This is a genomic window from Kitasatospora sp. NPDC052896, from assembly GCF_044547075.1.
Taxonomy (GTDB): domain Bacteria; phylum Actinomycetota; class Actinomycetes; order Streptomycetales; family Streptomycetaceae; genus Kitasatospora.
In genome coordinates this window covers 1282263-1337269 of sequence record NZ_JBITZU010000001.1, presented here as the reverse complement: position 1 = coordinate 1337269, position 55007 = coordinate 1282263, and the positions used below count along the sequence as shown (strand labels likewise).

Sequence of the window (55007 nt, the reverse complement as noted above, 5' to 3'; positions counted from 1 at the left end):
AGGCCCCCGGCGCCGACGCCGTCCCCCGTCCCGACCCCGGCCGCGAGCCGCGCGGTCGTCGCGCCCGTCCCACCGCCACCACCGGTGCCGATCCCGCCGGCGGTGCCGACGCCCGTGCGCCCGGTGGTCCCGACGCCGGCGCCGGCGCCCGTGTCGACCCCGCCGACCGTGCCGACCAGCCCTCCGGCGCTGCCGCCGACCAGCTACTGGATGGACGAGCTGCCGTTCGGCCGGGGCGGCGACCGGGCGCCGCAGTCCGGCCCGGTGATCGACCGTCGGGGCAGCGACTGGCTCTGGCAACGCCAGGGCCTGCGGATGTCCGGTGAGTTCTATCCGCGCGGCATCACCGTGCACGCCCCCTCGACGGTGACCGTCGAACTCGACGAGTCCTGCACCGCCTTCGACGCGGTGGTCGGGCTGGACGACCTGTCGCTCGCGCCCGGGCGGGTGGTCTTCTCGGTCACCGGCGACGACGGGCAGCGGCTCTGGACGTCCCCCGCACTGCACGCCGGGGACGTACCGGTGCCGGTGCACGTGCCGCTGGCCGGCCAGCACTCGATCCGGCTGGTGGTCGATCCGACCGACGGCTGGTGGTCGGCCGGGAACCTGGCCGACTGGGCCAGCGCCCGGGTCACCTGCTGATCGCGCGTCAGGCGCCCGGCACCGCGCAGGCGCCGTCCGCGCAGGCCTCGGCGTCGGGCGCCGCCGGGACGGTGGCACCGGTCTCGGCCGCCACCTGCTCCAGCAGCCGCAGGAAGGTCTCGGTCTCCTGCCCGCCCTGGACCGCCCAGCGGCCCTCGAAGACGAAGGTCGGCACGGCGCTGACACCCAGCGCGCGGGCCTCGGCGAGCTGGGCGCGGACCTCCGCCGCGCCCTCCTCGCCGGCCAGGTAGTCGGTCACCCGCTGCCGGTCGAGGCCGGCCGCCACCGCGACCTCGGTGAGCGCGGCCCGGTCGCCGACGTCCACACCGTCGCTGAAGTGCGCCTTGAGCAGCGCCTCCTTGAGCACGCCCTGGACGGCCGGGCCGTACTCGCTCTCCGCCAGGTGCAGCAGCCGGTGGCCGAGGAAGGTGTTGGCGTGCAGCGCGGCGTCGAAGTCGTAGGCGATGCCCTCGGCGCGGCCCAGCTCGGCCACCCGGGCGTCCATCGCCACCGACTGCGGGCCGTACCGCTCGGCCAGCCAGGCGCGGTGCGGGCTGGCCGTCGCCGGCGCGTCCGGGACCAGCTGGTACGGCCGGTAGACCACCTCGACGTCGGCCCGGCCCGCGAAGCTTTCGAGCGCCTGGTCGAAGCGGCGCTTGCCGATGTAGCACCAGGGGCAGGCGATGTCCGAGTAGATCTCGACCTTCATGGGGCGGGGCTCCTGTCAACAGGGGGGCGGCAACTGGACCGGACGGGTGAACCGAAATGTCCGGGTTGCTATTCCCCTGTCGGACGGCTCAGCGGCGGGCCGGGGCCGGGACCACCAGCACCGGGCAGGCCGCGTGGTGCACCGCGGCCGTGCTCACCGAACCGAGCAGCAGCCGGCTGAAGCCGCCGTTGCCGCGGGCCCCGACCACCAGGGTGTGCTGGCCGGCGCTGCGGGCGAGCAGCTCCTGGATCACCTGCCCGAGCACCACGTGCAGCGACAGCCGGCCCTCGAACGGCCGGTCGCGGGCCCGCTCGACGGTGGCCACCGCGCGGCGCAGCCCGTCCGCCGTGCTCGCGGTGAGCCGCTCGGCGCTCTCCCGCACGAGTTCGGTCATGCCGGGCGGGTAGCCGCCGGGGGACGGGTCGACCACGGCGAGCACGTGGAGCGGGAGGCCGAACAGCTCGGCCTCGGTCATCGCCCGGTCCAGCGCCCAGAGCGAGCCGTCCGAGCCGTCGCAGGCCGCCAGGATGCCGGGGGGCTGCGGCGGGCCGGGCGGGAGGGTGGAGAACGTCACGGGGGCGAGCCGGTCGGCGGCGGCCGGATCGCTGGACGGGTCGCTGTCGGTCACACCGTCATGATCCGGGTGCCCGTGGTCGTCGTCCGGCAACGCCACAGCGGCGGGGCTCAGTGGAACCGGGCCCCGGCGACCGCGCGCCGCCGCGGGAGCGGCAGCCCGGTCCAGCAGGAACCGTGCCGGCGGGCCTGCCAGCGGCGCAGCCACAGCTCGGTGGCGATCAGGTCGGTCAGGCCGTCCAGGGCTCCCGGCGGGAGGGTGGCGTGCTGGTCGGTGGCCCGCCCGAGGGCGCGCCGGACGGCCGGCAAGTCGATCAGCCCGGCCTCGGCGAGCAGCGGCTCGCGGAACAGCTCGGCCAGCGGATCGGCCACCTGGCGCAGCCCCTCGCGAGCGGCGTCGGCCCGGTTCGGACGCGGCGCACGCCCCCAGTCGGCGGGCAGGTCGGCCCGGCCCGCGCCGGCCAGCACCGCCCGCAGCAGCGCCGGCCGGGCACCCGGTTGCAGCCGGACGTCGAGCGGGAGCAGCCGGGCGGCCCGGACCACCCGGTTGTCCAGGAACGGCGCGTGCAGTCGCTGCCCGTGCTGCTCGGCGGCCTGCACCAGGACGCGGTAGCCGGCGGCGTGGTGGTGCAGCGCCATCCGGGCCCGCCGGGCGCCGGGCAGCTCGGCCGGTGCCGGCCCGCGGCCGGCCAGCCGCAGCCGCAGCGCGACCGCGGAGAGCGCGTCGTCGGAGAGCCAGCGGGCGGCCGGCCCGGGCACGCACCAGACCAGGTCGGCGGCCGAGTGCGCCCCTGCGGTGAATTGCGCGCCGGAGCGTGCGCTGATCCGCGCGCCGCCGAGCACGCCGGCGCGGGCGCGCACCCCGTCCGCACCGCGGCGCGCGGTGAGCTGGACCGCCGCGTCGTCCAGCGCCTCGGCGTACGGCCGGCGGGCCAGCCGGCGGGCCGCCCGCAGCACGGTGACCGGGGTGCGGACCGCCCCGGTGAGCGTCCCGGCCAGCGCCCGGTCGGCGCCCGCCAGCGCGGCGACCGGCGGCAGCAGCTCGCGCGGCCAGCCGTCCCGGACCAGGTCGGCCAGCCGGGCCGGGTGCCCGTCCAGGACCTGCCGGGCGCCGTAGCCGGTCAGGTGGTCGCTGCCACCCGCGCGCAGCCGGGCACCGATCGCGGCGGCGCTGGTCAGCGCCCGGCCGGGCTCGTCGGGGAGCGGGCCGGCCAGCGGGTCGTCGGCCAGGTCCGCGAACGGCAGGGTCTCCGGGGTGGCGGCCAGCACGGTGTGCCGCAGCCGCGCGGCGTCGGGCGCCACCGGGGCGGCCGGCGGCGACTCCCGCAGGGTGACGGCGGTGAGCAGCTCGGGCTCGGCGGGCCCGACCGGCTCGCGGTGCGCGGGCCGGGCCCAGGAGCCCCGGGTCGCGCCACTGCGCGGGACCGCGGCCACCGGCTCCGCACCGACCGGCTCCGCGCCGGCCGGGCCGCGCCCGATCGGCACCGCGGCGGCCAGCAGCGCCACCGTGGTCGAGGCCGTCCCGTACGAGAGGTCGGCACCGATCCGGGGCCGGCCGGGGCCCGGCCCCGGGCCGGTCGGCGAGCTGCGCACCCGGGACCGGACCGCCTCCAGCAGGCTGCGGGTCAGCTCCCGGACGGCCGGCGCCTCCCCGCCCGGGCCCGACCCGCTGCCCGCCGCGCTCTCGTCGTCGTACGAGGTCAGCTGCGCCCGGCCGGCGCGCACCGCCAGCGTCTGGCCGGGCGGGACCCGCTGCACGCCGACGTACGGGGTGCCGGTGCCGAGTGCCTCGGGCGACTCCGGGCAGGCCAGCCGGGCGGCCAGGTGGCCGGTGTCCACCGCGGCGCCGATCAGGTCGGCCAGCGGCAGGCCGGCCGTGGCGTAGGCGGTGCCGCCGCACCAGGGGGTGTGGAAGACCGGCTGCGCCCCGGCCAGGTCGGTGAGCAGCAGGGTGCTGCGGGTGCCGCTCCGCAGCACCACGGTGTAGCTGCCGGGCCAGCCGGACAGGTGGCGGACCGCGCCACCGCGGGCGGCGGCCAGGCCGGCCAGGAGTTCGTCGTCGGTGGCGCCGCAGTGGCCGAGCACGGCGAGCCGGACCACGCTCTCCGGGTCGGCGGAGAGGTCGCTGGTGACCGGGCCGGTGAGCACCTCGGGGGGTCGCCCGGGCCGCAGCACGGCCTGCCGGAGCTCCTCGGGCCGCCAGTCGCCGACCGCCCAGAGCGGGTCGGGGCCCTCCCAGAGCGTGGTGGCGGCCAACGGGCGGACGGCGGCCAGCGCCTCCAGCGCCTCGTGCAGGGCGGGGTGCGCGGACGGCGTGCGAGAGGTCGGCGGGGCGTGCGGGCCGGATGGGCGCGCCCCTGGCGAGGCCGGGACGGACCGCCGAGGGGGCGGGATCCGGGAGCCGGACACTCCGCCGCTCCAGCCCGTCAGCCACCGCATCGCGCCTCCACCGGGTGTGGACGTCTCAGGGGCGCGGCCGGCGACCGTTCGTCAGGTCGGGCCCGCGCCAGGAGACATCGTGCCATCGGTGGCGGGGAACGCGTCCTCGCCCGGGGTCGGGTGATTCCGGGGACAGGGACGACAAGTCAGGAAATAGCGTCGGGAAACGGTCAGGACACCAGGCGCCGCGCGGACCGGGCCTCCCCCTCCGTGGCCCGGGCCGCGCGGCCGGGAGGCCGACCGCACTCCGGTCGCTCCGCCGCTCCGGCCGGATCGGACCGTCCGATCCGGCCGCTCCGGTCGCCCCCGGTCGGGTGCGGTGCGTCGCGCGTCCGATTCGCGGCGCACCGCACCCGGGCCGAACCGGCCGCCCGACCCCTCGCCGGTGCCTGGACCAGCGCGAACGCCAGGACCGCGGCACCGTTCGGCAAAGGCGTCATGGCCATGCCCACATGGCCGAAAAGCGGCGCAAGCCCGGGAGGGCATCCGCATGCCCTCCCGGACCTCGGCCACCGCCCGCGGGGAACAGAGGCAGCGGCATCCCCCGGCCCGCCGGGTCCTCGACGGCGGGCCGACCCACAGCCCCTAGCGAACTGCTGCGCCGTCGGACGAGCCAGGGGGCACAGGTGGGCGCACGTGGACACGGGACCGGAGCACGGCGCTCCTCACCGGCGACGCGCTCCCCCGACCGAAGGACCGGCCGTACCGCGCCGACGCCACGACGTCCGGGGAGCCCGATCGCCACCCCCGTGCGCCACCCCTCCGGCCTCCCCAGCCGGACGGCCCGGAGTGCGCGATCCCGCCAACCGGAATGCCGCCCCTTAACCCTGGGAACCCGGCCGACTACGCTAGGTTCCACCGCATCGGGCGGGGCCTGCCCGCAGGATCGGCCCGCCCCGTGAGCCACCCACGCCGCACAGGCCTTCGGATACACCGCGAGAACACCGCCAGGGGGTGCCGCCGCCGCCATGAGCATCAGCCCACGAGGACCGAACGAACGGCTCGGCGCCCTGCTGACGCAGGCCCAGATCAGCAACGCCGGCCTGGCCCGCCGGGTCAACGACCTCGGCGCCCAGCGCGGCCTGACGCTGCGCTACGACAAGACCTCGGTGGCCCGCTGGGTCGGCAAGGGGATGGTCCCGCAGGGCCCGGTGCCGCACCTGATCGCCACCGCGATCGGCGGCAAGCTGGGCCGGCCGGTCCCGCTGGAGGAGATCGGGCTCGGCGACACCGACCCCACCCCGGAGCTGGGGCTGGCCTTCCCCCGCGAGGTCGCGGACGCCGTCCGCTCGGCGACCGACCTGTGGCGGGTCGACCTGGAGCTGCGCCGCGGACCGGGCGGCGGGCGGTGGAGCGACAGCCTGGCCGGGACGTTCTCGGTGGCGGCGTACGCGACGCCGGTGGCCCGCTGGCTGATCACCCCGGCGGACGGCTCGGTGGCCCGCGGCGAGCGGCCGGCGAACGAGGCCGGCGCCCGCCCGCCGGCGGCCCCGCCGAGCCCCCCGTCCGCCCCCGCCGGCCAGGCCGCCCCCGTCCTCCCCGCCGCCCGCTCCGGCACCGAGCGCCCCTCCTACCGGGTCGGGCAGTCGGACGCCGCGAAACTGCGCGAGGCCGCCCAGGAGGCCCGCCACTGGGACTCCAAGTACGGCGGCGGCGACTGGCGTTCGTCGATGGTCCCGGAGTGCCTGCGGGTGGAGGCGGCGCCACTGCTGCTCGCCTCCTACAGCGACGCGGTGGGCCGGGCGCTGTTCGGCGCGACCGCCGAACTGACCAGACTGGCCGGCTGGATGGCGTTCGACACCGGCCAGCACGAGGCGGCCCAGCGCTACTACATCCAGGCGCTGCGGCTGGCCCGGGCCGCCGCCGACCTGCCGCTCGGCGGCTACGTGCTGGCCTCGATGAGCCTGCAGGCCTGCTACCGCGGCTTCGCCGAGGAGGCGGTCGACCTGGCCCAGGCGGCCCTGGAGCGCAACCGCGGCCTGGCCACCGCCCGGACCATGAGCTTCTTCCACCTGGTGGAGGCCCGCGCGCAGGCCCGCGCGGGCAATGCGCCGGCGTGTTCGGCGGCGCTCGCCGCCGCTGAGGGCGCGCTGGAACGATCACGCGCCGGGGATCCCGATCCGGCCTGGATCGACTTCTACGCCTACGACCGGCTGGCCGCCGACGCCGCCGAGTGCTTCCGCGACCTCGGCGTGCCCGCCAAGGTGCGCCAGTTCACCCGGGAGGCGCTGGCCCGCCCGACCGAGGGCTTCGTCCGCTCGCACGGGCTGCGCCTGGTGGTCTCCGCGATGGCCGAGGCGGAGGCCGGCAACCTGGACGCCGCCGTGGAGGCCGGCGAGCGCGCCGTGGAGGTGGCCGGACGGATCTCCTCGCAGCGCAGCCGGGAGTACGTGCTGGAGATGATCCGCCGTCTGGAGCCCTACCAGGGGGAGCGCCGGGTCAGGGAGTTGACCGAGCGCGCCCGGCTGGTGCTGGCCGCCCCGGCCTGATCCGGACGGCGACCGGCCGAGGAGAGGACCACGGTGGCGTACGACTACGACGTCCTGGTGGTGGGCGGCGGCATCGTCGGCCTCGCCACCGCCTACGCACTGACCGGGGAGCGGCCCGGCCTGCGGATCGGCGTGCTGGAGAAGGAGACCGCCCCGGCCCGCCACCAGACCGGCCGCAACAGCGGGGTGATCCACAGCGGGGTCTACTACCGCCCCGGCTCGCTGAAGGCCCGCTACGCCACCGAGGGCGCCGCCGCGCTGGTGGAGTTCTGCCGCGCGCAGCAGTTGCCGCACCGGGTGACCGGCAAGCTGATCGTCGCCACCCGCCCCGACGAGCTGCCCCGGCTGGCCGCGCTGGCCGACCGCGGACGGGCCAACGGCATCCCGGTCGAGGAGTTGACGCCGGCCGGGATCCGTGTCCACGAGCCCGAGGTGGCCGGCCTGGCCGGGCTGCGGGTGGCCACCACCGGAATCTGCGACTTCGCCGAAGTCGCTCGCCGCTACGCCGAGTTGGCCGAGGCGCGGGGTGCCGAGCTGCGGACCGGGAGCGAGCTGCGGGCGATCGTCCGCCGCCCGGACGGCGTGACCGTGCGGACCGGCACCGGCGAGCTGCGCTGTGCGGTGCTGGTCAACTGCGCGGGCCTGCAGAGCGACCGGGTGGCCCGGCTGGCCGGCGACGACCCGGGCGCGCGGATCGTCCCGTTCCGCGGCGAGTACTACGAACTCGCGCCCGACCGGCGGGACTTGGTCAGGGGACTGGTCTACCCGGTACCGGACCCGGCGTTCCCGTTCCTCGGCGTGCATCTGACCCGCGGCGTCCACGGGGACGTCCACGTCGGCCCCAACGCGGTGCCCGCGCTGGCCCGCGAGGGCTATGACTGGCGGACCGTCCGGCTCGGCGACCTGGCCGACACCCTGCGCTTCCCCGGCAGTTGGCGGCTCGCCCGGCGGCACTGGCGCTACGGCTGCGGGGAGTTGCACCGCTCGCTCTCCAAGCGGGCCTTCACCGCGGCGGTCCGCCGGCTACTGCCGGCCGTCCGGCCCGAGGACCTGGTCCGCGCCGGGGCCGGTGTGCGGGCCCAGGCGGTGGCCCGGGACGGCTCGCTGCTGGACGACTTCGCCTTCGCCGGTTTCGACCCGGCCGACCCCACCTCGCCGCGCCGCCTGGTGCACGTGCTCAACGCCCCCTCCCCCGCCGCGACCGCCTCGCTGCCGATCGGCCGGGAGGTCGCCCGGCGGGCACTGGCCGCGCTGGCCGCCGGCGGCTGACACCCCTGGGATCCGCTCGACCGGCCCCGTAAACTCGACGGCATTGTGACTTCGACTGCCTCCACCCCCCAGCTCCCCGCCCAGGGCGGCCGCCCGACCTCCCGTCCCGCGAACTCCCCGTCCGCCCGGCTGTCCGCCGCCCCGGCGGGCTACCCGGCGCCGATGTACCCGCACCGGGCCACCGAGGAACAGCACAACGAGCGGCGGATCCGCAGCTTCCAGCCGCGCCGCGGCCGGATGACCCCGGCCCAGGCCGGCGCGCTGGACCGCGGCTGGGAGCGCTGGGGCCTGGCGATCGACGGCACCCCGCTCTCGCCGCCCGAGCTGTTCGGCGGCCTCCCGGTCACCCTGGAGATCGGCTTCGGGATGGGCGAGACCACCGCCGCGATGGCCGCCGCCGACCCGACCATGGGCATCCTGGCCGTGGACGTGCACACCCCCGGGCACGGCAACCTGCTCAGCCTGCTGGAGAAGAACGGCGCGCAGAACGTCCGGCTGGCCGCCGGCGACGCGGTGATCCTGCTGCGCGACATGCTGCCCGACTCCTGCCTGGCCGGTCTGCGGGTCTACTTCGCCGACCCGTGGCCCAAGCCGAAGCACCACAAGCGCCGGCTGGTCCAGCCGTCCTTCCTCGACCTGGTGCTGCCCCGGCTCGCCCCGGGCGCCCTGGTGCACTGCGCGACCGACTGGGAGCCGTACGCCGAGCAGATGCTCGACGTGCTCTCGGCCCGGCCCGAGCTGGTCAACCTGCACCCCGAGGGCGACGGCAGCGACTGGCCGGAGGAGCGCGCCGACGGCGGCGTCCCCGGCTACGCCCCGCGCCCGGACTGGCGCCCGGTGACCAAGTTCGAGCGGGCCGGCCTGGCCAAGGGCCACGTCGTCCACGACCTGCTGTTCCGCAGGCGCTGACCGGCCGCCCTCACGTCCGGTGAACGGAGTGGCACTGAATGTGTCACTCCGCTCCCGCCGGACGCCGCCGTCCCCTACGCTTCCCGGGTGAGCAGTCCGTCCCCCGACGGACCCGCCGCACCCGGACGGCCGGGGGCGGAGCGGGCCACCGACCGTCTGCGCCGGTTACCGGCCGGACCGGCCGCCACCACGCTGCTGCTGGCGGCCTGCGGGGTGGCGATCCTGCACCTGGTGCAGCGGCAGACCGGCACCACCGGCCTGCTGGTCGGCCTCGGCCTGGCGCTGCTCCCGCTGCCGTTCGTGCTCGGCGCGCTGGCCTGGCTCAACCAGAGCGCCCGGGTGCCCACCGCCCGGCTGGCCCTCTGCCTGGCCTGGGGCTCCTGCGCGGCTACCACGGTGGCGCTGCTCGCCAACGGCTGGGCCAGCAGCTACCTGACCTCGCTGCAGGGCAGCGCCCGGGGTGCGACGCTCGGCTCCGACCTCGCCACCCCGCTGATCGAGGAGAGCGCCAAGGGCGCCGTCCTGCTGCTCACCGTGCTGCCGCTGCGCCGTCACCGGACCCGCCGGGGCACCGGCCCGACCCCGCCGGCCCGCGCCCGGCTGCGCCGCCGCGCGGTCGCCGTCGGCCTGGTCCTCAGCGGCTGCACCGCCTGCGGCTTCGCCTTCACCGAGAACGTGCTCTACCTGGGCCGCGCCTTCACCGACGACCAGCAGCAGCGCCTCGACTCGATCGGCCTCGGCCTGAGCCCCAGCCTGCGCGACTACGACGACACCGTGCACACCTTCGTGCTGCGCGCCCTGCTCTCGCCGTTCGCGCACCCGCTCTTCTCCGCGCTCACCGGCCTCGGCCTGGCCGTCGCGCTGACCACCGCGCGCCGCCGGCTGGCCCGCCTCGCCGCCCCGGCCGGACTGCTGGCGGCGACCGCCCTGCACGGCGTCTGGAACGCCGCGGCCGGCCTGGGCACCCACGACTTCCTGCTGGTCTACCTGCTGCTCATGGTCCCCTGCTTCGCCGCCCTGACCGCCCTGGCCTGCTGGGCCGCGGCCTGCCCCGGCCGGCCCGGGCGGAGTGCGCCGGAAACCCGATTTCCCTTCGGCGCGACCATCCCGTAAGGTTGGGTTCACCGACGCGGGGTGGAGCAGCTCGGTAGCTCGCTGGGCTCATAACCCAGAGGTCGCAGGTTCAAATCCTGTCCCCGCTACTACGTGGCACCGAAGGGCCCGGCAGATTCGTCTGCCGGGCCCTTCGGCCGTTCCCGAATAAATCCGTTGCCTCCGGCCGGTGCCTCTGCCTATCGTGGCGACACACTGAAAGGAGGTGATCCTGAGTTGAGTACCACCAGGATGCGTGAGGTGGCTGCTCGCTAGAGCCGCCCCTGCCACTGACCCGGCAAGGGTCGGCGGGCGAAAATCCCAGCAGTCACCCGGCCCGTGGGCTCGCCGGTACATCCCCGGCGCCGCGGCGGTTCGCCGCCGCGGAGACAGCCCACGGGCCGTCTGCGTACCCGGGAGTCGGCACGCCGGCAGGCCAGCCACCGGCCGACCAGCTCAGCGGCCGGCTCACCGGCCCGGGCGGGCTCACCCTCGCGACGGCCGGTCCCGCGACCGTCCCACCGCTGGGCGGTGTCATCGCGCTGCTCAGCCTGCTCGACGTGCGCCGAGTCGCGCGATCACGAACGGTGTCGGGTGCTCATTCCAGCAACAGGGCACGCAGCGCGGACACTTCGCCGTCGGTCAGTCCGTGGTCGCCCAAGTACGCCTGAACGTTGCCGTGTTGAGACCGCACCCGGGCCAGCAGGTCGGTGATCAGCTCGACCCGGACCGGGTACGACAGCCGGATCACCCCGTGCGCGTCCTCGTACTCCACCGGCCCGTCCAGCAGACCCAGGCCCTCGTTGGAGAGCAGGTAGTCGGCGGTGATCTCCTCGTCCGACACCCCCAGCAGGGCCAGCAACAGTGCCGACAGGATGCCGGTGCGGTCGCGGCCCACCGCGCAGTGCACCAGCGCGGGCAGCGCCGCCGGCTCGAGCAGCCGGCGCAGCGCGGCGACCAGGACCGGCCCCGCGGTGTCGATGATCAGCGGATAGATCTCGGTGAGCGGGAGGTCGCCGCGGTCCACGCCGTCCTGCGGCAGCAGCGGGAAGTGCGCGAGGGTGACGGACAGGTCGTGGGTGCGGTCGGGGAAGCGCTCCAGCTCGATCGGGTCGCGCAGGTCGAGCACCGTCCGGACGCCCAGCTTGGCCAGCTCACGGGTGCCCTCCTCGGTCAACTCGGCCAGCCAGCCGGAACGGTAGAGCAGCCCGGACCGGAGGCGGCCCGGACCGCCGAGGTCGCGGGCGTTCCTCAGACCGGGTATCGCCAGCAGCCGGGGAGGGCGGGTGTCCGTCAGGAGCTGGTCCAGGGGTTCGTCCATGGGGCAGCACGGTAGCGGGCCGGCCGGGACAGGGCGAGCACGTATCGCCGGCAGCCGTCCGCCGCGACCGGCGCAACCGGCCGCCCTAGGCCCCGAGCAGCCCCCGGATCGCGGCACGGTTGACCGCGTTCAGAGCGCGCAGCACCGCCGGCGTCAGGAACACCAGCAGGAGCCCGGCCGTCGACAGCCCGGCGATCTGCCACGGCGCGGAGAGGTAGTAGACGTGCCGGACGCCGTGACTGTCGGTGCTGTCGAAGAGCTGCAGGCCGGGCCGGCCGACGAAGCGCGGGAAGACCCAGGCGTAGAGCGGGTAGAGCGCGCTGACCCAGCCGACCGCCCACAGGGTGACGCTCAGCACGAAGCCGAACACCTGCCAGGGGAACATCACCACCTGGTACAGCACCGCGCGCCAGCCCGCCGGGTCGGCCAGCCCCGCCGTGACGGCCCCCCAGGCGCCGGGACGGCGGCGGCGCACCGGAGCCGGTCTCGGCACGTCGTACCCGAGCAGCCGGCGGGCCCGGCCGCGCTCCATCGCGCCGAAGCCGCGGGCCCCCGCCAGCAGCAGCGCCAGCACCGGCAGGCCGAGCGCGGTGACCAGCGTGCCGACCCCGAACGCGAACATGGTGACCGCCCAGCTGAAGCCCGCGGTCGCGGTGACCAGCGAGCCCAGGACGAACCCGAACTCGCGGTAGGTCTGCCCGGCGAAGGGTGCGCGCCAGAAGTACGGCTGCTCGACGCGCTGGTAGCGGTCGGTGCCGTGGGGTCCGAGGTCCTGGTCGTCCCGGGTGCCCTGGGAGTCCTGGAGGTCCTGGAAGTCCTGGAGGTTCGTCATACCTTCAGCCTGCCCGCCGGGAGCGCCCGCCGGGATCCGGCCTCCCGGCGAACCGGAGGTGGGGTTAACCCCCCGGCCGGTCCAGCCACTCGTCCTCCAGCAGCGAGTACTGGAGCGCGTCGTACCAGCGGCCGCGCAGGAACAGGTCGTGCCGGATCCGGCCCTCCAGCTGGAAACCGACCTTGCGCAGCACCCGGGCCGAGGCGAGGTTCTCCGGGTCCAGCCGGGCGGCCAGCCGGTGCAGGCCGAGGGTGCCGAAGCCGAAGCCGCAGAGCAGCCGGGCGATCTCGGTGGCGTAGCCGAAGCCCCAGGTGTCCCGGCGCAGCGCGTAGCCGATGAACGCCGCCCGCTGGCTCTCCGCTCCCTCGATGCCGAGCACCGCGTTGCCGATCGGCACCGCGTCCTCGCCCTCGGCGGTGATGGTGACGGCGAGCCGGTAGACCGTGCGCGGGTCGCGCTCCGCCTCCTCCAGGTACAGCGCGACCTGGTCGGCGCAGTCCTCCCGGTCCCGCGGCTCGAACGGGAGGTAGCGGGCCGTCTCGGGGTCGCCGAAGATCGCGTGCAGCGCGTCGATGTCGCGCGGCACGTGGTGGAACTCGCGGATGGTGAGCCGTGGTCCGGTGAGCTGTACGGGGTCCATGGTGCGTACGCTAGCGCCGGGCGCACTCGGGAGACGGTTACCGTACGGGGATGAACGTCGAAGACCTGCAGCTCACACCCCGTCCGCACAGCGCCGAGCTGCTCAGCTGGGCCGCCGACGCGGGACGGGAGCCGGTGTCCGAGCGCGCGGTGGGCACGGTGCTGACGCTGCTGGAGCTGGCCGGCGCCCGGATGCACGACGGGTTCCCCGAGCTGAGCTCCGGCCTGGTGCAGGAGCTGCTGTACGAACGGATCCACCTCTACGTGCAGCCCGCGGACGACGAGTCGCCGCTCGCGTACGGCGCCGCGGTGCGGCTGCTGGTGGACCATCAGCGGGCCGCCCGGCGGCTGAACGCCAAGCGGCAGCAGCGGCTGCACGAGGAGGCCGAGTGGCAGGGCGAGCTGCTCGCCGGGCTGCTGCGGCGGCCGCACCTGGTGACCTGGCCGCGGCTCTACGCGCTGCTGCTGCGCGCGGACGGGGTGGACAGCACCGACCTCGCCGCGGTCCGGGGCCGGCTGGACGCCTTCCGCGAGCTGCCGGAGGAGCAGCGGATCGAGGTCTTCACCGCGCTGGACGGGCTGGACCAGCCGGAGGGCGTGGAGGGCTGGGAGCCGGGGGTGCTGCTCGGGATCGGGATGGCCACCGACGGGGCCCGGCTGCTGCTGGAACGGCAGTTGATGGAGCGCAGCTACCGGAACCTGGCCGGACTGACGGCGCTGGGCCACCCGATGCCGGAGGAGCTGGCCGGCGACTACCCGGCCTTCGAGGCGGCGGTCCAGGCGGAGGCGTTGCGGCTGTGCGGCGAGTGGACGGTCCCCGGGCTGCCCGAGCTGCTGCTGACCGACTACCAGGACCTCGCCCCCGAACCGGGCGCGGCCGAGGTCGACGGCTACCTGCTGCAACGCGGGCTGGTTGACCTCCCGCTGCCGGAGGGCGACTGGACCTTTCCGGGCGACGAGTGAGGGGCGGGGTGCGGAGTGAGCGCTGACAGTCGTGGTCAGTCGTCAGCCCACACCCGGGCTGACGACCTCCGTCGACTGTCACCCGTCACTCGCCACCAACCGGCTACGGGTTCAGCCCGTGCCCGCGCAGCCAGCCCAACGCGTCGACCGGGGCGCCGCCGCCGGGGCGGACCTCCAGCCGCAGCCGCGGACCGCTGACGCCACCGACGGCGGCGTTGGCGGTCATGCTGACGTTGCCGGTGGCGCCGACCTTGCCGAGCACGGTGCCCGCGGCGACCGGGCCGGCCGGGACGGTGATCGCGGAGAGGTGGCAGTACCAGAGTTGAGTGCCGTCGGACAGCGTCTGCACCACCCGGTAGCCGTCGGAGCCGGACCAGCCGGCCGAACTGACGGTCCCACCGGCGACCGCGGCCACCGCGCTGCCGGCGGGGGCGGCGAAGTCGGCACCGGTCTGCAGGTGCGCCCAGTGCCCGCCCGGCTGGCCGTAGCCGGGGCCGAGCGCGTACGACGAGGCGACCGGCAGCGCGAACGGGCCGACGACCGGCGACACCCCGGCCTGGTCCGACGCCCCGGCCTGGTCGGTGACACCCTCGCCGGACGCACCTCCGACGGCCACGGGTCCGACGACCGCGACCGCGGCAGTCCCGGCGACAGCCCGCCCCTGCTCCTCCGCGACCTGCGCCGTGGCGGCCCGTACCGCCGCCGCCCGCGCGGCCTCCTCGGCCTGAGCGGCCTCGGCGGCCTGCGCCGCCGCCTGCCGTGCGGCCTCCGCCTCCGCCTCGGCTCGGGCCTGTGCCTCGGCCTGGGCCTGCGCCTCGGCGCGCGCCTGCGCCTCCCGCTTGGCCGCGGCCTCCCGGGCGGCCTCGACCCGGGCCGCCTCCTCGGCCGCGGTGCGCCGGGTGTCGGCCTGCTGCTGGATCCGGGCGGCCAGCGCCAGTCCGGGGTCGGCGCCGTGGTCGGCCATCTGGTCGACGTCGACGGCGTGCGCGGGCTGTACGGGCTGCTCGGGCGCGGCAACTGTGGTCGGAGCAGGTGCCGCCGGCCCGGGAGTGGCGGCAGCGGCGGCGCTTGCGGAGAACCCGGTGGCCCCCAGGGCGGCGGCCATCGCCGTCACGCCGAGCACCGGCGCGCCGCTACGGCTCTGCCGGGGCAACCGGTGCCGCGCGGCCTCCTCACCCACGATCGACTGCTCGGGCCCGAAGGGCGCCGGCTCCGTTCCGTCCTGCGGCCCTGTCCCGTCCGGAAAGTCGAGCAGCTGAGTACCTCCGGCCTGGGTGCGACTCTCCGGGGTGTGCGTCGACGCCACGGGGGCGCGCTCCTTTCCTTCCTTCGCGCCTACCGGGTTAGCTGACGGGTTCGGAGCAGGAAGGTCTCCTACGGTCCGGCCGGGGCCGGTCCGATTCACCCCAAGGAACGGTGGTTCCCCGGCTCTGCGACCCCGCCCTCGGGCTGGGTCGCGGATTGGGCGACGGCGCACGGTGCCGTTCGGGTACGGCGTTGCCGACCGCGCTGCGTTATCAAACGTTAATCCCAGAAGCCCGTGATTCCAAGCCGCTCCCCTGAGGCCCGCGCGGCCTCCTGAGGCCCCGAGCACGCGTAGACACGAGCCTCGCGATCGGGCCGTGGAGCGTTGACAGCTAAGGCTATTAGCCTTAGCTTTGTGGCTGTCAGCAGGCACCTCGACAGCCAGGAAGGCCGCCATGTCCACCGGCTCCAGCACCGACGCCCTCACCCCGCGGACCCAGTACCTCGACGTCCCCGGCGGCACCGTGGCCTTCGACGACACCCGCGGCTCCGGCAGACCGGTGGTCCTCCTCCCCGGCATGCTCGACTCCCGCACCGTCTACCGTCACCTGCGCCCGCTGCTCACCGCGGCAGGCCACCGAGTGATCACCATGGACCTGCGCGGCTTCGGCGACTCCTCGATCGCCTGGGACGACTACTCCCCCGCCGCCCTCGCCACCGACCTGCTCGCGCTGCTCGACCACCTGGACCTCGACCGCGCCACCCTGGTCGGCAACTCCTACACCGGCGCCACCGTGGTCAGGGCGGCGGCCACCGCGCCGCACCGCGCCGCCGGGATCGTCCTGGTGGACGCCTTCATCGAGGTCCCGCCGCCGGGAGCCGTCCAGCGCGTCCTCACCAAGCTGCTCGGCTCGCTGGTCCTGAACCTCCCGAGCACCTGGGGCACGTACCTCAACCACGCCTACCCCACCCGCAAGCCCGCCGACTTCGCCGCCTACCGGGCCCGCATGGTCACCGCCCTGCGCACCCCCGGCCGGCGCCAGGCCACCCGCGGCTACGTCACCGGCGACTCCTCACCGCTCGGCTGGACCCAGGACGTGCGGTGCCCGGCCCTGGTACTGATGGGCACCAAGGACCCCGACTTCCCGAAGCCGGAGTTGGTCGCCGACCGGCAGGTCGCCGCGCTCACGGCCAGCGCGCCGCGGGCCCGTAGGGTGATGATCGACGGCGCCGGCCACTACCCGATGGCGGAGTTCCCGCAGGCCACCGCCGACGCCCTGCTCCCGTTCCTCGGTGAGGTGGCCTGATGCCCAGGGTCGGACTGACCCCCGACGCCGTGGTCGACCACGCCCTGGCGCTGATCGACGACGAGGGCCTGGAGGCGCTCACCCTGGCCGGAGTGGCGGCCCGCGCGGGCGTCGCCACACCGTCCCTCTACAAGCACGTGCCCGGCGGCCTGGGCGCACTGCGCCGACTGGTCGCCGTCCGGGTCACCTCCGACCTGGCCGACCTGCTCGCCCGGGAGACCGCCGGCCGGACCGAGGACGCCGCCGTCGAGGCCCTGCTGCGCGGCTACCACCGCTACGCCACCGACCACCCGCACCGCTACGCCGCGCTGCCCCAGGCCACGCCGGCCCAGCCCGACGACGAGCTGCTCGAGGCCGCCGCCCGGCTGGTCGGCACGATCCTGGAGGTGCTGCGCGACTACGGGATCGAGCGGTCCGAGGCGATCCACGCCGCTCGGACGGTCCGCGCGGTCGCCCACGGCTTCGCCTCGCTCACCATCGGCGGCGGGTACCAGCTCGCCGAGGACCTGGCGGTCACCCAGCGACGGCTGGTCGGCGTACTCACCGACGGCCTGCGTAACTGGCCCAGCGACGAGATCGGTTAGCAGGGGAACCAACCGGGCACCTCACGGTGTGTTCATCCGACGGGACTACCGTCTCCCACCGAGACCGCCACGCGCAGAGGACCAGGGCCCATGACGCAGCCGAGCACCGCCCGCCAGTCCGCCCGTCCGACCGACGCCGGCGCCGTCCCGGCCCCGCGTGCCGGCTCGACACCCACCACCAACGCCTGCTCCACCACCGGGTACGCCACCGCCCCCGAACAGCCCACCGGCTGGACCGCCGTCCGCCGCACCCTGGCGATCGTCCGCGGCCTGCGCACCCTCGGCGACGTCCCGGCCCGCCCCCAGCCCGGCTACGGCGAGGCCGACGGCCAGTAGCGACCGCCCCGCCCCTCCCGCGGACCTCGCCACCCGCCATTTACATCCGGACCAAATAGGATATTCACCGTCACTCACGGCAGCTGAACCACCCGCCGGCGCCCTCCGGCCCGGCGGTACGCCCCAGGAGCGGAAGGGCCGGGTACCCCGATGGACCTGACCTCCCCCTGGCTGCCGACCTCCGCCGACCAGCCGCCCGCCCACCGCGGCCGCGGCTCGGCCCGTTCCACCGTGGCCTGCGTCCGCAGCCTGCTGCGCTGCGCCAGCGCCTCCGAACTGCTCGGCGCGGTGCTCACCGAGGGCCCCGGTTGGGTCACCCGCGAGGGTGCCGCGATCTACCTGCTGGACGGCTCCGGTGCACTCCGGCTGACGGTCTCCAGCGGCCTGCCCGACTGGGCGCACCGCCGCTACGCCACCGTCGACCGGGCCGACGACCTGCCCGTCGCCGCCGCCCTGCGCCGCCGCGCGCCCGTGCTGCTCAGCCCCGAGCAGACCAGCCAGGCCTTCCCGCGCGGCCCGGCGGCCGGCGGCACCGGCCTGATCTCGGTGGTCGCCCTGCCGCTACTGGTGGACGACCAGGACCTCGGCGTCCTCGCGCTCACCCTGGCCCACCGCGGCACCGTCCCACGCCGCGATCTGGAGGCCCTCGAGGCGATCGCCGAGGCCTGCGCCCACCGCCTGGCCCACCTGCTGGCGCAGGCGCGGGCCGGTACCAGCAGCACGCAGGGCGTCCGGACCCACGCCGAGCCGCCCGACCCGGCCGCCGACCACCAGCCGATGCTGGCCGCCGCCGTCCGGGCCGCCGACGCGGGCGTCTTCGAACGCGACCTGGTCACCGGCGAGAGCGCCTGGGACGCCGCCGCCTACCGCCTGGTCGGCCGTACCCCGCCGGACGGCCCCGGCCCCTACCCGGCCCCGGAGTTGACCAGCCTGGTCCACCCCGAGGAGCTGCCGGACGTCCAGGCCGCCCTGGTGGACGTGCTGGCCCGCGGCGGCCGCTACCGGCTCACCTACCGCGCGCTGCGCCCGGACGGCACGGTCGCCGAAGTGGACGAGCGCGGTGAGGTGCTGCTCGACGTGCACGGCCGTCCGGTCCGGATCGCCGGCCTCCTCACCGAGCACCACCATCCGGGCGGCTCGGACGGCGGCCCGTCCACCACGACGATCGGCTCGGGCGCCGGCCTCCCGCACACCGGCCCTCCGCACACCGGGCTCTCGGACGCCGGGCTCTCGGACGCCGGGGCCGGCGCCCGTTCGGCCCTGCTGCTCGCGCTGACCAGTGCGCTCTCCCGCGCGGTCGGGGTGCGCGACGTCACCGCGGCGCTGACCGACGTGGCCCGGCCCGCGCTGGGCGCGGCCGAGCTGGTGCTCGACGTGGTCGACGAGGGCCGGCTGCTGCCCGTCTCACCCTCGGTCTACGGCGGGCCGCACCGCAGCGAGATGCACCGGCTGCACCAGAGCGAGGCCACCGCCGAGCAGGCGCCGGCCCGGTCCGTGCCGCTGTTCAGCGAGCCGGGCACAGCGACGACCGCAGGCGGACCGGCGGCCTGGGCGGTGCTGCCGCTGGTCGCCTCCGGGCGGCAGGTCGGCTCCTGCCTGATCACCTTCGCCACCGAACGCGCCTTCAGCCGCGAGGACCGCACCTTCTACACCGCGTTCGCCGGCGTGCTCGCCCAGTCCCTGGAACGGGCCCGGCTCTACGACACCCACTACCAGCGCGCCACCGAGCTGCAGCGCGCGATGCTGCCGCGCACCCTGCCACGGTTGCCCGGGCTCACCTCGGTGGCCCGCTATCTGCCCGGCACCGAGGGCATGCAGATCGGCGGCGACTGGTACGACCTGATCCCGCTGCCTTCGGGGCGGGTCGGCGTGGTGATCGGCGACGTCCAGGGGCACAACGCCGAGGCCACCGCGGTGATGGGCCAGCTGCGCAGCGGACTGCGGGCGTACGCGACGGACGGGCACGACCCGGCCGCCACCCTGGCCCGGACCAGCCGGCTGCTCGCCGAGCTCGACACCGACCTCTTCGCCACCTGCCTCTACCTGACGCTCAACCTGGGCAACGGCACGATCCACGGCGCCCGGGCCGGCCACCCGGCCCCGGTCCGGATCGCGGACGGCCGCGCGATCGAGCTGGACCTCCCGGGCGGCCCGCCCCTGGGCGTCGACCCCTCAATCAGCTACCCGCTCACGATCGAACAGCTCGGCCTCGGCGAGACCCTGCTGGCCTACACCGACGGCCTGGTCGAGGACCGCTCCGAGGACTACGACGAGTCGGTACAGCGGATGCTCGGCGGCCTGGAACTCTGGTACCGCCGAGCCGGCCCGACCCGGGTCGGCGCCTACCGTGCCCTGGAACAACTGGCCGACCTGCTCACCCTGAACGTCACCGAACGCCATTCCCGCCCGGACGACGTCGCCCTGCTCCTTCTGCACCGCTGACGCGACTTCACCAGGCCCCAGCAACACCTGAGCACCGCTCTCCCAGGTGAGCACCGCTCACTCCAGAGCCCACCGACCACCCCGGAAAGCACTGCTCACCCCAGAGAGCACCGCCCGCCGCTTGGAGCACCGCTCACATCGGAGAGCACCACCCGCCTCAGAGAGCACCGCTCACGAACGCAAGCCCCGCTCACCCCCGAGAGCGCCGCTCACGCCATCCCCTCCTGCTCCGACTCCTGCATCTCCTCCACCAGGTGCCAGTGCAGATCGCGCACCCCGGGCTCCAGCGACAGGCGGGTGATCAGCTGTTCCAGCGCGCGGGCCGGGTCGCCGGTGATCGCCACGGTGGCCCGCAGCAGGGTGCTGTCCTCGCCCTGCCGCTTGGCGCGCAGGCCGGTGGGGGTGAGTCCGGCGGTGCCGATGGCCTGCAGCAGCAGCGCCCGCACCTGGGTCTCGGCCTTGCGCTGGCACAGCAGGTGGACGCTGGCCCGGACGCCCTCGACGTCCGGGTCATCCTGCGGCACCCGGTCGATCAGCCGGCCCGCCGGGCGCAGCACCAGGTGCACCGCCAGCACCGCGAGCGTCCCCAGCACCGCGAACATCAGGTGCCCCGAGGCGGCCATCACCCCGACCGCCGCCGAACACCACAGCGTGGCGGCGGTGTTGAGCCCGCGCACGCTCGCCCCGTCGCGCAGGATCACCCCACCGCCCAGGAACCCGATCCCGGAGACCACGTAGGACGCCACCCGGGTGAGGCTGCCCGGGTCCACCACCGCCTCGCTGTACAGCACGAAGAGCGTGGCCCCGGCCGCGACCAGCGCGTTGGTGCGCAGGCCGGCCATCCGGGCCCGCCACTGCCGCTCGACGCCGATCAGTGCGCCGCAGCCCACCCCGACACCGAGCCGGGTCAGGAAATCGATGGTGCTCAGGGTGTGCACGTGGGCGCACCTCCTTCAGGACGTGGTCGGACGACGCCCCTCATCGTCGCCGATCACGGTGCCGGGCTGGTGGAGCCCCGGCGAACTCCTGGTGCCGATGGGACACCCCGGCACCCAATGGGGATCCCCCGGCGGGGGCCACCCCACCCCGCGCCGGGGCGCCCCCACCCGCCGACCCGCCTCAGCCGAACAGCCCGTTGAACACCTGCGTCGAGGGAGCCCCCTCCAGCGCACGGTAGCTCCCGCTCCCGAGCACCTCCTCGACCAGCCGCCGAGCCGCCCCGTACGCCGCCCTGCTCAGGCCGGGCCCCAGGCTGACCCGGGCCACGCCCAGCGCGCCCAGCTCGGCCACCGTCGGCCACCCCTCCCCGACCAGCACGTTGAGGGGCAGCGGAAGCCCGGCCGCCAGCGCCGCGATGTCCTCGACATCGCTCGCCATCGGCACGAAGATCCCGTCCGCACCCGCCGCCGCGTACGCCTTGCCCCGGGCCAGCGCGTGCTCCAGCCGCTCCTCGGGTTCTCCCACCCGGCGCAGGTAGACGTCGGTCCGCGCGTTGACGAAGAGCTCGACCCCTGCCGCGTCGGCAGCAGCCCGGGCGGCCGCGATCCGGGCCACCTGCTCCTCGACGGGACGAAGGGCGCCACCCTCGCGACCGTCCTCGATGTTGATCCCGGCCACGCCGGCCGCCAGCACCAGCTCGACGGTCCGCCCGACCTCCGCCGCGGTGGCGCCGAAGCCCTCCTCCAGGTCGGCGGTGACCGGCAGGTCCACCGCCGCGACCACCCGGGCGGTCAGCTCGACCACCTGGTCGCGGCTCAGCCCGCCACCGTCCGCCGCACCCAGCGCCCAGGCGACGCCCGCGCTGGTGGTGGCGATCGCCGCGGCACCGGCGTCGGCCACCAGCACGGCGCTGCCCGGGTCCCAGACGTTCGCCAGCACCAGCGGCCCCTCACCGTGGTGCAACCGGTGGAACCGCCGCGCCAGCTCCTGCTGCACGGCCGGGCGCTCGGCCCCCATCAAACGCCGGCCTTCGCAGCCGGGCTCATCCGAATGCTGATCGCCAGCCGGTTCCAGGCGTTGATCGTCGTGATCGCCGCGATCAGCCGGGCCAGCTCCTGCTCGTCGAACTGCTCGGCCGCCTCCTGGTAGACGGCGTCCGGCACGTGCCCCTCGGTGATCTTGGTGATCGCCTCGGTCAGCGCCAGCGCGGCCCGCTCGCGGGCGGTGAAGTACGGGGTCTCGCGCCACGCCGGCAGGGTGTAGAGCCGGTGCTCGGCCTCGCCGGCCTTGCGGGCGTCGGTGGTGTGCATGTCGAGGCAGAAGGCGCAGCCGTTGATCACCGAGGCGTACGTCCTCACCAGCTCGGCGATCACCGGGTCGAGCCCGGTGGAGGCGGCCTTGGTGAGGTCGAGCATCGCCCGGTAGACGTCGGGGGCCGCCTGCGGCAGCGCGAGCCGGAGGTCGGGGGCGGGAACGGTACGAGTGATCTGAGTGGTCGTCATGAGAGACACCCTAGGGGTGAAGTGTCCCGCCCCCGTGGTTCATTTGCAGTATGAATTCTTGGGCCATTCAGCAGCACCCATCCACCCCCGACCAGGCCCGGCCCCCCGCTCCCGCGGCCGCACCCGCCCTGGGCCGTGACCTCCACCTGGACCTCACCGTCCGCCGAACCGCCGGCCTCGGCCTGCGCGCCGCCCTGGAGGACGCCCTGCGCGAGGCCACCGCCGACGGCAGCCTCGCCCCGGGCACCCGGCTGCCCTCCTCCCGCGCCCTCGCCGCCGATCTGGACATAGCCCGCAACACCGTCGCCGAGGCCTACGCCCAGCTGGCCGCCGAAGGGTGGCTGGTCTCCCGGCAGGGCTCCGGCACGACCGTCGCCGACCGCGCCCCGACCCGCCGCCCGGGTCCGGTCCCCCGTCCGGCGCCCGAGGCCGCGATCCGCTACGACTTCCGCCCCGGCCGCCCCGACCTGGACCTCTTTCCGCGGGCCGCCTGGCTGGCCGCCACCCGGCGCGCACTGGCCCGCGCCCCGCGCGACGCGCTCGGCTACTCCACCTCGCTCGGCCGTTACGAGTCGCGCCGCGCGCTCGCCGACTACCTGGGCCGGGTGCGCGGCGTGCGGGCCGATCCCGAACGGATCCTGCTCTGCAGCGGCTTCGCCCAGGGTCTGGCACTGCTCGGCGCCGAGTTGCACGCGCGTGGCACCGGACCGGTGGCCGTCGAGTCGTACGGGCTGCGCGTGCACCGCGAACTGCTGGAGGCGGCCGGCCCGACCACCGTGCCGCTCCCGGTGGACGCCGACGGCGCCCGCACCGATCTGCTGCCCACCGACGGCACGAGCGCGGTCCTGCTCACCCCCGCCCACCAGTTCCCGACCGGCACCCCCCTACACCCGGCCCGCCGCGCCGCCGCCCTCGACTGGGCCCGAGCCACCGGCGGCCTGGTGATCGAGGACGACTACGACGGCGAGTTCCGCTACGACCGCCAGCCGGTCGGCGCGATGCAGGCGCTCGACCCGGAGCGCGTGGTCTACGCCGGCACGGCCAGCAAGAGCCTGGCACCCGGCCTGCGGCTCGGCTGGCTGGTGCTGCCGGAGGACCTGGTGGCGCCACTGGCGGCCCGCAAGGCGCGCGCGGACGGGCAGTCGAGCGTGCTGGAGCAGCTGGCGCTCGCCGAGTTGATCGAGTCGGGCGGCTACGACCGCCAGGTCCGCCGAGCCCGCCTGCACTACCGCCGCCGACGCGACCGGCTGGTCGCCGCGCTCGCCACGGCCGCGCCGCGCGTCCAGGTGAGCGGGATCGCCGCCGGCCTGCACGCGCTGCTGCGCCTGCCAGCCGGCCGGACGTCCGAACCGGACCTCCAGGAGCAGGCCCTGCAACAGGGCCTGGCCCTCGACGTGCTGTCACGGTTCCGCCACCCGCTGGCCGAGCCGGACGGCCTGCCGCCCTCCCTGGTGATCGGGTTCGGCACGCCCCCGGAGCACGCCTTCCAGCGCGGCCTCGACGTGCTCGGTGAACTCCTGGCAGCGAACTGCTGACAGCGGTCCCCTGACCGGCGAACCACTGTCGGTGGCCTGCTGACGACGGCTCAGCGATGTGCACCCAGGTAGAACAGCAGGTACAGGAAGCCGCCGAAGCCATGCGCGGCGGCCATGTAGATGAAGACCCGGATCGCCACCCGGTGGTCGGTGCGCTTACCGGCGTCCGTGGTGGGCGCGTACTGCGGGGGACGGTGGTGCTGAACGGCCATCGCCAACGGTCCTTCCTCGATCAGTGTGTGTACACGGACTTAGCCAGTGCGTGCGCACACACGCATTCGGTCGATGCGCGCGACACCCACCCGATCGGTGTGTGCGCACACATTCGGTCAGTGTGTGCGCACCGACATACCCAGGCAGAGCTCCCCGGAAGGGCTCTGCAGCAGGGTGTGCACGAAGAGCAGCTCCAGACCCTCCGGCGAGTCGGCCGCGATGCAGTGCGGGGTGAGCGAGTCGAAGTGCGCGCTGTCCCCGGGGAGCAGCAGGTGGACGGTCTGACCGAGGGTCAGCCGCAGCCGCCCCTTGGTCACGTACAGCCACTCCTCCCCCGGATGCACCCGGACCACCGCGTCCTGCAGCTCGGCCGGCACCTGGATGTGCAGCGCCTGCATCGCCCGCCCGGGCGTCCCGGCCCGCCGGTATCCCCAGCCGCCGGCCCGCCCGGGCTCGATCGCACCGCCCCGGACCACCGGGTCAGCCTCGACCGCCTGCTCGCCGAGCAGCCCCGCCACCGTGGTGCCGTAGAGCCGGGCCAGGCCGAGCAGCACCGGCAGCGAGGGCTGCCGGCGCCCGGTCTCCAGGCGCGAGAGATAAGCTGGCGAGAGTCCGACCCGGGCGGCGGCCGCCTCCAGGGTGAGCCGGCTGCCGAGGCGCCGGTCGCGCAACCGGGCGCCGAGCCCGGGCACCTCCTCGCTGTTGGTCATGCCTCCAGTGGACACCCGCTGTGCCCAGGAGGCAAGCAATGTGCCTCAGAGGCAAGATCCCAGCTCACGGGTGGTACATCTCGTTGATCGCGACCACCGCCCCGCTCCCGTCGACCTGGAGGTCGTACGTCTCGTAGCACTGGTACGGCTGCGCGGCGTCGGGCTGGGTGGCGCAGAGGTTGATCGCCTTGACCGCGTCCGCCAGCGGGACCTGGACCCGCTGGTAGACGTCGTACTTCTTGTAGAGCAGGGCCGTCGCACTGGGCGACAGCCGGTAGTTGACGGTGTTCTGGTCGGACCACTCATAGTGGCCGTCGTCATCGCCGCCGCAGACGAACGTGGCGGGGTTGGCGGTGAGCTCGGTGGTGGCGGCGGACACCACGTGCACCACGACGTGCCCGGCCGGGGTCGGCGGGCAGGTCGAGCTGGCGGAGGGCTGCGCCACCACCGTCGGGCCGGGCGCGACCGGGGACGGGCTGCCAACCGGCTTGCTGGGCCGCGCGGTCGGCGAGGCGGACGACCCCCGTGACGGGACGGCCGACGCGGACGGCACAGCCGACGGCACGGCCGACGCGGACACCGACGGGACAGCCGACACGGACGCCGACGCCGGAGCCGAAGCCGACGGCACAGCCGACGCGGCCCCGGACGCGGACCCGGAAGGCGAAGCGGATCCGGAAGGCGAAGCGGATCCGGCCGCCGGCGCCGTGACGGCGACACCACTCGGCGACGCACCGGCGCCGGCAGCCGCGTTCGGGTCGCAGGCGGTCACCCCCAGACCGGCACTGGCGATCAACACGGCAAGTGCGAGGCGACGAGACGACATCAGGGTTCTCCCAACGCTACGGACGACATCCGCCGGACCGCTCGGCCCGACGTCACACCTCCCGACGCGCCGAACTCCCCATCGAGTCGCGCCTGTTGCAGCGTTGTGACAGAACCCTCCGCACCCGCACCACCCTGTTCCTCCGCCCCCGGTGGCGAGCCCACCCGGCCTGCGGGACCTTGGGAGAAAGGCACGAAAGGAGCAACGATCATGGCCGGAACGAACCTCGGCAGCCTGCTCGGCAGCCTCCTGGGCGGCGGGCAGGGCCAGCAGGGCAGCGGCGCCAACCTGGTCGGCACCCTCCTGCACGCCCTCGGCAACGGCCACAGCGGCGGCAGCGGCGGCAGCGGCCAGAGCGCGGGCGCGAACCCGCTCACCAGCCTGCTCGGCCTGCTCGACAAGTCCGGACTCACCGCGCAGAAGAACTCCTGGGTGGGCACCGGCACCAACCAGCCCGCGACCGGCGCCCAGCTCAAGGAGGCGCTCCCCGACGACGCCCTGCGGAAGGTGGCCGAGGCCGCCGGCCTCAGCACCGACGAGGCGGCCGCCCGGCTGGCCCAGTCCCTTCCCCAGGCCGTGGACAAGCTGACCCCGGAGGGCGAGGTACCGAAGGGCGACTCGCTGGAGGACATCATCCGTCGGTACGTGTGAGGGCTCACCATCGCCGTCGGGTGCCCAGGAGCTTCTCCTCGGCGGCGGCGATGGTCTGCCGGACCGCCGCCCGGGCGGCGACCTGCACCGGACTCTCCCAGGTGTCCGCCGCTCCTTCCACCGCCTCGGCTCGCGCGCGCGTAAGGGTTACCGTCCCAACTACCTCAGCTGTTCTTTCCCGGTAAGGGACTTCCTGGTCGTTGCCGCACGTGCTGACTTGACTGCCGTCACGTGCGGACTTGTCCAAGTCGGCACGTGCGGACCTGACCTCCGGGCCGCGCGGCCGGGGTAGGTCAGCACGTGCCGACCTCCGCACGGGCGCCGGTGCGGACTTCTCCGGTGCGACTGGTGCGACCGGTGCGACTGGTACGACTGGTACGACCGGTGCCGCCTCCACCATCCCCCCCCTTCGCCGCCGCCCGCACCCGCTCCTGCCGGATCCGCCGTCGGTCGGCCCGCAGCACGGCGAGCGCCGCCGCCCAGTCCGGTGCGCCGGACGGCGGCAGGACGACCGCGTAACCGCGCACCCGCACGCCGTCCGGTCCGTACCGCAACCTCATCAACCCGGCGGCCTCGGCGGCCCGGTAGAAGCGGGGGATGCTGTCCCGCGAGGTGCCGGCGGCGTTGGCGAACCAGGCACTGGACGGCGGGCGGTGGATGTTGGTCCCGTCCCAGTCGGCGCGCTGGGCGGCGTGCATCAGGAAGGCGCTGAACGCCGGGCCGATCGACTTCCAGGGGCCGCCGGAAGGCTTGTTCTGCAGCCACTGGCCGAGCCGGTCCCGGAAGGTGTGCGCGGGCGACACGCCCGAAGCCACGGGGACCTGAGAGGAGTTGAGGCAGGTGGTGGCGGACACCGGAACCTCCCCGTCGCCGTCCGGGCTCCCGATCGCCCTGCCAGCGCGCCGCGAGGAGCGCTAAACTCAGAGCATCGACAGCCGCACAACGGCTTGTTGGTAGGAGCCACCGGGAGCTTCCGCCAAGAAACAGACCCGATGGCGACGCGAACAACGCCCCCCAGGGAAACCCGGGGGGCGTCGTCGATTCTAGGACCTGACGTGGCGTCATATGCCGCAACTGCCATCTGTCAACCCAGCGTTGACGCGGGTCGTTCGTCCCCGTCCACCGCGCGGCGCGGGCACCCGCCGCGACCCGTCGGGCGGGCAGCAGGGCACCTCACCCGACGGGTCGCGCGGTCAGATCCCGAAGGGGGCCGCGTAGCGGACGGTGCCGCCGGGCAGCGGGTGGGCCTCGTCGAAGGTGATGGCCATCAGGGCCTCGTCGGGGACGTCGACGGTCAGTCCGATGCCGTGGGCGGAGGCACGGGTGAAGCCGAACCGCGGGTAGTACGTGGGGTGTCCGAGGACGATGACGTAGTACTCGCCCATCTCCTCGGCTGCCTCGAGGGCGGCGCGGATGACCGCGGAACCGGCGCCGCTCCTCTGGTACTCGGGCCGTACCGCGACGGGGGCCAGGCACAGCGCCGGGATGTCGCCGATGTGGCAGCGGGTCAGCAGCGCGTGGCCGACCAGCGTGCCGCCCTCGTCCGTGGCGACCAGGGACAGGCCGTCGATCCAGCAGGGGTCGGCGCGCAGGGCGTCGACGAGGTCGGCCTCGCCGGAGCCGTCGAACGCGGCGAGGTTGATCTCGCGGATGGTGGGGATGTCGGCGCCGGTCTCGGCGCGGGTGATCCAGCTGTGGGTGCGCATGAGGGGATGGAGGTCCGTTCCATGGTGGGGTTCGTGTGGGATCGCCTCGCGAACTCGCGCTCCGGCGGGGCCGCGAGGGAGTGACCGGGTCAGACCGTCGCCCGGGACGCGAGGGCGGTCCGGGCGCTGCGCGTCGCAGTGGCCTTGAGCGCGGTCATCAGCCCCACCTCCCCTTCGTCCTCGATCCGGACCTGCACGAACCCTCGCACGGTAGCAAGCGACCCGGAATCCGTCACCGGAGCATCCGCCGCCGGCTCCGGGACAGCCCGTAGCCCACTCTGCCGAACTTCGCCGGCACCGCAGCGGGGCGAATTGACCCAGTACATCACGCTATGTTCCCTTGACGCCCTGACCTGGTTACACAGGGTAACGACCCCTGGGTGGCTCGTTCGGTCGGCCGCGTCGCCGCGGCGCGCCGATCCCTGTCGAGAGGACACTGCGTGAAGATCCGTCACGTCCTTGCGGTCCTGGCCGCGACGACGGCCCTGTTCGCCGGCGCGCCGGCTCCGGCCGGGGCCCGGGCGCCCCACACCGGCGACACGTTCCGCCGGGCACCCGTCACCGAGTCGCTGAGCCAGTGCTCGGCGGAGTTCCTCGACGGCGACAAGCGCCTCGGCCCGTTGCGGCTGCCCGTGCTGGGCGTCGTCGGCCAGGAGCTGCAGTACTACCACCGCACCGGACGCCTGAGTTCGCAGCGCTTCCTGGAGCTGTACTGGAACCCCGTGGCCGGCCCCAACGGCGGCTGGTACTACCCGCCGCAGAGCGGCTACGTCCTCAACCCGGACGGCTCGCCGAAGCGGGTGGAGGAGACCCTCCAGGTCGGCCAGGACATCGACCGCTACGGCAGCGAGTACGGCTCCTTCCTCGCGCCCGAGGGGCTGCCGTACGCCGAGCGCTCGATCCCGCCGGCCAGCCTCGACAGCACCCCGCCGGAGGCGTGCAACTACCACGACTACCGCGTGCTGAAGCCGTTCACCGTCTACGCGGGCCCGATCGCGCCCTGGTTCGAGCAGCCCGGCCTCGGGCGGCAGTACCAGCTCGACCCCTCCCTGGTCCCCGACGCTCCCACCCAGGGCTACAACGTCCAGTGGCTGGTCGACAACGGCTACCTGGAGCGGATCATCCCGCACCGGGCCCCCGCCGCCGTCCCCAACCAGCGCTGACCCGGGGGGACCTGACCAAGCCCACAGGGGGCCGGGTCCGCCGCGAAGGCCCCCGACGGCCCGGCCCTCCGCCTCCCCGGCGGATCAGTCCGAGAGTTCCCACAGCAGCCGGTAGTACCTGGTCCGCTCCGGGTCCGGCGCGACCCCGTAGGCCTCGAGCAACGGCTCCTCCCATCCCGGACCGTAGTTCCACCGCGTGCTCCAGGTGGCGATGGCGAGGTCGGCCCAGCGGTCGGCGACACCGAGCGCGCCGAGGTCGACGTGGCCGCTGCAGCTGCCGTCGTCGGCGATCAGGGTGTTGGGAGCGCAGGCGTCGCCGTGGCAGACGACGAGCCCGTCGACCGGTGGGACGTCGGCGAGCAGCCCGAGCGCACGCTCGACGGTACCGATCCGCCGAAGGTCCTGCGGCCAGTCGGCCGGACTGATCCGGCCCGCCGCCGCCCGTGACCGCGCCGCCTCCAGGCGCCGTCCGGCCGACCAGTCGAACGGGCAGTCCGCGACGGGCAGTTCCTCGTGCAGTGCGCGCAGTCCGACACCGATCGCGCGTACCGCGGTGCCGGGGTCACGCTTCCAGTGGTCGTCCACGGCCGTACGCCCGGGCAGGCCACCGGTCGCGATCCAGGACCCGGTTTCGTCCGCGCCCGCGTCGAGTACGCGCGGCACCACGGTGAACCCCACCGCCCAGCGCAGGCGCGCCACTTCGGCCGAGAGGTCGACACCGCTGCCGACCGGCGTCCACTTCACGAACTGCCGGGAGTCCCCTCGGCCGATCTGGAAGGTCAGGCCGCCGGGTTCGTTCCGCCAGACCGCCCGCACGGGCCGCCCGGACGCGAACTCGGTGACGGCCCTCGGGACTTCGACCGGTTCTCGCGGCGACGTGGCTACCATCCGGCCATTCTCGCCGGACCGGCCGGTGGTCGGCCAACCGTTCTCGGCCGACCGTTCTCGGCCGACCACCGGACCCCCTCGCCGGTGGCCCCCCGTCCCGGGACGGGTGTCAGGCGCCCTTGACCTTCTGCTGGAAGAGCGAGTAGTCGATCACGTCGTCGGCCGGGGGCGCCTGGACGGTGACGGGCTGGTTGAAGGCGCTGAAGTCCATCTGGCCGGGGCTGTCACCGCCGCTCTGCTCTATCCGGACGAGGTATGGCTGGCCCACGGTGGCGATGTACGCGGTGCTGGGCGTGGGGTCGTCGCTGTCGGTCTCGGTGAGGCTGATGGTCGGGACTCCGTCGGTGACACCGGTGGTGCCCTTGGTCACCGTGCTCTTCGACCCGTCGTCCTTGGTCATCTGGTTCATCAAGTCGCACATGGAGCCCACGTCCTTGAGGTCCGGGTCGTTCTGCCCACCGGTGAGCCAGCGGCCCTGGAAGAGCATCGCCATCGTGTCGCCGGCCTTCGAGTAGCCCTCCTGGACGGACATGCTCTTCCAGAACGTCGCGTCCGGCTTCATCCAGGTGTTGGATCCGGTGTGCAGGATCTCGATCGATCCGGTCGAGCCGATGGAGATGGTGCCGTCGCAGTCGCCCTGCTTGTCGGCCGTGATGTCTATCCCCATCTTCTGCCCGTCCGAGGTCATGGTCCCGGCGATCTTCATCGAGGAGAGCTGGCTCATCGCGGTCTTCGCCTGCGTCGAGATCTGCTCCGCGGTGAGCGAGTCGGTCGCCATGGTCGGGGTGGGGCTCGCGGTCGGCGAAGCGGGAGCCGAGGCGGAGACCGAGGCCGAAGCCGGGGCGACGGCCGCACCGGCGGTGGACTTGGCGTCCTTCTGCCCACCGCACGCGGTGGCCCCCGTGGCCAGGACCGCGCAGATGACAGCGGTTCGGATGAGGCGCTGAGAGGGCATGGGCTTCCTTCTGACTGAGGGTGTGCAAAGGCCTCCGCGGCGGCGAACGCGCCGCTGGCGGGAACAGTATGAGGCTCAGTGATCTCTTATCCGAATTTAATATCCGCTCGTCCTGCTGATCTCCACGCAAAGGGGGGGCGATGCACGCAATTCGGACGGACTCCGGTGGACGACGGGGGCATTCCGCCTGCTGACGCCCCGATCGGCAGCATACGAGTGATCACCGGCGTGGTGGCCGAGCAGGTGAGACGGGGAGCGGGCACGCTGGCCGACGTCACGTCCGCCTCAGCGCCGACCGCGCTCGTCGAACAGGATCCGCCCATGCGCCGCGCCCTTGCCGTTCTCGTGGGAGCCCTCGCGCTCACCTCGACCATCACCACCCTGCCCGCCTACGCCCGGCCCGCCACCGCCGCCAGTGCCCAGCACCGGGCCAACTCCGGTGCCGCCGGGGGCCTTCCGATCATCGGCGGCCTGCTCGGCGGCCTCTCGGGCGGCGGCGGTCTGCTGTAGACCGGCAGTGCCCAGGGCCCGTCGGCGACACCGTCGTCGGCGGGCCCGGTCCGCTGGTCGACCTCAGCTGGTCCGACCTCAGCTGGTCGACGCGAAGGCGTTGAGGCCGGTGAGCTCGGCCGAGAGCGCCCACAACCGGGCGGCCTGCTCCGGATCGATCGCGTACTCCCGCACCCCACTGGTCAACACGGCGTCACCAGAAGCGATCCCGGCGACCTCGCAGTCCTCGCAGTAGAGCCCGCCGAGGCCCGCGAGGCGCGGGGAGGTCGCCGCCCACGCCTGGGTCGCCGCACCCTGGGCGGGCGTCTTGAAGCCACCCATCGCCCAGTTGCCCGCCTCGTCGAGCCAACCGGCGGCGGCCATCTCCTCCCTGGGGACGTGCCGGGCCAGCTCCGTGACGATGGCGCCGGGGTGGACCGCGAATGCCCGTACGCCGAACTCCCGGCCCAGCGCGTCGAGTTGCACGGAGAACAGCGCGTTCGCCGTCTTCGCCTGCCCGTACGCCCGCCACTTGTCGTAGCCGCGCTCGAACTGCACGTCGTCCCAGCGGACGCCGGAGAGCTGGTGACCGTTGGACGACACGGTCACCACCCGCGCCCCGCCCGCCGCGATCGCCGGCCAGAGGCGGTTGACCAGCGCGTGGTGACCGAGGTGGTTGGTCGCGAACTGCGCCTCCCAGCCCGGTCCGACCCGGGTCTCCGGGCAGGCCATGATCCCGGCGTTGTTGATCAACAGGTCGATGGTGCGACCGTCGGCGAGGAAGCGCTCGGCGAAACCACGGATGCTGGACAGATCCGAGAGGTCGAGCTCATCGACTTCCACACCGCGAATCCCCGCGACCGCCTCCAGCGCGACCGCGGGACGGCGGGCGGGCACCACGACCCGGGCCCCGACCTCGGCCAGGGCCCTGGTGGTCTCCAGCCCGAGACCCGAGTAGCCGCCCGTGACGATCGCGAGCCGCCCGGTGAGGTCGATCCCGCGCAGGACCTCCTCGGTCGTGCTCTGAGCGCCGAAGCCGGACCCGATCGCGTGCTGCTGATTCGTCATGCCTTCGACGCTAGGAGCTGGAGCGCGCTCAAAGTCAAGCCTCGCGACCGGCACCGGGACGACGGCCACCGGAACGGGTGTACGGACGGGCGTCCGGGAGGCCGCCGCGGCACTCCGGCGGGAGACTGCTGACCGTGTCCCCAGCGCCCGCGGTACCCCCGGCACCACCAGCGACCCCGGCCCTCGTGCTCACCGAGGAGGACGCGGTCGAGCTCCTCGCCTACCTGCTCTCGGCCGCCCGGATCCAGCTGGACGAGGCGGCCGAGTACGCGCCGCTGCGGTTGCTCACCGCGGCGGGCCGGCTGGCCGAGATGATCGGCCCGCGGGCCGGCGCCGGGCTGCACCCGTTGCTGGACGAGCTCCGGGAGGGGGTCGGGGAGACGGCCGTCCGGGCCGGCGACCCGGCCGGCTACCCCGAGCGGCTCGACGCGCTGTGCCGGGCACTGGCCGAGTACCTGGTCGCCCGGCTGGACCTGGACGAGACCCTGTGAACGACGCCGTCCTGCAGGCGATCCGCACCCGCCGCGTGGTCCGCGCCCTCACCCCGGACCCGGTCGCGCGGGAGGACCTGGTGACCGTGCTCGACAGCGCCCGCCACGCCCCGCACGCCGGCAACCGCCGGCTGCACCGCTACGTCGCCGTCACCCGCCCCGCGCTGCTGCGCGCCCTGCGGATGGTCTCGCCGGGGATGCTGCAACGCCCCACGGCCGCGATCGTGGTCTGCGTCGACTGGGCCCGGGTCAGCGGCTACGGCTTCGCCGCGACCAGCCCGGGCCCGCACGTCGACGTGGGCACCGCCACCGCGACCATGCTGCTCGCCGCGCACGCCGTCGGACTGGGCGCCGGGCCGGTCACCTCGTTCAGCCGGGCGGCGGTCGGCACGCTGCTCAACCTGCCCGAGCAGGTCCGCCCCGAGCTGATCATCTGCCTCGGCCACCCGGCGGCCGAACAGCCGCCCCCCATGCGGCGCCGGGACGGGACCGCCTGGGCGGACGTCATCCAGTGGGACCGCGGCTGAACCCGCGCGTGGCGCGACCGCACCCGTCCCGCGCCCGAGCGGCCGACGCCCGGGGATCGGGGATCCGGGGACGCCATGCGCGGCCCTAATTTGATTATCGTCCCACTAATTAATTCTCCTTGATTACCTCTCATCTCCTGCGCAATACTCTGCAGGCGAAAAGAATTCGCCCATCCTCCCTTCCCGACTCTCCCTGCCCGCCTCGCAACGGCACCGGGCAAACGTGTGCCCGCGCGCAGATTTCCTTCCGTGCAGTCCCCCCTCGGAGAATTGAGGCAGCACCATGCGCAGGACTCGACTCGGACTCGGCCTGGCCTTCGGACTGGGCGCCCTCTCCTGGGCCGTCGCCCCCGCTGGAACGGCACAGGCCCTCCCCGTCCCGCACAGCGCCGGCCAGCTGCTCCCAGCTGCCGGTCCGGCCGCCGGGGCGCGGGTGGTCGACCTCCCCTCCCTCGCCCAACTCCCGACCGGTGGTCGCAGGTTGGTGCAGAAGCCGGCCACACCCGCGAGCCCCGAGACCACGTACCACACCACCGCGTTCACCAACAACGACGGCAACGAGTGTCTCGACGGCGACACCAACACCATCCCCCACGGAAACGGCGCCAAAGTCCAACTCTGGGCCTGCAACGGCTGGTCCAACCAGAACTGGTACTGGACGCCGGTCGCCGGCATGCCCGTCGGCTACTACACCATCCAGAACGGCGACGGCGGGATGTGTCTGGACGGCGACACCAACACCATTCCCAACAACGGCGCCAAGGTACAACTCTGGGGGTGCAACGGCTGGAACAACCAGAGGTGGTACTGGAACGGCTCCAACCTGCAGAACGCCGACGGTGGGGAATGCCTGGACGGCGACACCAACACCATCCCCAACAACGGTGCCAAGGTACAACTCTGGGCCTGCAACGGCTGGAACAACCAGAAGTGGACCTGGCACTGAGCGACTGATCCCCCGGTCCCGCCCCCGTCCGGGTGACAGATCGGCGCGGCGGCGGGTGCTCCCCTTGGCCGGCACGCTTGTGTGCTCACCTTTAGTAGCCCTCCGGTCACCACGACCGGCCAGGACAGAGGGGTCAAGGAGAGGGGTAAGGACTGATGAAGAGCACGCTCGGCAAGACCCTGCTCATCGCGGTCGGCGCGCTGGTGATCGCCGGCGTCGCCGCGCCGGCCTCGGCGCAGGTGGTGGTCGGCGGTGGCAAGGAGGGCGTCGCGACCGCCAACCCGCCGGTCGTGGCAGGCGCGGAGCAGGGCTTCGCGGCCACCGACCACACCTTCGCGGGCGGCGCCAAGCAGGGCTGGGCGACCAGCACCGCCACCGGCGGCGGCGAGGCGGGCCTCATCCACCTCGGGTGAGGGCGAGCACGGAGCAGGGGAGGGTTCCGCCGCGACGGCGGAACCCTCCCCTCGCTCACTCGGCCGGCAGGTGCTCCACGCCCGGCCCACCGCCCACGGTCGGCCCGGCCTGCGGTGCGCGCCGGGCCGGTTCGCGTCCCGGCGGCTGGCTGAGCCGCTCGACCACACCCGGCTTGGTGGTCCGCCGCTCCTGCGGCTCGCCGACCACCACCACCAGTTCCTCCCCGTCGTGCGAGATCCGCAGCTGGGAGCCCTCGCGCAGGGTGTAGGTGGTGGTGTCGTGGGTGATCCGGACGTGCAGCAGGTGGTTCCGGACCCGCATCGAGAACGCCAGGCTGACCAGACCGGCGGGAAGCCGCGGCCGGAAGGAGATCAGCCCGCCGTGGTCGCGCAGGCCACCGAGCCCGCCGACCAACGCTATGCACGCGCCCGCCAGCGAGGCCATGTGCAGCCCGTCCCGGGTGTTGCCACCCAGGTCGTGCAGGTCCATCATGGCGGCCTCGGCGGTGTAGTCGTAGGCCAGGTCGAGCTGGCCCACCTCGGCCGCGATCACGGCCTGGGTGCAGGCCGAGAGCGAGGAGTCGCGGACCGTCAGCCGCTCGTAGTAGGCGAAGTTGCGCATCTTCTGCTCCGCCGTGAAGGCGTCGCCGCGGACCTGCATCGCCATCACCAGGTCGGCCTGCTTGACCACCTGCTTCCGGTACAGGTCGAAGTAGGGGTAGTGCAGCAGCAGCGGGTACTTCTCCGGCGGGGTGCCCTCGAAGTCCCAGACCTGGTGGTCGGTGAAGCCGTCCGCCTGCGGGTGCACGCCCAGCTTCTCGTCGTACGGGATGTACATCGCGTTGGCGGCGTCCCGCCAGGCGGCGGTCTCCTCGGTGTCCACTCCCAGCGCGGCGGCCTCCTGCGGGTACCGACGGGCCGAGTCGGCGGCGGCGAGCATGTTCGTCTGGGCCATCAGGTTGGTGTAGACGTTGTTGTCCGCCACCGCGCTGTACTCGTCCGGCCCGGTGACGCCCTCGATCCGGAACTGGCCGATCGCGTCGTGGTGTCCGAGCGAGCGCCACATCCGGGCCGTCTCGACCAGCAGCTCCAGCCCGTACTCCCGCTCGAAGTCGACGTCCCCGGTGGCCCGGACGTAGCGGGCCGCCGCCACCGCGATGTCGGCACCGATGTGGAACGCCGCGGTGCCGGCCGGCCAGTACCCCGAGCACTCCTCGCCGCGGATCGTCCGCCACGGGAACACCGCGCCCTGCAGGCCGAGTTGGGCGGCCCGCTCGCGGGCCAGCGGCAGCGTGGTGTGCCGCCAGCGCAGTGCCTGGGCGACCGCCGCGGGCAGCGAGTAGGTGAGTACCTGCAGCACGAAGGTCTCGGTGTCCCAGAAGCTGTGCCCGTCGTAGCCGGTGCCGGTCAACCCCTTGGCCGGGATGGCCCGTTCCTCGCTGCGGGCGGCCGCCTGCAGCACGTGGAAGAGCGCGAACCGGACCGCCTGCTGCAGCTCGACGTCGCCGTCGATCTCGATGTCGCTGGAAGCCCAGAACTCCTCCAGGTACGTCTTCTGTTCGGTCACCAGACCGTCCCAGCCGGAGTAGCGGGCCGCGGTGATGGCGGCCTCCACCTGGTCGCGCACCGCGGGCAGCGAACGGGTCGCCGACCAGCCGTAGCCCAGGAGCTTCACCAGGCGCAGCTTCTCGCCGGGTTGCAGCACCGCGGTCACGCTGACCCGGGCCTGGTCGGGGCGGCTCTCCGAGGTGACGCTGACCCCGTCCGGGCCGTGGATCACGTGGTCCATGCCGGCCGCCACCCGCAGCCCGCTGTAGCGGGTGCGGTGCACCAGGGTCGCCCGGGTCTCGGTGGCGTGGTGCGACTCGGCCACCAGCGGGGCCTCCAGCACCGCCGAGGCGCGCGGGTCGCCGTCCGAGGCCGGCAGTTGCTCGTTGGCGACCAGCTCGGACTGCAGCACGATCCGCACCGCGGCGCCGACCGCCTCGACCTCGTACTCGATCGCGGCGACCGCGCGCTGGGTGAGCGAGACCAGCCGCCCGGTGCGGATCCGGATGGTCCGCCCGGCCGGCGACGTCCACTCCGCCTCGCGCCGCAGCACGCCCTCGCGGAAGTCCAGCGACCGCCGGTGGCCGTGCAGGTCGCCGTAGCGCAGGTCGAACGGCTCGTCGTCGACCAGCAACCGGATGATCTTGCCGTTGGTGACGTTGATGACGCTCTGGCCGGACTCGGGGAAACCGTAGCCACCCTCGGGGTACGGCAGCGGGCGCAGCTCGAAGACCCCGTTCAGGTAGGTCCCCGGCAGGCCGTGCGGCTCGCCCTCGTCCAGGTTGGCGCGCAGGCCGATGTGGCCGTTGGAGAGCGCGAAGATGGACTCGCCGCGGGCCTGGCCCGCCAGATCGAGCCGCTGCTCGGTGACGCCCCACGGATCGACCGCGAAGCCTTCCTGTGCGGTCATTCGGCTGCCCCCTCGATGAGTTGGGAAAGATCGTCGACCACCAGGTCGGCGCCGTGCTGCCGCAGCTCGGCGGCCTGGCCGGTGCGGTTGACGCCGACCACCGCGCCGAAGCCGCCGGCCCGGCCGGACTCCACCCCGGCCAGCGCGTCCTCGAAGACCGCCGCCCGCTCCGGCGGGGTGTTCAGCGCGCGGGCGGCGTACAGGTAGGTGTCCGGGGCCGGCTTGCCCGGCAGGCCCTCGCGCCTGGCCACCGTGCCGTCGATCACGACGTCGAAGAGGCCGTCGATGCCGGCCGCCTTCAGCACGTCCCGGCAGTTGGCGCTGGAGGAGACCACCGCGCGGGGCAGGCCGAGCACCCGCAGCCGGTGCACGTACTCCACCGAGCCCGAGTACGGCTGGACGCCCTGCTCCTGGATCATCCGCAGCACCAGGTCGTTCTTGGTGGTGCTCAGCCCGTACACGCTGCGGGTGCCGGGCGGGTCGTCGGGACTGCCCTCGGGCAGCTTGATGTCCCGGGAGGCGAGGAACGAACGGGTGCCGTCGAGCCTGGGTTTGCCGTCCACGTACCGGTCGTAGTCCTGCACCGGGTCGAACGGGACGAACTCCTCGTCGGTCCGGCGGGCCTCCTCCCGGAGGAAGGCGTCGAACATCGATTTCCAGGCGGCGGCATGGACCTTGGCGGTCTGCGTCAGCACTCCGTCGAGGTCGAAGAGGAAGGCGTGGATATGGTCCGGTAGCCCCAGCATGCTTAGCAGTCTGGCCGAAGACGCCCGGCCCCGGGCCGATTCGCGACGGCGCGTCGTAGCTCGTTCGGTCCGGGCCCGGAGCCGGGGCGGCCCGGCACGGGCGCCGGGCGGGCGCGTACCGTGGCACCGGCACGGCCCGCTCACCGCAAGGAGCTACCCCCATGACCTCCCACGACGACCTGGTGCTGGCCCGTAGGGACGGCCGGGTGGGCCGGCTCACCCTCAACCGCCCGCGCGCGATCAACGCGCTCGACCACGCCATGGTCAGCCGGCTGGACGCGGTACTGGCCGACTGGGCGCGGGACGACGAGGTCGCCGCCGTGGTGCTCACCGGCGCGGGCGAGCGCGGGCTGTGCGCGGGCGGCGACATCCGGTTCTTCCACGACGACGCCAAGCTCGGCGGGGACGCGGCGCGCGCCTTCTTCCGCGCCGAGTACCTGCTCAACCACCGGATCTCCGGCTACCCCAAGCCCTACGTCGCGGTGATGGACGGGCTGGTGCTCGGCGGCGGGGTCGGCGTCTCGGCGCACGGCTCGGTCCGGGTGGTCACCGAGCGCTCCGGCGTCGGAATGCCGGAGACCACCATCGGGTTCGTCCCCGACGTCGGCGGCAGCTGGCTGCTCGCCCGGGCGCCCGGCGAGCTCGGCACCCACCTGGCACTGACCGCCGGGCGGATGACCGGTCCGGACGCGGTGTACTGCGGCTTCGCCGACCACTACCTGCCGTCCGACCGGCTGCCGGCCTTCACCGCCGCGCTGGCGGACACCGAACCGGCCCGCGCGGTGGCCGAGTTCGCACTGTCCGTGCCCGCCTCGGAGCTGGCCGGGCAGCGCGACTGGATCGACACCTGCTACGCGGCCGACACCGTCGAGGAGATCGTCGCCCGGCTGCTGGACAGCGGCGTGCCCGAGGCCAAGGAGGCGGCCGGGCAGATCGGCACGAAGTCGCCGACCGCGCTCAAGGTGACGCTGGCCGCGCTGCGTCGGGCCCGCCGGCTGCCGTCGCTGGGGGCGGCGCTCGACCAGGAGTACCGGGTCTCCTGCGCGGGGCTGACCGATCCGGACTTCGTCGAGGGGATCCGTGCCCAGGTGGTCGACAAGGACCGGAACCCGCGGTGGAAGCCGGCCACCCTGGCGGAGGTGGGCGCGGCGGAGGTCGAGCGGCACTTCGCGGGGCTGGGCGCGGCCGAGTTGGGCCTGGGCTGAGTCCCGCCGTCGCCCCCACCGCCGTTGTCGGTGGGGGCGACGACACTTGCTGGTGAAGCGGGTTGCAGGGACGCGGGCCGGGCTGATATCCATTTCGCTGGGAAATCGCTCACTAGTGACTGATTTCCCGTGAATTTGGCAGGGATTGACGTTATGTGAAGCTTTCACGCCGAACGGGGGATGGCTTGTGAAGTTCGATATGGGAAGTCAGACGCTGGCGACCCTGATCAAGCACACCCAGGGATCGAGTGACGACCTGGGCACGCTGATCAAGCAGTTGATCGCCGCGGTGCAGCCGCTGGAGGGCAAGTTCAACGGCGCCGGGCGGATCGCCTTCGACTCGTTCAAGTCCCGCGCGGACCAGATCACCGCCGATCTCAACGGCTCGCTGAGCGCGATCCTGGGCGGTCAGGGTGGCATGAACCAGTCGTTCAGCAGCGGTGACACCGAGATGTCGGATACCGCTCGTTCCACCATGGGCGCGGCCAACTTCGACGCGGCCAAGTTCTCCAGCTGCTAGGAATCACGGGGGAATTCGAAATGGCGAACACGGATCGGCGCAGTTACGACACCGCTGCCTCGGGCGAGGTGCAGGGCAGCCTGCAGGGGATCATCGCCCGGCTGGAAGCGGTGATCAACGAGCGTGACCAGGCGGTGAAGGCGGCGATGGCCGACTTCCAGGCCGACGGGGTCTCCGACCAGTACCAGGGCAAGGAGCAGCGCTGGAACCGGGCCGCGACCGAGGTGCGCGGGATCATCAACCTGGTCAAGGGCACGCTGGAGAAGAACGACGGGACGGCGCAGCAGACCCTGTCGCGCGCCAAGTCGGCCGTGGACGCGATCGGTTGACCCGTTCGCGGGTGAGGCTCGGGTGATTCACGGGGGAGCGTTTCGTGGGACAGTGGGACATCGATCCAGCCGGTGTGGGCAGCGTGCTGAGCAAGACCGGTACGGTCGCCGACGGTCTGGCCGGCCAGGCCAAGTCGTACGGCGAGCACCTGCAGAGCGCGGCGACGTCGGCCGGCGGTCTGAGCCAGGGCGGCCAGAGCGGCAGCGGCGGCGGCAAGGGCGGTGGCAGCCAGGGCCCGGCGGGCCTGGTCGCCGTCGCGCTGGCGCAGTTCGCACAGGCGGTGGACGGGAAGCTGAACTTCCTGGCCGACCGGACCGGCAAGTCGATGCAGGGCGCGGTGGACGCGACCAAGGCGTATCTGACGGGCGATCTGCAGATGGCCCAGGACGCGCAGTCGGCGGCACTGGCCGACCCACCGATCGCCACCACCCCGCCGGCCGGCGGCAAGGCGCCCGCCGGCGGGAAGAAGCCCGGGAAGTGACCGGTTCGGACGACGTTCCGCGGTGGCAGCAGTGGCGGCGGCAACTCCGGTGGTCACGATGACGGTTCGGGCGGCGGCCACGACACGGGTCGAGCGGATCGAACAGAGCCGGCCCGTGGGCTTCCCGGCCGCGGAACCCGGCGTCCACCACGACGTCCGGGCCTGGTACGCATTCGCCGGAGATCCCCGCTCCGAGATCCGGCGACGCGCTGCTCCGCGCCTCGCGGCCGCGTTGGAGAAGCTCGACCCGGTGCTCGGCGTACCGGCGGTTCCCGGCGGGCCGACGCACTTCGGCGTCGCGGAGGGCTACCGGATCCATCCGTCGGAACACCCGCGGGACGGGCGCGGACCGGACCGCGCCGACGAGCTCTGACCACCGCCGACCACGACACCCGAAGCAGGCGATCCCTCGAACATCGGCATGTTGGCTCAAACGATTCTGGATTGGTGGCATTCGCAGTGAGCGCGACGTTCACCGAAGCCGTGACGGGGCGCCCGCTCGCCGTCGAATGGTCGGACCTGGAGGAACTGTGACGGCCCGGGACTTCGACAGCCAGCTGCTGGAGTCGGTGTCGGTCCGCCGCCGGCGGCTGCGCGACGCGCTGCTGCACGGTGCGATGCGGACCCGCCGCTCGACCGACGAGCAACTCGGCAAGGTGTTCGGCGGGGTCGCGCTGGCCGCGGTGCTCTGCGCGGGGTGCGTCGGCTGGTCCTTCGTCGAGCACCGGCTGCTGCACCGGACCACTCCTGGCACGGTCTCCTCCACACCGTCCCCGACCACCACCGGCTCGACCACCACCACGATGACGGGTAGCAAGAAATGATCAAGGTAGGAGGGGAACGCCCGGCCGGACTGAGCCGGGTGACCCTGGTCGGCACCGGGCGGCGGGTCGACCTGCTGCTGCCCTCCGACGAGCCGGTCGGGCTGTTGCTGCCCGAGGTGTTGCCGCTGCTGAACGACCAGGCCGCCGCCCGGCCGATGCTGCGCCACCTGGTCACCACCGACGGCACCGTACTCCCGCAGGACACCACGCTCGCCGACGCGGGCGTCACCGACGGCGCGGTGCTGCGGCTGGTGCGGACCCAGGACGCCCCGTCGGCGCCGGTGGTGCACGACGTCACCGACGAGGTCGCCGACGATCTCGACCTGCGCGCCTGGCGCTGGCGCCCGAAGGTCCGCCGGCCGACCGCCGGCCTGGTGGCCCTGGTCCTGGCGCTGACCGCCGGCCGGATCGCGGTCGCCGACCTGGGCGCGGCGACCGCCGCCGGCTGGCTGCTCGGCGCCGCCGCCGTGCTGGCCGTCGCCGGTGTGCCGGCCACCCGGCTGCTGGGCAACCGCGGCCTGGGCACCACGCTGTTGATCGGCGGCGGCGTGCTGGGCCTGCTCGGCGCCTGGACGCTGGCCGACGCGCAGGGCTGGCCACCGGCCGGGCGCTGGGGACTGCTGGCCGGAGTGGCGGTGCTGACCCTGGCCCTGCTGGGCCTGTTCTCGCCGATCGGGCGCGGCGGGCTGATCGGCGGCGCGGCGGTGCTGGCGCTCGCCGTGCTCTGGGAGGTCACCGCCGCGCTGCTGCACGGCGCTCCGCACCCGCGCGGGCAGGCCGAGTTGGGCGCGGTGCTGGCGGTCTGCTCGGTGGTCGCGCTCGGGGTGCTGCCGCGGCTCGCGCTGGTCGCCGCCGGGCTGACCGGGCTGGACGACCGGCGGGCCGGCGGCGTCTCGGTGAGCCGGCACGCGGTGACCACCGCGCTGGCCGCCGCGCACCGCGGGCTGGCGCTGGCCACGGTGGCCGGCGCCGGGTCGGCGGCGGCCGCGGGCTGGCTGCTGGTCTCGGTGCGCGAGCCGTGGACCGTGCTGCTGGCCGTGCTGACCGCCGTGGTGCTGCTGGCCCGGGCCCGGGCCTATCCGCTGGTGGCCGAGGTGGGCACGCTGCTGGCGGCGGCCCTGGTGCTGCTGGTCCGGCTGGTCACGGTCTGGCCCGACCCCGCGCACGGGAGCGCCCACACCCGGCTGGTCGTGCTCTGTCTGCTCGTGCTGCTCCCGCTCGCGGTGCTGGCCGTGCAGCCGCCGGAGCACGTCCAGGTCCGGCTGCGGCGCGCCGCCGACCTGGTCGAGGCCATCGGCATCGTGGCCCTGTTCCCGCTGGCAGTCGGGGTGTTCGGCGTGTACGCGCGGCTCCTCGGCGCGTTCTGAGAAGGGGAGGACCCGTGTCCGACGACTGGCAGCGTTCCCTGTTCGGCGACCTCGGCGGTGCCGCGGCGCCCGCACCCGTACCGGCGGCCGTCCCGATGGACGGACCGATGGACGGACCGATGGACCGGCCGGCGCACGGACCGGCCGCGCCGGCCCAGGCCGTGCCGCCCGCCGCCCGGTTCGCCCCGCGGCTGGCGAAGGTCGAGCCACCCAGCCCGGTGCCGACCCTGGACCCGGCGCTGGGCCTGGTCCGCGGCAAGCCCCGGAGCGGCGACTCGGCGGCCGTGCGGACCGGCCGGGCACTGCGCCGGCTGCTCTCCTCCTCGGCCGCCCAGGAGGTCGAGCGGGCCGCCCGGTTCGCCCGGGAGATCCAGCAACCGGTCACCACCGGCCGGCAGATCGCGGTCACCAGCATCCGCGGCGGCGCCGGCAAGACCACCGTCGCCGCGCTACTGGGCGCCACCTTCACGCACTACCGCCGCGACCCGGTGCTGCTGATGGAGGCCGAGCCGGCGCTGGGCTCGCTGCCGATCCGGGCCGGTGCCCAGGAGCTGCGCTGGACCTTCGACGACCTCGCCCAGCTGATCACCCCGTCGATGCCGTTCGACCAGGTGCTCGGCTATCTGACCAAACTGCCCGAGGGCGGCTGGCTGCTGCCCGGCAGCCGGGGGCAGATCGGCGCCCGGCTGGATCTGGCCACCTTCCAACAGGTCGCGGTCGCGCTGCGCCGGTACTTCGCGATCACCGTGCTGGACTGCGGCTCGCTCCCCGGCGAGCTGGCCCGCAGCGCGCTCTCCGCCGCGCAGGCCCGGGTACTGGTGGCACCGGCCAGCGTGGAGGGGGTGACCAGCACCCACACCGTGCTGAGCTGGATGAGCGGCCTGCCGCGTCCGCTGCTGCCGACCACCGTGGTGGTGCTGGCCGAGACCACCCCGCACCCGCGGCTGGACCTCGCCGCCGCCAGCGCGCACCTGCGGGTCGAGGGCGCCGAGGTGATCGGGCTGCCGTACGACCGGCACCTGGCGGCCGGCGGCCGGATCGACACCGCCCGGCTGGCCCTCGGCACCCGGGAGCGGACCAGCCGGCTCGCCGCCGAGCTGCTCAACCGGGCCGTGCGCGGGTGACCATGCCGACCGTCGTCAGCTCACCGCCCGCGCCCGCGCAGCAGCCGGCGCAGCGGCGCGGGCACCTTGGGCCGGCCGGTCAGCCGGCCGAAGCGCAGCTCGTACAACCGCTCCTCGGCCCACCAGAACAGCCGCTCGTCGCAGCGGTCCGCGGCCACCCGGTGCGCCTCGCCGACCTGCTCGGCCAGCTCCCTGGCCGCCACGGCCAGTTGGTCCGGGACCACCGGGCAGAGCAGCAACTCCCCGTACCGGGGCAGCCCGAGCAGCACGCCGTACGGGCACGGACCGGGCAGGAACCGGTCCAGGCCGAGCAGCGCGCTGGTGGCGAACGGGCTGCCGGCCCGGCCGACCGCCCAGACCGGCGCCCCGCCGGCCGGCGGCCGCTCGGCCAGCGTGAAGGCGGGCAGCTCGATCCGCAGCGTGTTGGCCAGCGCGTGCCCGCCCGGGTCGGCCAGCACCAGCCGCTCGGCGCGCTCCCGGCTGAGCCGCCCACCGTCCGCGTGGTCGAGCACCACCACCAGGTCCAGCAGCTCGCCGTACGCGGTGCAGAGCAGCCGCCGGCGCTCCGCCGCGGGCAGCCGGGGCGCCACCTGCACCCGCAGCAGCGTCTCGACCTCGCCGAGTTCGCGCCGTTCCCGGACGGCCTCGGCGACCTGCCGCCGCTTCTCGGCGAGCCAGTCCTGCACCCGACTGGGCCAGGTGTGCTGGGGCAGGTCCGCGCAGATCGCGACGATCCCGTCCAGGGAGACGTCCGCGTGCGCGGCGTCGACCAGCAGCACCAGGCGGCCGCTGTCGGCGTCGAGCATCGCGTGCGGCGCCAGCACCGGCAGCAGGTCGGCGACCAGCGCGCGGACCGCCGCCGCGATCTCCCTCTGAGTACTCATCCGCTGTTCCTATCAGTGAGCTGGAGCCGATGACCACCCGGCTGGTCCACCGTCCCACCCGTACCACACGTCCCCTGGTGCACACCGAGCCCAGGGTCGTCGAGGCCCCGCCGAACCTGCCCGAGGGCAAGGCCGGCGGGCTCGCGCAGGCCCTGCTGCCGGTGCTGGGGGTGATGAGTTCGGTGGTGATGATGGCCGTGGTGCGCAGCGGCCAGTACGCCGCGATCGGCGCGGTCACCCTGGTGGTCACCCTCTGCGGCACTCTCGGCATGCTCTTCTCCCAGCGCGGCAAGGCGCAGCGCACCCGGCGTGCCCAGCGCGAACGCTACCTGGAGTACCTGGAGCGGCTGCGCGAGGAACTCGCCGCCGAGGAACGGGAGTTGCGGGTCACCGCACGGTTGCTGGCGCCGCCGCCGGAGGGGCTGTACGACCTGGTCCGCGACCCGGCCCGGCTCTGGGAGCGGCGCCGGACCGACCCGGACTTCCTGCAGGTGCGGATCGGCACCGGCGAGCTCCCGGTGCGTCCGCTCACCCTGGCCGGCTCGGGCTCCACCGTGCTCACCCCGACCGACCCGTTCATGCTGAACGAGGCCCGGGCGCTGCTGCACCGCTTCGGCACCGCGACCGACCTGCCGCTGCCGGTCCCGCTGGACCGGGTCGGCGACGTCAGCGTGGTCGGCGAGCGCGCCGACGTGCTGCGGGTGGCCCGGACGCTGCTGGTGCACGCGGCGGCGGCGCACGCGCCCGACGACCTCCGACTGGCACTGGCCTGCCCCGGCGACCGGCTGGCCGACTGGGAGTGGGCCAAGTGGCTGCCGCAGCTGCTCGATCCCGAGCAGTGGGACGGCCCGGTCAGCGCCCGCCGGATCGCCCCCGACCTGGCCGCGCTCGCCCCGCTGCTCGGCGACGACCTGCGCCGGCGCGCCTCCTACGCGGCCGAGGCCCGGCGCGGCCTGACCGGCGGCGGCGACGCCCGGGCGCTGACCGCCCGGCTGCTGGTGGTCAGCGACGGCCACGGCGGCACGGCCGGCGAACTGCCGCGCCCCGACGAGGCGGTGGGGCTCGCCGAGATGGGCGTCACGGTGCTGCACCTGGTGACCGAGCGGGTCGCCGAGCCGGGTCAGGTGGCGGTCCGGCTCACCGTGGACGGCGACCAGGTCACCGTCGAGGACCTGCGCGGCGAGCAGCCGCTGACCACGCGGGGCACGGTGGACGAGCTCTCCCCGGCCGGCGCCGAGGGCCTGGCCCGGCTGCTCGCGCCGCTGCGACTCTCCGCCGACTCCGCCGCCGAGACCGGCACCGCCGGCCCGGTCGACTTCACCGGCCTGCTGGGCGCCCCGGACCCGGCCGCCCTGGACTTCCGCCGGCTCTGGGCCGCCCGGGGCGAACGCGCCTTCCTGCGGGTGCCGATCGGCGTGAACGACGCCGGGCAACCGGTGCTGCTCGACCTCAAGGAGTCCGCCGAACTGGGCATGGGCCCGCACGGGTTGTGCGTCGGCGCGACCGGCTCGGGCAAGAGCGAGCTGCTGCGCACCCTGGTACTCGGGCTGCTCGCCACCCATCCGCCCGAGGACCTCTCGATGGTGCTGGTCGACTACAAGGGCGGCGCGACCTTCGCGCCGTTCGAGCAGGTCCCGCACGTCGCCGGGGTGATCACCAACCTGGAGAACGACGCCGGCCTGGTCGAGCGGGTGCACGCCAGCCTGGCCGGCGAGGTGCAGCGCCGCCAGCAGGCGCTGAAGGACGCGGGCAACATCGCGGACATCTCGCACTACCGCGCGCTGCGCGACCCGCGGCCCGACCTGCCGCCGCTGCCGCACCTGCTGGTGGTGATCGACGAGTTCGGCGAACTGCTCACCGCCAAGCCCGACTTCATCGAGCTGTTCCTGTCGATCGGCCGGATCGGCCGGAGCATCGGCGTGCACCTGCTGCTCTCCAGCCAGCGGATCGAGGGCGGCCGGCTCAAGGGGCTGGACACCTACCTCTCCTACCGGCTCGGGCTGCGCACCTTCTCCCCCGAGGAGAGCCGGACGGTGCTGGAGACACCGGACGCCTTCCACCTGCCGCCACTGCCCGGTTTCGGCTACCTCAAGGTCGACACCAGCCACTACGAGCGGTTCAAGGCGGGCTTCGTCTCCGGCGCGTACCGCGGCCCCGCGCGACCGGAGGCGGCGCCGAGCGGGCCGCGGGTGCTCCCGTACCCCGCCTACAACCTGCTCGGCGAAGGCGCGGACGAACCGGGGACGGCGAGCGACGGGGACGCTCCGGCGATGCCCAAGCGCGCCCTGGGCCCGACCGTGCTCGGCCTGATGGTCGACCAACTGCGCGCCGCCGCCGAGCCGGTGCGCCGGATCTGGCTGCCGCCGCTGCCGACCGCGCTCACCCTGGACGCGGTCGCCGGGCCGGTGGAGATCGGCTACCGGGGCATGCAACTGGCCCGCCGGGCCGGCGCCCTGCAGATCCCGCTGGGGCTGCTGGACAACCCCGCCCGACAGTGGCAGGGCCGTTGGAACGTCGACCTCACGATGGCCGGCGGCCACCTCGCGGTGATCGGCGGTCCACAGTCCGGCAAGACCACGCTGCTGCGCTCGCTGGTGCTCTCGCTGGCGCTCACCCACACCCCGGCCGAGGCCGGCGTCTACGGCGTCGACCTGGTCGGCGGCGGCCTGCAGGCGCTGGCCGGGCTGCCGCAGGTCGGCGGGATGGCCGGGCGGGCCGACCGGGAGCGGGTCCGGCGCACGGTCGAGGAGGTGCACGGCATGCTCGCCGAGCGTGAGGCGCTCTTCCGCGAGCACGGCATCGACTCGGTGGACCAGCTCCGGGCCGCCCGGGCCGCCGGCCGGGTGCCCGAACTCGGCTCCACCGACGTGGTGTTGGTGATCGACGGCTTCGGCGCGCTGCGCGACGAGTTCGACCTGCTGGACGACCTGGTGACCGACCTGCTGCAGCGCGGCGGCGGTTACGGCATCCACGTGGTCGCCGGGATGCTGCGCTGGAACGACGTGCGGATCGCCGCCCAGGCCACCTTCGGCAGCCGGATCGAGCTGCGGCTCAACGACCCCGGCGACAGCAGCATCGACCGCCGACTCGCGCAGACGCTCCCCGCCGGGCAGCCCGGACGCGCGCTCACCGACGGGCAGTTGACCGCCCAGGTGGCGCTGCCCCGGATCGACGGGCTGGCCGCCGGCGCGGATCTGGGCCCGGCGCTGGAGCAGGCGGTGCTGGCGGTCCGGTCCGCCTGGACCGGTGAACTCGCCAAGCCGGTGCGGGTGTTGCCCGCCCGACTGGACGCCGCCGGACTGCCCGGCCCGGCCGCCGAACCCCGGCGGGTGCCGATCGGCCTGGACCAGAGCACCCTCTCCCCCATCCCGCTGGACCTCTTCGAGCGCGACCAGCACCTGCTGGTGCTCGGCGACAACGAGTGCGGCAAGACCAACCTGCTGCGGCTGATCGCCCGTGGCCTGGTCGACCGGTACTCCCCCGACCAGCTGGTCTTCGCCGTGATGGACCCGCGGCGCGGGCTGCGTGACCTGGTCCCGGAGGAGTACCAGGGCGGCTACGCCTACAACACCAAGATCGCCGGCGGGCTGGCCACCGGCATCGCCACCGAGCTGGCCAAGCGGCTCCCGGACGAGACCGCCGACCCGCGGGTCCTCGCCGAGGGCTCCTGGTACAGCGGCCCTCGGGTGGTCGTGGTCATCGACGACTACGACGTGCTCACCACGGCCGGCCAGACGCCGCTGGCACCCTTCCTGCCGTTCCTGCCCTCCGCACCCGACATCGGCCTGCACTTCGTGGTCACCCGCCGGGTGGCCGGGGCGTCCCGGGCGCTGTACGACCCGTTCCTGCTCACCCTGCGCGAGAGCGGCACCGCCGGCCTGGTGATGCGCGGCGACCGCGGCGAGGGCGAGCTCTTCCCCGGCCTGTACGCCGCGGCCCAGCCGGCCGGCCGGGGCGTGCTGGCCCGCCGCGGCGAGCCGCACCGGCTGGTCCAGACCGCCCTCTGCACCCCGACGGCACCCCAGGAGGGCCCGTGACCAAGGACGTCATCGCCCTGACCCGGCAGCTGCCGGACGCCCGCACCCTGCTGGCCGCCCTGCGGGCCGCCGGGCCCGAGCTGCGGCTGCAGACCATCGCCGACGGCGCGGTGCTGCAGCTCTGCGACGAGCGGGGCCGGCCGCTGGTCTCGGTCGAGTCGCCGATCCTGCTCCAGGTGCCGGGCGAGGCCGAACGGCTGCTCGGGCCCGCGGCGGCCGGGGTGCCGACCCCCGGCTGGTGGGTGGAGGCCCGTGCCTCCACCGCCGCCACGGACGCCGAGCGGATCGCCGGAGCGTTCGCCGGGCGGCTCGCGGCCGGGCTCGACGGGCGGGTCTGGCCGGCGGACGCGGTCCCGGACCCCGTCCCGGACGCGGTGGCCCCCGCGGTCGCCGTCCCCGCCGCCGCGCCGGGTCACCCGGCGGTCGACGTGCTCACCGAGCGAGTCGCCGTGGTCATGCAGGACCGGCCGATGGTGGCGCTGACCTCCTGGCTCGCCGACGCGGTACGGGCCTGCCTGGCCGAGGGCCGAGGCCTGCAACTGGTCACCCCCGGCGACACCGTGCTCAGTCTGCCCACCCGGATGCTGCTGACCGGCCGCGACTCCCGCTGGGTGGTCCGGGACGAGTCCGGCGGCTACTACGACGGTCTGTCGGGCGCGGTGCTGCACTGGACGGACGGCGCCTTCCAGCCGGTGGCCGCCGGCCCCGACGGCCGGGTGCCGGTGGCCGCCGCCTTCACCGCCGCGGCTCCCGCCGACGGCACCCAACTGGTGCTCTCCCTGCGCACCCTGCACCCCGCCGACGAGCAGCTGGTGCTGGGCGGCGCGGTCGAGGCCGCCTGGCGCGCCCTGACCGGCGCGCCGCCGGCCGGCTGGGGCACCGCCGAACCGGTCGGACTGCCCTGGTCCGCCGCCGAGTTCACCGAACTCGCCCACCGGCGCTCGCCGCGGGCCACCCTGGCCCTCCTGGTCGGCGCACCCGACCGGCCCGCCCTGGCCACCGTCCGGGTCGCCCGCACCACCGAGGGCGTCGAGGAGGACATCACGCTGGTCATCGGCCACGGCCCGGACGAGCAACCGCCGCTCGCCGCCCTCCCGGAGCTGGCCGCCGAACTGACCGGCTCGCACCGGGTCCGCTCGCTGCTGGCACAACGCCGCACCGGCCGCCGCGACCTCGGCGTGCCCGCGCGGTTCGAGTCGATCCCGGTCCCGCTCTGCTTCGCCCTCGGCCCGGACGCCGTCCAGCAGGTCGGTCTCTCGCACGCCCGCCGCCCCCCGATCGCCGCCACCCCGCGCCCGCTCGGCCCCGCCAACCGCCCCGGCCTCCTCTACCCCCTCGAGGGCCATGGCGGCGGCGCCCCCGGCCCCGCCTGGACCGCCCTGGAACAGCTGCTGCGCCACCTCCGACGAACCCGCCGCGCATGACGGAAGCCCAGGTCGGATGCGATCCGACCTGGGCTCCCCAAGTGGGCCGCCAGGGGTTCGAATAGCGGCTCCCACCCGGTCCTGCTTGCGACTCATCACACCGCCTTAAAGCGCAGTCATTGCGTTTAAGGGCGGGCACTTCGGGGTCGGACGGCGCGTGGGCCGGGCCGGCGGGTTCCGGGCCGGCCCACGCGCCGTGCTCAGGCCACCGGCGCGAGCGCTCGGGCGGGCTGTGTCTGCTCGTGGGCGTGGCCGACTCGCAGGAGCGCGCGCTCGCCGAGTGGTCGGCCGAGCAGTTGCATTCCGATCGGCATGCCCGCCGAGTCGTGGCCGACCGGGATGGACAGGGCGGGCAGCCCGGTGATGTTGGCGGGGGCGGAGAGGCGTACGAGAGCGTCGGAGACGCCTTCGACCGTGCCGTCGGGCCAGGTGACCGTCGCCTGGTCGGCCGCGGACGCCGTCATCGGGACCGTCGGGGCGGCGATCACGTCGACCGTCTCCAGGACGCGCGCCCATTCCCGCCGCATCAGGGTCCGGGAGCGCTGGGCGCGCAGGTAGTCCCCGGCCGTCATCAACTCGCCGGCCTCCAGGAGGACGCGGACGTCCGCCTGGTACAGCTCGGGCACCGCACGCAGGGTGCGCTCGTGGTAGGCGGTGGCCTCCGGCACCATCAGTCCCCACTGGGTGGGCTGGATGTATCGGGTCATCGGGATGTCGACCTCGACGAGCCGCGCGCCGAGGGCTTCCAGCTGCCCGATGGCGTGGCGGACCGCGGCCTCCACCTCCGGGTCGAGGTGGTCGAAGTAGTAGGTGCGCGGCAGGCCGATCCGCAGTCCCGTCAGGTCCGTGCCCGCGCCGGGCCGGTAGTCCACGGCGGGGGTGGCCAGCGAGGCGGGGTCTCGCGGGTCGTGCCCGGCAAGTGCGGTCAGTACCAGGGCCGCGTCCTCGACGGTGCGGGTGATCGGGCCGACGTGGTCCAACGACCAGGACAGGGACGTCACGCCGTGGCGGGGGACGAGACCGTAGGTCGGCTTGAGGCCGACGACGCCGTTGAGCGCGGCGGGCACCCGGATCGATCCGCCGGTGTCGGTGCCCAGGGCGAAGGTGGCCGTGCCCGAGGCGACGGCGACGGCGGACCCGCCGCTCGAACCGCCGGCCACCCGGCCGCGGTCCCAGGCGTTCCTGGTCTGCGGGGTGGTCAGGCCGTAGGCGAACTCGTGGGTGTGCGTCTTGCCGAGCAGGATCGCACCGGCCGCCGTCAGGCGCGCGGCGACCGCGCTGTCGGCCCGCGCGCGGTGATCGGCGCGCACGCGGGAGCTGGCCGTGGTGGCCCAGTCGGCGACGTCGATCAGGTCCTTGAGTCCCATCGGGATGCCGTGCAGGGGCCCGCGGTGACGGCCGTGGGCCGAATCGTGCTCGGCCGCGCGCGCCGCCCGGCGTGCCCGCTCCGCGTCGACCGTGACGTAGGCGTCGAGGAGCGGCTCCACCTGTTCGATGCGGCCGAGGAGCGAGTCCACCAGTTCGACGGGGGACAGCCGCCGGGTCCGGATCGCCTCCGCGGCGGCGGCGAGGGAGAGTTCATACGGCTGCATCGTGCGTCTCCCCTCCCGCGCGGTAGGCGCTGGCCGGCGGGGTGTCCCCGAAGTCCAGCTCCCGCAGGACCGCGACGACGGCGTGGATGTGGTCGGCGGTGGCCGCGACCACCGCATGACGGTCGGTGGGCAGCGCGAGCCCGGCCCGGGCGGCCCAACGGGCCGCCTCCGGCGGCGTGAGCTCGACGGCGGTCAGGGACGTTGACATCGACGTCCTTCCGGATCGGGGTGGGAGCAGCAGAGCGCACACCCGCACCAAAAGCTAACGATTTGCTTTAGTTGACTGTAGGCTCTCCGACGCCTTAAAGCAAACAGATTGCGTTTACCGCAGGGCAGACGGCCCTCACAGACGTCTGCTCCCACTCCATCGCCACCACACCGGGCGAGGAGCGCTGACCGCCCGGCTGCCGGCCGAGGCGAGGGCACGGCAGCAACGCCATCGCCTCCGACGCCGGGTGTCCCGGCACGGTCCCCCGGGCACGGTCACCGAAGGACGCCCAGTCCGCCACCGCACCCGGCGCTGATCCACAGTCCGCTCACGCATCGCTCGCGCGGACGGCCCGAAAACGCGGCAGCACCCCGGCCAAGGCAACTAGCCGGGGTGCTGTGCTGCAGGTCAGAGGGGGTGTAACCCCCTCGCCGTACGTGGGCCGCCAGGGGCTCGAACCCTGAACCTACGGATTAAAAGTCCGCAGCTCTACCGATTGAGCTAGCGGCCCGGGCAGCCGGGCCGACCACCGTGTAGGTGGTACGGCACCTGCCGGGGAGATCCTACCCGGTGATACCCAGGGCTTGGCCAGTGCCTTTCCGTGCCGCGCCGGAGCGACCGTCAGGCGGCGGTCAGGTGGGCCCGGCGGACCCGGCGGAGCCAGTCCTCGACCGCCGGCTCGTCCGGTTCCGGCGGGAGCGCGCCCGGGCGGTCGAAACGGCGCTCGGCGTCCGCCAGCAGTTCGGCCGCCGGCCCCGGGTCGCGCGCGAAGCGTTCCCCGTCGGCGCGCACGCGTTCCGGATCGGCGAGCGCGACCCGCAGTTCGCCGATCTCGTGCAGCCCGGTCCCCTGCTCCAGCAGCCGGACCAGGTGCCGGGCGTGCTTGGCCCGGCGCGCGGGGTCCGCCCGCTCCTTGTTCAGCAACTTCCTGAACTGCTGGGTGGCATAACCGAGATACGCGCTCCGTACCGCCGGCGCGCTCAGGAAGGCCCGTCGCAACCCGATCAGCTCGTCGCCCAGCGCCGTCCTGACCTCGTACAACTCGTCGGGCAGCCAGACCAGTTCGGAGACCGTCGGATTGCCCGCCAGGGCCAACCGGCACCACTTCGCCGCCTCGTGCCAACTCCGGTCCGGTGCCGTGGTCACCCGCGACTCCACCGGCCGGCACAGACCGTGCAGCTCCTCGGTCGGCACCGCGAAGACGCCCAGCCGATCGACGTCCGACCCCGCGCGCGCCAACCCGTACGCGGTCGACCCCACCACGCCCGACAACAGAACGCGCATCCCAGCCCCCCTCTTTCCACTCCAGTCTCGGCCGGCCCCACCCCCGACCGCGACCCATTAACGGCCGGCGGGAACCGTGGGGGCGCCCGGGAGGTTTCCCTGGGGCAGACAGACGTGTGCGGATGTTGAGGAGAGCGGCATGGCGAAGGGCATCAGTACCGCGGTGGCGGCGGCCGGGCTGATCGGCGGTTACGGGGTCGCGCGGTGGAGCGGGCGGCGGGAGGCGGGCGGTGCGGTGCTGGCAGCGGCGGGTGCCGCGTCCGCCTACCAGTGGAAGCGGCAGAGCGGGACAGCCGCCGCGGTGGCGTTGACCGGGCTGTACGTGGCGGCGTTCGGCGGGTCGCACCCGCTGGCGAAGAAGATCGGCGCCTGGCCGTCGGTGCTCGCCGTCACGGGCGTGGTGGCCGCGGCCTCCGCGGTGGTGCCCGCCAGGCGGTGACGCCACCGCTCAGGGGGTGAACCGCCGCTCGAAGGCGGTGCGGTTGGCCGAGGGCTCGGCGCGGTCCCAGACGGCGAAGACCACCCGCTCGAAGGCCGCGCCGTAGGACCCGAGGGCCGCCGCGAAGGCCTCGGCGACCTCGGCCGGATCGTTGCGGAAGACGCCGCAGCCCCAGGCACCGAGCACCAGCTGCCGGACACCGTGCCGGGCGGCCACCGCGAGAACCCGGGCGGCGCGCTCGGCCAGGACGTCGGCCAGGTCGACCGGGGCATCCGAACGCAGTTGCAACTGGCCGGCGTTGGGCGCGGGCGAGGTCAGGAACGAGACCTGCCCCAGCCCGGCCGCCAACTCGCCGCGGTCGTCCCGGATCACCGGCACGTCGGGGCTGAAGATCACCCGATGGCTGTACCGAAGATCGGCGGAGGCCCGGTGCGCCGCGTAGTAGTCGGGGGCGGCCAGCAGGCAGTGGTACAGCAGGGCGCTGCGGCAGAGGTCCTCCTCCTGGGCCTTCGCGCCACGCAGGTAGCCGCCGCCGGGGTTGCGCGCCGAGGCGAAGTTGAGCACCCCGACCCGGCCGGCGGCCCCGTCACCGGCTCCGGCCAGCCGGCGGGCCGCCGACATGCTCCCCTCCGCGGTCACCTCGACCACCGGCGCCCCCGGCCCGGGTACCGGCTCGGCGGCCAGCAGCCCGGCTAGCCGCTCGGGCGCGTACGAGACCGTCCCCGCCCGCGCCGCGGCCAGCCGCGCCGCGACGTCCACCACCGCGCCGCCCGGGGTCCGGTAGCTCCCCCGCTCGGCGATCTCCTCGTTCTCCACCGCTGTCCGGTGCAGTCTGCTGCTCATGCGCCCGACGGTACGCGCGCCCGGTGCCGGCCCGCCACCGAATTGTTCTCAGCCGGAGAACAACTGCCGGCGCGAAAGCGGCGGGCCCGCCCCACCGAAGTGGAACGGGCCCGCCGAGGGTTCGACCTACCGGTCGTCAGTTCTTCCAACGCGGCTTGCGGTCGCCGCCGTTGAAGCTACCGCCACGGCTGTCGCGGTCGCCGAAACGGCCGCCACGGCTGTCCCGGTCACCGTACGAGGAGCCACCCTGCGGACGACCGCCGGAGCGGTGGTCGTCCCGACGGGCGAACGGCCGGCTGCTGCCGCCGCCGCGGTTGTCCCGGTCGCCGAAGGGGCGGGCCGGACGGTCACCGAACGAGCGGCCACCACGGTCGTCGCGGTCCCGGCCACCGCCGAAACCACCACGGTTGTCCCGGTCCCGGTCACCG

Annotated in this window: 55 protein-coding genes, 2 tRNA genes, 1 pseudogene and 1 riboswitch (1 of these 59 only partly in view); of the genes and pseudogenes, 31 read left to right on the top strand and 27 right to left on the bottom strand. The window is 74.4% G+C overall.

The window, feature by feature from the left end; all coding sequences use genetic code 11:
- On the top strand, positions 1 to 642 hold the end of the coding sequence (locus ACIGXM_RS06205; RefSeq protein WP_396557278.1) for a sigma-70 family RNA polymerase sigma factor. The gene continues 1494 nt to the left of window position 1, outside the view; only the last 642 of its 2136 coding nucleotides appear in the window; the start codon falls outside the window, past its left edge; it ends in the stop codon at positions 640 to 642.
- A 7-nt stretch (positions 643 to 649) separates the two neighbouring features.
- Here the strand turns inward: ACIGXM_RS06205 and ACIGXM_RS06200 are convergent, their stop codons facing one another.
- From ACIGXM_RS06200 to ACIGXM_RS06190, 3 genes are all read right to left on the bottom strand, one after another.
- A complete protein-coding gene (locus ACIGXM_RS06200) occupies positions 650 to 1351 on the bottom strand; it encodes a DsbA family oxidoreductase (protein WP_396557276.1) in 702 nt (233 codons plus the stop codon).
- A gap of 88 nt (positions 1352 to 1439) precedes the next feature.
- Positions 1440 to 1979: a universal stress protein gene (locus tag ACIGXM_RS06195; protein WP_396557274.1), complete on the bottom strand. Its 540-nt coding sequence runs from the start codon at positions 1977 to 1979 to the stop codon at positions 1440 to 1442.
- Between the two features lie 56 nt (positions 1980 to 2035).
- Positions 2036 to 4363 (bottom strand): asparagine synthase-related protein, encoded by a 2328-nt coding sequence (locus ACIGXM_RS06190; protein WP_396557272.1) that lies wholly within the window; start codon positions 4361 to 4363, stop codon positions 2036 to 2038.
- 968 nt (positions 4364 to 5331) lie between these two features.
- Here ACIGXM_RS06190 and ACIGXM_RS06185 point away from each other — a divergent pair.
- The 5 genes from ACIGXM_RS06185 (at position 5332) to ACIGXM_RS06165 (ending at position 10232) form a co-directional block, all read left to right on the top strand.
- Entirely contained in the window at positions 5332 to 6852 is a 1521-nt protein-coding gene (locus ACIGXM_RS06185; RefSeq protein ID WP_396557270.1) for an MFS transporter, read from the top strand.
- 33 nt (positions 6853 to 6885) lie between these two features.
- Complete coding sequence (gene lhgO, locus ACIGXM_RS06180) at positions 6886 to 8121, top strand: L-2-hydroxyglutarate oxidase (RefSeq protein WP_396557268.1); 1236 nt, start codon at positions 6886 to 6888, stop codon at positions 8119 to 8121.
- A 45-nt stretch (positions 8122 to 8166) separates the two neighbouring features.
- Entirely contained in the window at positions 8167 to 9030 is an 864-nt protein-coding gene (gene trmB, locus ACIGXM_RS06175; RefSeq protein ID WP_396557266.1) for a tRNA (guanosine(46)-N7)-methyltransferase TrmB, read from the top strand.
- A gap of 87 nt (positions 9031 to 9117) precedes the next feature.
- The gene (locus ACIGXM_RS06170) at positions 9118 to 10143 is read left to right on the top strand and encodes a PrsW family intramembrane metalloprotease (protein WP_396557264.1); all 1026 of its coding nucleotides are present in this window, start codon (positions 9118 to 9120) and stop codon (positions 10141 to 10143) included.
- Positions 10144 to 10158: 15 nt separating this feature from the next.
- A tRNA-Met gene (locus ACIGXM_RS06165) sits at positions 10159 to 10232 on the top strand.
- Positions 10233 to 10720: 488 nt separating this feature from the next.
- On the opposite strand, the gene ACIGXM_RS06160 is transcribed toward ACIGXM_RS06165, so the two are convergent.
- The 3 genes from ACIGXM_RS06160 to ACIGXM_RS06150 form a co-directional block, all read right to left on the bottom strand.
- Positions 10721 to 11443, bottom strand: a complete 723-nt coding sequence (locus tag ACIGXM_RS06160) for a tyrosine-protein phosphatase (protein WP_396557263.1) — start codon at positions 11441 to 11443, stop codon at positions 10721 to 10723.
- Between the two features lie 85 nt (positions 11444 to 11528).
- The gene (locus ACIGXM_RS06155) at positions 11529 to 12275 is read right to left on the bottom strand and encodes a sensor domain-containing protein (RefSeq protein ID WP_396557261.1); all 747 of its coding nucleotides are present in this window, start codon (positions 12273 to 12275) and stop codon (positions 11529 to 11531) included.
- 64 nt (positions 12276 to 12339) lie between these two features.
- A complete protein-coding gene (locus tag ACIGXM_RS06150) occupies positions 12340 to 12915 on the bottom strand; it encodes a GNAT family N-acetyltransferase (protein WP_396557259.1) in 576 nt (191 codons plus the stop codon).
- 50 nt (positions 12916 to 12965) lie between these two features.
- On the opposite strand from ACIGXM_RS06150, the gene ACIGXM_RS06145 reads away from it, so the two are divergent.
- Positions 12966 to 13877: a hypothetical protein gene (locus ACIGXM_RS06145; RefSeq protein WP_396557257.1), complete on the top strand. Its 912-nt coding sequence runs from the start codon at positions 12966 to 12968 to the stop codon at positions 13875 to 13877.
- Positions 13878 to 13980: 103 nt separating this feature from the next.
- On the opposite strand, the gene ACIGXM_RS06140 is transcribed toward ACIGXM_RS06145, so the two are convergent.
- Positions 13981 to 15183, bottom strand: coding sequence for a M23 family metallopeptidase (locus ACIGXM_RS06140; protein ID WP_396557255.1), 1203 nt, complete (start codon positions 15181 to 15183; stop codon positions 13981 to 13983).
- Positions 15184 to 15195: 12 nt separating this feature from the next.
- A riboswitch (cyclic di-AMP (ydaO/yuaA leader) is annotated at positions 15196 to 15355 on the bottom strand.
- 222 nt (positions 15356 to 15577) lie between these two features.
- On the opposite strand from ACIGXM_RS06140, the gene ACIGXM_RS06135 reads away from it, so the two are divergent.
- From ACIGXM_RS06135 to ACIGXM_RS06120, 4 genes are all read left to right on the top strand, one after another.
- Positions 15578 to 16429, top strand: a complete 852-nt coding sequence (locus tag ACIGXM_RS06135; RefSeq protein WP_396557253.1) for an alpha/beta fold hydrolase — start codon at positions 15578 to 15580, stop codon at positions 16427 to 16429.
- On the top strand, positions 16429 to 17013 hold the full coding sequence (locus ACIGXM_RS06130) for a TetR/AcrR family transcriptional regulator (protein WP_396557251.1): 585 nt from the start codon (positions 16429 to 16431) through the stop codon (positions 17011 to 17013). The genes ACIGXM_RS06135 and ACIGXM_RS06130 overlap by 1 nt, the downstream gene beginning before the upstream one ends.
- Before the next feature lie 90 nt (positions 17014 to 17103).
- Positions 17104 to 17349 carry a hypothetical protein gene (locus ACIGXM_RS06125; RefSeq protein ID WP_396557249.1) on the top strand — a complete coding sequence of 82 codons (246 nt, stop codon included), beginning with the start codon at positions 17104 to 17106 and terminating at the stop codon, positions 17347 to 17349.
- 150 nt (positions 17350 to 17499) lie between these two features.
- Positions 17500 to 19791 (top strand): SpoIIE family protein phosphatase, encoded by a 2292-nt coding sequence (locus tag ACIGXM_RS06120; protein WP_396557247.1) that lies wholly within the window; start codon positions 17500 to 17502, stop codon positions 19789 to 19791.
- Positions 19792 to 20000: 209 nt separating this feature from the next.
- On the opposite strand, the gene ACIGXM_RS06115 is transcribed toward ACIGXM_RS06120, so the two are convergent.
- The 3 genes from ACIGXM_RS06115 to ACIGXM_RS06105 form a co-directional block, all read right to left on the bottom strand.
- Complete coding sequence (locus ACIGXM_RS06115; protein WP_396557245.1) at positions 20001 to 20729, bottom strand: MgtC/SapB family protein; 729 nt, start codon at positions 20727 to 20729, stop codon at positions 20001 to 20003.
- Positions 20730 to 20910: 181 nt separating this feature from the next.
- Positions 20911 to 21747 (bottom strand): isocitrate lyase/phosphoenolpyruvate mutase family protein, encoded by an 837-nt coding sequence (locus ACIGXM_RS06110; protein WP_396557243.1) that lies wholly within the window; start codon positions 21745 to 21747, stop codon positions 20911 to 20913.
- A complete protein-coding gene (locus tag ACIGXM_RS06105; RefSeq protein WP_396557241.1) occupies positions 21747 to 22232 on the bottom strand; it encodes a carboxymuconolactone decarboxylase family protein in 486 nt (161 codons plus the stop codon). Before ACIGXM_RS06105 ends, ACIGXM_RS06110 begins: the two co-directional genes overlap by 1 nt.
- Positions 22233 to 22282: 50 nt before the next feature.
- On the opposite strand from ACIGXM_RS06105, the gene ACIGXM_RS06100 reads away from it, so the two are divergent.
- Complete coding sequence (locus ACIGXM_RS06100; RefSeq protein ID WP_396557239.1) at positions 22283 to 23767, top strand: PLP-dependent aminotransferase family protein; 1485 nt, start codon at positions 22283 to 22285, stop codon at positions 23765 to 23767.
- A 50-nt stretch (positions 23768 to 23817) separates the two neighbouring features.
- Here ACIGXM_RS06100 and ACIGXM_RS06095 read toward each other — a convergent pair whose 3' ends face one another.
- From ACIGXM_RS06095 to ACIGXM_RS06085, 3 genes are all read right to left on the bottom strand, one after another.
- Complete coding sequence (locus ACIGXM_RS06095) at positions 23818 to 23979, bottom strand: DUF6126 family protein (protein WP_396557237.1); 162 nt, start codon at positions 23977 to 23979, stop codon at positions 23818 to 23820.
- A gap of 117 nt (positions 23980 to 24096) precedes the next feature.
- Entirely contained in the window at positions 24097 to 24690 is a 594-nt protein-coding gene (locus tag ACIGXM_RS06090; protein ID WP_396557235.1) for a helix-turn-helix domain-containing protein, read from the bottom strand.
- A gap of 64 nt (positions 24691 to 24754) precedes the next feature.
- Complete coding sequence (locus tag ACIGXM_RS06085) at positions 24755 to 25069, bottom strand: hypothetical protein (protein ID WP_396557233.1); 315 nt, start codon at positions 25067 to 25069, stop codon at positions 24755 to 24757.
- On the opposite strand from ACIGXM_RS06085, the gene ACIGXM_RS06080 reads away from it, so the two are divergent.
- Complete coding sequence (locus tag ACIGXM_RS06080; protein ID WP_396557231.1) at positions 25056 to 25625, top strand: hypothetical protein; 570 nt, start codon at positions 25056 to 25058, stop codon at positions 25623 to 25625. The genes ACIGXM_RS06085 and ACIGXM_RS06080 overlap by 14 nt on opposite strands.
- Positions 25626 to 25723: 98 nt before the next feature.
- Positions 25724 to 26167 carry a YidB family protein gene (locus tag ACIGXM_RS06075; protein ID WP_396557407.1) on the top strand — a complete coding sequence of 148 codons (444 nt, stop codon included), beginning with the start codon at positions 25724 to 25726 and terminating at the stop codon, positions 26165 to 26167.
- A gap of 293 nt (positions 26168 to 26460) precedes the next feature.
- On the opposite strand, the gene ACIGXM_RS06070 is transcribed toward ACIGXM_RS06075, so the two are convergent.
- Together ACIGXM_RS06070 and ACIGXM_RS06065 are read right to left on the bottom strand one after the other, a co-directional pair.
- Complete coding sequence (locus ACIGXM_RS06070; protein WP_396557229.1) at positions 26461 to 27021, bottom strand: hypothetical protein; 561 nt, start codon at positions 27019 to 27021, stop codon at positions 26461 to 26463.
- A 339-nt stretch (positions 27022 to 27360) separates the two neighbouring features.
- Positions 27361 to 27873: a GNAT family N-acetyltransferase gene (locus ACIGXM_RS06065; RefSeq protein ID WP_396557227.1), complete on the bottom strand. Its 513-nt coding sequence runs from the start codon at positions 27871 to 27873 to the stop codon at positions 27361 to 27363.
- 440 nt (positions 27874 to 28313) lie between these two features.
- On the opposite strand from ACIGXM_RS06065, the gene ACIGXM_RS06060 reads away from it, so the two are divergent.
- Positions 28314 to 29036 (top strand): TNT domain-containing protein, encoded by a 723-nt coding sequence (locus tag ACIGXM_RS06060; RefSeq protein ID WP_396557226.1) that lies wholly within the window; start codon positions 28314 to 28316, stop codon positions 29034 to 29036.
- Positions 29037 to 29120: 84 nt separating this feature from the next.
- Here the strand turns inward: ACIGXM_RS06060 and ACIGXM_RS06055 are convergent, their stop codons facing one another.
- Complete coding sequence (locus tag ACIGXM_RS06055; RefSeq protein ID WP_396557224.1) at positions 29121 to 29924, bottom strand: aminoglycoside 3'-phosphotransferase; 804 nt, start codon at positions 29922 to 29924, stop codon at positions 29121 to 29123.
- 109 nt (positions 29925 to 30033) lie between these two features.
- Complete coding sequence (locus ACIGXM_RS06050; protein ID WP_396557222.1) at positions 30034 to 30879, bottom strand: hypothetical protein; 846 nt, start codon at positions 30877 to 30879, stop codon at positions 30034 to 30036.
- 321 nt (positions 30880 to 31200) lie between these two features.
- Here ACIGXM_RS06050 and ACIGXM_RS06045 point away from each other — a divergent pair, with 321 nt between their 5' ends.
- Positions 31201 to 31389, top strand: coding sequence for a hypothetical protein (locus ACIGXM_RS06045; protein WP_396557220.1), 189 nt, complete (start codon positions 31201 to 31203; stop codon positions 31387 to 31389).
- 78 nt (positions 31390 to 31467) lie between these two features.
- Here the strand turns inward: ACIGXM_RS06045 and ACIGXM_RS06040 are convergent, their stop codons facing one another.
- Entirely contained in the window at positions 31468 to 32436 is a 969-nt protein-coding gene (locus ACIGXM_RS06040) for an SDR family NAD(P)-dependent oxidoreductase (protein WP_396557218.1), read from the bottom strand.
- A 134-nt stretch (positions 32437 to 32570) separates the two neighbouring features.
- Between ACIGXM_RS06040 and ACIGXM_RS06035 the strand changes: the two genes are divergently transcribed.
- The 4 genes from ACIGXM_RS06035 (at position 32571) to ACIGXM_RS06020 (ending at position 34813) form a co-directional block, all read left to right on the top strand.
- Positions 32571 to 32927 carry a DUF6092 family protein gene (locus ACIGXM_RS06035; protein WP_396557216.1) on the top strand — a complete coding sequence of 119 codons (357 nt, stop codon included), beginning with the start codon at positions 32571 to 32573 and terminating at the stop codon, positions 32925 to 32927.
- Positions 32924 to 33454, top strand: coding sequence for a nitroreductase family protein (locus tag ACIGXM_RS06030; protein ID WP_396557214.1), 531 nt, complete (start codon positions 32924 to 32926; stop codon positions 33452 to 33454). Before ACIGXM_RS06035 ends, ACIGXM_RS06030 begins: the two co-directional genes overlap by 4 nt.
- Positions 33455 to 33737: 283 nt before the next feature.
- Positions 33738 to 34400: an RICIN domain-containing protein gene (locus ACIGXM_RS06025; RefSeq protein ID WP_396557212.1), complete on the top strand. Its 663-nt coding sequence runs from the start codon at positions 33738 to 33740 to the stop codon at positions 34398 to 34400.
- A gap of 155 nt (positions 34401 to 34555) precedes the next feature.
- Positions 34556 to 34813 carry a hypothetical protein gene (locus ACIGXM_RS06020; protein ID WP_396557210.1) on the top strand — a complete coding sequence of 86 codons (258 nt, stop codon included), beginning with the start codon at positions 34556 to 34558 and terminating at the stop codon, positions 34811 to 34813.
- Between the two features lie 55 nt (positions 34814 to 34868).
- Here ACIGXM_RS06020 and ACIGXM_RS06015 read toward each other — a convergent pair whose 3' ends face one another.
- Positions 34869 to 37271, bottom strand: coding sequence for a glycoside hydrolase family 65 protein (locus ACIGXM_RS06015; protein WP_396557208.1), 2403 nt, complete (start codon positions 37269 to 37271; stop codon positions 34869 to 34871).
- A complete protein-coding gene (locus tag ACIGXM_RS06010) occupies positions 37268 to 38017 on the bottom strand; it encodes an HAD family hydrolase (protein WP_396557206.1) in 750 nt (249 codons plus the stop codon). The genes ACIGXM_RS06015 and ACIGXM_RS06010 overlap by 4 nt, the downstream gene beginning before the upstream one ends.
- Positions 38018 to 38178: 161 nt before the next feature.
- Between ACIGXM_RS06010 and ACIGXM_RS06005 the strand changes: the two genes are divergently transcribed.
- The 8 genes from ACIGXM_RS06005 (at position 38179) to ACIGXM_RS05970 (ending at position 43868) form a co-directional block, all read left to right on the top strand.
- Entirely contained in the window at positions 38179 to 39222 is a 1044-nt protein-coding gene (locus ACIGXM_RS06005; RefSeq protein ID WP_396557204.1) for an enoyl-CoA hydratase/isomerase family protein, read from the top strand.
- Between the two features lie 187 nt (positions 39223 to 39409).
- A complete protein-coding gene (locus ACIGXM_RS06000; RefSeq protein ID WP_396557202.1) occupies positions 39410 to 39742 on the top strand; it encodes a hypothetical protein in 333 nt (110 codons plus the stop codon).
- A gap of 20 nt (positions 39743 to 39762) precedes the next feature.
- Positions 39763 to 40071 carry a pore-forming ESAT-6 family protein gene (locus tag ACIGXM_RS05995; protein WP_396557200.1) on the top strand — a complete coding sequence of 103 codons (309 nt, stop codon included), beginning with the start codon at positions 39763 to 39765 and terminating at the stop codon, positions 40069 to 40071.
- A 44-nt stretch (positions 40072 to 40115) separates the two neighbouring features.
- Positions 40116 to 40553, top strand: coding sequence for a DUF6507 family protein (locus ACIGXM_RS05990; RefSeq protein ID WP_396557198.1), 438 nt, complete (start codon positions 40116 to 40118; stop codon positions 40551 to 40553).
- 58 nt (positions 40554 to 40611) lie between these two features.
- A complete protein-coding gene (locus ACIGXM_RS05985) occupies positions 40612 to 40926 on the top strand; it encodes a hypothetical protein (protein ID WP_396557196.1) in 315 nt (104 codons plus the stop codon).
- A 136-nt stretch (positions 40927 to 41062) separates the two neighbouring features.
- Positions 41063 to 41377 (top strand): hypothetical protein, encoded by a 315-nt coding sequence (locus ACIGXM_RS05980; RefSeq protein ID WP_396557194.1) that lies wholly within the window; start codon positions 41063 to 41065, stop codon positions 41375 to 41377.
- On the top strand, positions 41374 to 42744 hold the full coding sequence (eccD, locus tag ACIGXM_RS05975; protein ID WP_396557192.1) for a type VII secretion integral membrane protein EccD: 1371 nt from the start codon (positions 41374 to 41376) through the stop codon (positions 42742 to 42744). The genes ACIGXM_RS05980 and eccD overlap by 4 nt, the downstream gene beginning before the upstream one ends.
- A 14-nt stretch (positions 42745 to 42758) precedes the next feature.
- Positions 42759 to 43868, top strand: a complete 1110-nt coding sequence (locus ACIGXM_RS05970; protein WP_396557190.1) for a hypothetical protein — start codon at positions 42759 to 42761, stop codon at positions 43866 to 43868.
- Positions 43869 to 43888: 20 nt separating this feature from the next.
- Here ACIGXM_RS05970 and ACIGXM_RS05965 read toward each other — a convergent pair whose 3' ends face one another.
- Positions 43889 to 44752, bottom strand: a complete 864-nt coding sequence (locus ACIGXM_RS05965) for a hypothetical protein (RefSeq protein ID WP_396557188.1) — start codon at positions 44750 to 44752, stop codon at positions 43889 to 43891.
- Between the two features lie 29 nt (positions 44753 to 44781).
- On the opposite strand from ACIGXM_RS05965, the gene eccCa reads away from it, so the two are divergent.
- Both eccCa and ACIGXM_RS05955 read left to right on the top strand, forming a co-directional pair.
- Positions 44782 to 48789, top strand: a complete 4008-nt coding sequence (gene eccCa, locus ACIGXM_RS05960) for a type VII secretion protein EccCa (RefSeq protein ID WP_396557187.1) — start codon at positions 44782 to 44784, stop codon at positions 48787 to 48789.
- Positions 48786 to 50213 carry a DUF6177 family protein gene (locus ACIGXM_RS05955; RefSeq protein WP_396557186.1) on the top strand — a complete coding sequence of 476 codons (1428 nt, stop codon included), beginning with the start codon at positions 48786 to 48788 and terminating at the stop codon, positions 50211 to 50213. The genes eccCa and ACIGXM_RS05955 overlap by 4 nt, the downstream gene beginning before the upstream one ends.
- A 200-nt stretch (positions 50214 to 50413) precedes the next feature.
- On the opposite strand, the gene ACIGXM_RS05950 is transcribed toward ACIGXM_RS05955, so the two are convergent.
- The 4 genes from ACIGXM_RS05950 to ACIGXM_RS05935 form a co-directional block, all read right to left on the bottom strand.
- Entirely contained in the window at positions 50414 to 51805 is a 1392-nt protein-coding gene (locus tag ACIGXM_RS05950) for an amidase (RefSeq protein ID WP_396557185.1), read from the bottom strand.
- Positions 51792 to 52001, bottom strand: coding sequence for a hypothetical protein (locus ACIGXM_RS05945; protein WP_396557406.1), 210 nt, complete (start codon positions 51999 to 52001; stop codon positions 51792 to 51794). Before ACIGXM_RS05945 ends, ACIGXM_RS05950 begins: the two co-directional genes overlap by 14 nt.
- Before the next feature lie 450 nt (positions 52002 to 52451).
- A tRNA-Lys gene (locus ACIGXM_RS05940) sits at positions 52452 to 52524 on the bottom strand.
- A 110-nt stretch (positions 52525 to 52634) separates the two neighbouring features.
- Positions 52635 to 53297, bottom strand: a complete 663-nt coding sequence (locus ACIGXM_RS05935) for a DNA polymerase beta superfamily protein (protein WP_396557183.1) — start codon at positions 53295 to 53297, stop codon at positions 52635 to 52637.
- A gap of 139 nt (positions 53298 to 53436) precedes the next feature.
- Between ACIGXM_RS05935 and ACIGXM_RS05930 the strand changes: the two genes are divergently transcribed.
- Positions 53437 to 53736 (top strand): hypothetical protein, encoded by a 300-nt coding sequence (locus ACIGXM_RS05930; protein WP_396557181.1) that lies wholly within the window; start codon positions 53437 to 53439, stop codon positions 53734 to 53736.
- Positions 53737 to 53745: 9 nt separating this feature from the next.
- On the opposite strand, the gene ACIGXM_RS05925 is transcribed toward ACIGXM_RS05930, so the two are convergent.
- Both ACIGXM_RS05925 and ACIGXM_RS05920 read right to left on the bottom strand, forming a co-directional pair.
- Complete coding sequence (locus ACIGXM_RS05925) at positions 53746 to 54579, bottom strand: TIGR02452 family protein (protein WP_396557179.1); 834 nt, start codon at positions 54577 to 54579, stop codon at positions 53746 to 53748.
- A 136-nt stretch (positions 54580 to 54715) separates the two neighbouring features.
- Positions 54716 to 55007, bottom strand: a pseudogene (locus tag ACIGXM_RS05920) (RNA helicase); the annotation flags it as partial.

What these genes read in the sequence shown, in the direction of transcription:
- ACIGXM_RS06050 (WP_396557222.1), bottom strand. Translation starts at nt 30,879, where the DNA reads ATGCCCTCTCAGCGCCTCATCCGAACCGCTGTCATCTGCGCGGTCCTG.
- ACIGXM_RS06090 (WP_396557235.1), bottom strand. Translation starts at nt 24,690, where the DNA reads ATGACCAACAGCGAGGAGGTGCCCGGGCTCGGCGCCCGGTTGCGCGAC.
- ACIGXM_RS05930 (WP_396557181.1), top strand. Translation starts at nt 53,437, where the DNA reads ATGGCGAAGGGCATCAGTACCGCGGTGGCGGCGGCCGGGCTGATCGGC.
- ACIGXM_RS06100 (WP_396557239.1), top strand. Translation starts at nt 22,283, where the DNA reads ATGAATTCTTGGGCCATTCAGCAGCACCCATCCACCCCCGACCAGGCC.
- ACIGXM_RS06120 (WP_396557247.1), top strand. Translation starts at nt 17,500, where the DNA reads ATGGACCTGACCTCCCCCTGGCTGCCGACCTCCGCCGACCAGCCGCCC.
- ACIGXM_RS05950 (WP_396557185.1), bottom strand. Translation starts at nt 51,805, where the DNA reads ATGCAGCCGTATGAACTCTCCCTCGCCGCCGCCGCGGAGGCGATCCGG.
- ACIGXM_RS05965 (WP_396557188.1), bottom strand. Translation starts at nt 44,752, where the DNA reads ATGAGTACTCAGAGGGAGATCGCGGCGGCGGTCCGCGCGCTGGTCGCC.
- ACIGXM_RS05935 (WP_396557183.1), bottom strand. Translation starts at nt 53,297, where the DNA reads ATGCGCGTTCTGTTGTCGGGCGTGGTGGGGTCGACCGCGTACGGGTTG.
- ACIGXM_RS06020 (WP_396557210.1), top strand. Translation starts at nt 34,556, where the DNA reads ATGAAGAGCACGCTCGGCAAGACCCTGCTCATCGCGGTCGGCGCGCTG.
- ACIGXM_RS06135 (WP_396557253.1), top strand. Translation starts at nt 15,578, where the DNA reads ATGTCCACCGGCTCCAGCACCGACGCCCTCACCCCGCGGACCCAGTAC.
- ACIGXM_RS06150 (WP_396557259.1), bottom strand. Translation starts at nt 12,915, where the DNA reads ATGGACCCCGTACAGCTCACCGGACCACGGCTCACCATCCGCGAGTTC.
- ACIGXM_RS06095 (WP_396557237.1), bottom strand. Translation starts at nt 23,979, where the DNA reads ATGGCCGTTCAGCACCACCGTCCCCCGCAGTACGCGCCCACCACGGAC.
- ACIGXM_RS06185 (WP_396557270.1), top strand. Translation starts at nt 5,332, where the DNA reads ATGAGCATCAGCCCACGAGGACCGAACGAACGGCTCGGCGCCCTGCTG.
- ACIGXM_RS06190 (WP_396557272.1), bottom strand. Translation starts at nt 4,363, where the DNA reads ATGCGGTGGCTGACGGGCTGGAGCGGCGGAGTGTCCGGCTCCCGGATC.
- eccD (WP_396557192.1), top strand. Translation starts at nt 41,374, where the DNA reads ATGATCAAGGTAGGAGGGGAACGCCCGGCCGGACTGAGCCGGGTGACC.
- ACIGXM_RS06055 (WP_396557224.1), bottom strand. Translation starts at nt 29,924, where the DNA reads ATGGTAGCCACGTCGCCGCGAGAACCGGTCGAAGTCCCGAGGGCCGTC.
- ACIGXM_RS06045 (WP_396557220.1), top strand. Translation starts at nt 31,201, where the DNA reads ATGCGCCGCGCCCTTGCCGTTCTCGTGGGAGCCCTCGCGCTCACCTCG.
- ACIGXM_RS05995 (WP_396557200.1), top strand. Translation starts at nt 39,763, where the DNA reads ATGGCGAACACGGATCGGCGCAGTTACGACACCGCTGCCTCGGGCGAG.
- ACIGXM_RS06155 (WP_396557261.1), bottom strand. Translation starts at nt 12,275, where the DNA reads ATGACGAACCTCCAGGACTTCCAGGACCTCCAGGACTCCCAGGGCACC.
- ACIGXM_RS05985 (WP_396557196.1), top strand. Translation starts at nt 40,612, where the DNA reads ATGACGGTTCGGGCGGCGGCCACGACACGGGTCGAGCGGATCGAACAG.
- ACIGXM_RS06040 (WP_396557218.1), bottom strand. Translation starts at nt 32,436, where the DNA reads ATGACGAATCAGCAGCACGCGATCGGGTCCGGCTTCGGCGCTCAGAGC.
- ACIGXM_RS06010 (WP_396557206.1), bottom strand. Translation starts at nt 38,017, where the DNA reads ATGCTGGGGCTACCGGACCATATCCACGCCTTCCTCTTCGACCTCGAC.
- ACIGXM_RS06200 (WP_396557276.1), bottom strand. Translation starts at nt 1,351, where the DNA reads ATGAAGGTCGAGATCTACTCGGACATCGCCTGCCCCTGGTGCTACATC.
- ACIGXM_RS06005 (WP_396557204.1), top strand. Translation starts at nt 38,179, where the DNA reads ATGACCTCCCACGACGACCTGGTGCTGGCCCGTAGGGACGGCCGGGTG.
- ACIGXM_RS06065 (WP_396557227.1), bottom strand. Translation starts at nt 27,873, where the DNA reads ATGCGCACCCACAGCTGGATCACCCGCGCCGAGACCGGCGCCGACATC.
- ACIGXM_RS05925 (WP_396557179.1), bottom strand. Translation starts at nt 54,579, where the DNA reads ATGAGCAGCAGACTGCACCGGACAGCGGTGGAGAACGAGGAGATCGCC.
- ACIGXM_RS06125 (WP_396557249.1), top strand. Translation starts at nt 17,104, where the DNA reads ATGACGCAGCCGAGCACCGCCCGCCAGTCCGCCCGTCCGACCGACGCC.
- ACIGXM_RS06145 (WP_396557257.1), top strand. Translation starts at nt 12,966, where the DNA reads ATGAACGTCGAAGACCTGCAGCTCACACCCCGTCCGCACAGCGCCGAG.
- ACIGXM_RS06160 (WP_396557263.1), bottom strand. Translation starts at nt 11,443, where the DNA reads ATGGACGAACCCCTGGACCAGCTCCTGACGGACACCCGCCCTCCCCGG.
- eccCa (WP_396557187.1), top strand. Translation starts at nt 44,782, where the DNA reads ATGACCACCCGGCTGGTCCACCGTCCCACCCGTACCACACGTCCCCTG.
- ACIGXM_RS06110 (WP_396557243.1), bottom strand. Translation starts at nt 21,747, where the DNA reads ATGGGGGCCGAGCGCCCGGCCGTGCAGCAGGAGCTGGCGCGGCGGTTC.
- ACIGXM_RS06130 (WP_396557251.1), top strand. Translation starts at nt 16,429, where the DNA reads ATGCCCAGGGTCGGACTGACCCCCGACGCCGTGGTCGACCACGCCCTG.
- ACIGXM_RS06015 (WP_396557208.1), bottom strand. Translation starts at nt 37,271, where the DNA reads ATGACCGCACAGGAAGGCTTCGCGGTCGATCCGTGGGGCGTCACCGAG.
- ACIGXM_RS06105 (WP_396557241.1), bottom strand. Translation starts at nt 22,232, where the DNA reads ATGACGACCACTCAGATCACTCGTACCGTTCCCGCCCCCGACCTCCGG.
- ACIGXM_RS05980 (WP_396557194.1), top strand. Translation starts at nt 41,063, where the DNA reads ATGGTCGGACCTGGAGGAACTGTGACGGCCCGGGACTTCGACAGCCAG.
- ACIGXM_RS06025 (WP_396557212.1), top strand. Translation starts at nt 33,738, where the DNA reads ATGCGCAGGACTCGACTCGGACTCGGCCTGGCCTTCGGACTGGGCGCC.